The 55,000-nt window shown below is 37.8% G+C and carries 50 protein-coding genes, 7 tRNA genes and 5 rRNA genes (2 of these 62 only partly in view); 61 read left to right on the top strand and 1 reads right to left on the bottom strand.

The window, feature by feature from the left end:
• From A6J74_RS16850 to rsmI, 11 genes are all read left to right on the top strand, one after another.
• Window positions 1–1,164 (top strand): 23S ribosomal RNA (locus A6J74_RS16850); it begins 1,757 nt to the left of the window's first position.
• Between the two features lie 49 nt (window positions 1,165–1,213).
• Window positions 1,214–1,329 (top strand): 5S ribosomal RNA (gene rrf / locus A6J74_RS16845).
• 190 nt (window positions 1,330–1,519) lie between these two features.
• Entirely contained in the window at window positions 1,520–1,699 is a 180-nt protein-coding gene (locus tag A6J74_RS16840) for a sigma factor G inhibitor Gin (RefSeq protein WP_000776272.1), read from the top strand.
• Window positions 1,700–1,777: 78 nt separating this feature from the next.
• The gene (locus tag A6J74_RS16835) at window positions 1,778–3,199 is read left to right on the top strand and encodes an aminotransferase class I/II-fold pyridoxal phosphate-dependent enzyme (RefSeq protein ID WP_001072284.1); all 1,422 of its coding nucleotides are present in this window, start codon (window positions 1,778–1,780) and stop codon (window positions 3,197–3,199) included.
• Window position 3,200: 1 nt separating this feature from the next.
• Window positions 3,201–3,827 carry a dTMP kinase gene (gene tmk / locus A6J74_RS16830; protein ID WP_000677211.1) on the top strand — a complete coding sequence of 209 codons (627 nt, stop codon included), beginning with the start codon at window positions 3,201–3,203 and terminating at the stop codon, window positions 3,825–3,827.
• Window positions 3,828–3,862: 35 nt separating this feature from the next.
• Window positions 3,863–4,846 (top strand): DNA polymerase III subunit delta', encoded by a 984-nt coding sequence (gene holB / locus A6J74_RS16825; protein ID WP_000754512.1) that lies wholly within the window; start codon window positions 3,863–3,865, stop codon window positions 4,844–4,846.
• Window positions 4,847–4,851: 5 nt separating this feature from the next.
• Window positions 4,852–5,679 (top strand): PSP1 domain-containing protein, encoded by an 828-nt coding sequence (locus A6J74_RS16820; protein WP_000272428.1) that lies wholly within the window; start codon window positions 4,852–4,854, stop codon window positions 5,677–5,679.
• 14 nt (window positions 5,680–5,693) lie between these two features.
• On the top strand, window positions 5,694–6,044 hold the full coding sequence (gene yabA / locus A6J74_RS16815; RefSeq protein WP_000412058.1) for a DNA replication initiation control protein YabA: 351 nt from the start codon (window positions 5,694–5,696) through the stop codon (window positions 6,042–6,044).
• A 121-nt stretch (window positions 6,045–6,165) separates the two neighbouring features.
• On the top strand, window positions 6,166–6,906 hold the full coding sequence (locus A6J74_RS16810) for a tRNA1(Val) (adenine(37)-N6)-methyltransferase (RefSeq protein WP_001055365.1): 741 nt from the start codon (window positions 6,166–6,168) through the stop codon (window positions 6,904–6,906).
• Window positions 6,893–7,183, top strand: coding sequence for a GIY-YIG nuclease family protein (locus A6J74_RS16805; protein WP_000414346.1), 291 nt, complete (start codon window positions 6,893–6,895; stop codon window positions 7,181–7,183). Before A6J74_RS16810 ends, A6J74_RS16805 begins: the two co-directional genes overlap by 14 nt.
• Window positions 7,152–8,027: a 16S rRNA (cytidine(1402)-2'-O)-methyltransferase gene (gene rsmI, locus A6J74_RS16800; RefSeq protein WP_000267799.1), complete on the top strand. Its 876-nt coding sequence runs from the start codon at window positions 7,152–7,154 to the stop codon at window positions 8,025–8,027. Before A6J74_RS16805 ends, rsmI begins: the two co-directional genes overlap by 32 nt.
• A 20-nt stretch (window positions 8,028–8,047) precedes the next feature.
• Here the strand turns inward: rsmI and A6J74_RS16795 are convergent, their stop codons facing one another.
• Entirely contained in the window at window positions 8,048–8,332 is a 285-nt protein-coding gene (locus A6J74_RS16795) for a transition state genes transcriptional regulator AbrB (RefSeq protein ID WP_000843036.1), read from the bottom strand.
• 507 nt (window positions 8,333–8,839) lie between these two features.
• Here A6J74_RS16795 and metG point away from each other — a divergent pair.
• The 50 genes from metG to A6J74_RS16535 form a co-directional block, all read left to right on the top strand.
• Entirely contained in the window at window positions 8,840–10,822 is a 1,983-nt protein-coding gene (gene metG, locus A6J74_RS16790; protein WP_000159673.1) for a methionine--tRNA ligase, read from the top strand.
• Between the two features lie 168 nt (window positions 10,823–10,990).
• On the top strand, window positions 10,991–11,758 hold the full coding sequence (locus A6J74_RS16785; RefSeq protein WP_000895828.1) for a TatD family hydrolase: 768 nt from the start codon (window positions 10,991–10,993) through the stop codon (window positions 11,756–11,758).
• 219 nt (window positions 11,759–11,977) lie between these two features.
• Entirely contained in the window at window positions 11,978–12,535 is a 558-nt protein-coding gene (gene rnmV, locus A6J74_RS16780) for a ribonuclease M5 (RefSeq protein WP_000692838.1), read from the top strand.
• Window positions 12,532–13,410 carry a 16S rRNA (adenine(1518)-N(6)/adenine(1519)-N(6))-dimethyltransferase RsmA gene (gene rsmA / locus A6J74_RS16775; RefSeq protein WP_000651557.1) on the top strand — a complete coding sequence of 293 codons (879 nt, stop codon included), beginning with the start codon at window positions 12,532–12,534 and terminating at the stop codon, window positions 13,408–13,410. Before rnmV ends, rsmA begins: the two co-directional genes overlap by 4 nt.
• A 110-nt stretch (window positions 13,411–13,520) precedes the next feature.
• A complete protein-coding gene (yabG, locus tag A6J74_RS16770) occupies window positions 13,521–14,384 on the top strand; it encodes a sporulation peptidase YabG (RefSeq protein WP_001173740.1) in 864 nt (287 codons plus the stop codon).
• Between the two features lie 238 nt (window positions 14,385–14,622).
• The gene (gene veg / locus A6J74_RS16765) at window positions 14,623–14,883 is read left to right on the top strand and encodes a biofilm formation stimulator Veg (protein ID WP_000044348.1); all 261 of its coding nucleotides are present in this window, start codon (window positions 14,623–14,625) and stop codon (window positions 14,881–14,883) included.
• A 91-nt stretch (window positions 14,884–14,974) separates the two neighbouring features.
• The gene (sspF, locus tag A6J74_RS16760) at window positions 14,975–15,154 is read left to right on the top strand and encodes an acid-soluble spore protein SspF (protein ID WP_001985066.1); all 180 of its coding nucleotides are present in this window, start codon (window positions 14,975–14,977) and stop codon (window positions 15,152–15,154) included.
• A 197-nt stretch (window positions 15,155–15,351) separates the two neighbouring features.
• Complete coding sequence (ispE, locus tag A6J74_RS16755) at window positions 15,352–16,221, top strand: 4-(cytidine 5'-diphospho)-2-C-methyl-D-erythritol kinase (protein ID WP_000772089.1); 870 nt, start codon at window positions 15,352–15,354, stop codon at window positions 16,219–16,221.
• Between the two features lie 54 nt (window positions 16,222–16,275).
• Window positions 16,276–17,124 (top strand): pur operon repressor, encoded by an 849-nt coding sequence (purR, locus tag A6J74_RS16750; protein ID WP_000702479.1) that lies wholly within the window; start codon window positions 16,276–16,278, stop codon window positions 17,122–17,124.
• Between the two features lie 125 nt (window positions 17,125–17,249).
• Complete coding sequence (locus A6J74_RS16740; RefSeq protein ID WP_000869820.1) at window positions 17,250–17,624, top strand: RidA family protein; 375 nt, start codon at window positions 17,250–17,252, stop codon at window positions 17,622–17,624.
• Between the two features lie 152 nt (window positions 17,625–17,776).
• On the top strand, window positions 17,777–18,070 hold the full coding sequence (gene spoVG / locus A6J74_RS16735; RefSeq protein ID WP_000454042.1) for a septation regulator SpoVG: 294 nt from the start codon (window positions 17,777–17,779) through the stop codon (window positions 18,068–18,070).
• Between the two features lie 322 nt (window positions 18,071–18,392).
• Window positions 18,393–19,772, top strand: coding sequence for a bifunctional UDP-N-acetylglucosamine diphosphorylase/glucosamine-1-phosphate N-acetyltransferase GlmU (gene glmU / locus A6J74_RS16730; protein WP_000071045.1), 1,380 nt, complete (start codon window positions 18,393–18,395; stop codon window positions 19,770–19,772).
• Window positions 19,773–19,790: 18 nt separating this feature from the next.
• Window positions 19,791–20,744, top strand: coding sequence for a ribose-phosphate diphosphokinase (locus A6J74_RS16725; RefSeq protein WP_000107420.1), 954 nt, complete (start codon window positions 19,791–19,793; stop codon window positions 20,742–20,744).
• A 72-nt stretch (window positions 20,745–20,816) separates the two neighbouring features.
• A complete protein-coding gene (gene pth / locus A6J74_RS16720; RefSeq protein ID WP_079520253.1) occupies window positions 20,817–21,377 on the top strand; it encodes an aminoacyl-tRNA hydrolase in 561 nt (186 codons plus the stop codon).
• Between the two features lie 70 nt (window positions 21,378–21,447).
• On the top strand, window positions 21,448–21,672 hold the full coding sequence (locus tag A6J74_RS16715) for an anti-sigma-F factor Fin (RefSeq protein ID WP_000399440.1): 225 nt from the start codon (window positions 21,448–21,450) through the stop codon (window positions 21,670–21,672).
• Window positions 21,673–21,777: 105 nt separating this feature from the next.
• Entirely contained in the window at window positions 21,778–25,308 is a 3,531-nt protein-coding gene (mfd, locus tag A6J74_RS16710) for a transcription-repair coupling factor (protein ID WP_000579697.1), read from the top strand.
• 136 nt (window positions 25,309–25,444) lie between these two features.
• Window positions 25,445–25,981, top strand: a complete 537-nt coding sequence (gene spoVT, locus A6J74_RS16705; RefSeq protein ID WP_000648310.1) for a stage V sporulation protein T — start codon at window positions 25,445–25,447, stop codon at window positions 25,979–25,981.
• Between the two features lie 228 nt (window positions 25,982–26,209).
• On the top strand, window positions 26,210–27,811 hold the full coding sequence (locus A6J74_RS16700; RefSeq protein ID WP_000387567.1) for a putative polysaccharide biosynthesis protein: 1,602 nt from the start codon (window positions 26,210–26,212) through the stop codon (window positions 27,809–27,811).
• A gap of 12 nt (window positions 27,812–27,823) precedes the next feature.
• The gene (gene yabN / locus A6J74_RS16695; protein ID WP_000014270.1) at window positions 27,824–29,284 is read left to right on the top strand and encodes a bifunctional methyltransferase/pyrophosphohydrolase YabN; all 1,461 of its coding nucleotides are present in this window, start codon (window positions 27,824–27,826) and stop codon (window positions 29,282–29,284) included.
• Between the two features lie 14 nt (window positions 29,285–29,298).
• The gene (locus tag A6J74_RS16690) at window positions 29,299–29,574 is read left to right on the top strand and encodes an RNA-binding S4 domain-containing protein (protein ID WP_001234879.1); all 276 of its coding nucleotides are present in this window, start codon (window positions 29,299–29,301) and stop codon (window positions 29,572–29,574) included.
• 58 nt (window positions 29,575–29,632) lie between these two features.
• Entirely contained in the window at window positions 29,633–29,941 is a 309-nt protein-coding gene (gene yabP, locus A6J74_RS16685) for a sporulation protein YabP (protein WP_001059100.1), read from the top strand.
• On the top strand, window positions 29,938–30,591 hold the full coding sequence (gene yabQ, locus A6J74_RS16680) for a spore cortex biosynthesis protein YabQ (protein WP_000059779.1): 654 nt from the start codon (window positions 29,938–29,940) through the stop codon (window positions 30,589–30,591). Before yabP ends, yabQ begins: the two co-directional genes overlap by 4 nt.
• Entirely contained in the window at window positions 30,588–30,947 is a 360-nt protein-coding gene (gene divIC / locus A6J74_RS16675; protein WP_001208736.1) for a cell division protein DivIC, read from the top strand. The genes yabQ and divIC overlap by 4 nt, the downstream gene beginning before the upstream one ends.
• A gap of 87 nt (window positions 30,948–31,034) precedes the next feature.
• Complete coding sequence (locus A6J74_RS16670; protein WP_000021451.1) at window positions 31,035–31,520, top strand: S1 domain-containing RNA-binding protein; 486 nt, start codon at window positions 31,035–31,037, stop codon at window positions 31,518–31,520.
• Window positions 31,521–31,681: 161 nt separating this feature from the next.
• Window positions 31,682–31,755: transfer RNA gene (locus A6J74_RS16665), tRNA-Met, on the top strand.
• A gap of 13 nt (window positions 31,756–31,768) precedes the next feature.
• Window positions 31,769–31,840, top strand: a tRNA-Glu gene (locus A6J74_RS16660).
• 262 nt (window positions 31,841–32,102) lie between these two features.
• Complete coding sequence (gene spoIIE, locus A6J74_RS16655; protein WP_001123526.1) at window positions 32,103–34,574, top strand: stage II sporulation protein E; 2,472 nt, start codon at window positions 32,103–32,105, stop codon at window positions 34,572–34,574.
• Between the two features lie 294 nt (window positions 34,575–34,868).
• Window positions 34,869–36,299: a tRNA lysidine(34) synthetase TilS gene (gene tilS / locus A6J74_RS16650; protein WP_000655435.1), complete on the top strand. Its 1,431-nt coding sequence runs from the start codon at window positions 34,869–34,871 to the stop codon at window positions 36,297–36,299.
• A complete protein-coding gene (hpt, locus tag A6J74_RS16645) occupies window positions 36,296–36,838 on the top strand; it encodes a hypoxanthine phosphoribosyltransferase (RefSeq protein WP_000981842.1) in 543 nt (180 codons plus the stop codon). Before tilS ends, hpt begins: the two co-directional genes overlap by 4 nt.
• Window positions 36,839–36,923: 85 nt before the next feature.
• On the top strand, window positions 36,924–38,825 hold the full coding sequence (gene ftsH, locus A6J74_RS16640) for an ATP-dependent zinc metalloprotease FtsH (RefSeq protein ID WP_001079666.1): 1,902 nt from the start codon (window positions 36,924–36,926) through the stop codon (window positions 38,823–38,825).
• A 223-nt stretch (window positions 38,826–39,048) separates the two neighbouring features.
• Complete coding sequence (locus tag A6J74_RS16635) at window positions 39,049–39,837, top strand: type III pantothenate kinase (protein ID WP_000578374.1); 789 nt, start codon at window positions 39,049–39,051, stop codon at window positions 39,835–39,837.
• Window positions 39,838–39,843: 6 nt separating this feature from the next.
• Window positions 39,844–40,719, top strand: a complete 876-nt coding sequence (gene hslO / locus A6J74_RS16630; protein ID WP_000656374.1) for a redox-regulated molecular chaperone HslO — start codon at window positions 39,844–39,846, stop codon at window positions 40,717–40,719.
• A gap of 117 nt (window positions 40,720–40,836) precedes the next feature.
• Entirely contained in the window at window positions 40,837–41,760 is a 924-nt protein-coding gene (gene cysK, locus A6J74_RS16625) for a cysteine synthase A (protein WP_001261721.1), read from the top strand.
• A gap of 222 nt (window positions 41,761–41,982) precedes the next feature.
• Window positions 41,983–43,380, top strand: coding sequence for an aminodeoxychorismate synthase component I (gene pabB, locus A6J74_RS16620; protein ID WP_001189707.1), 1,398 nt, complete (start codon window positions 41,983–41,985; stop codon window positions 43,378–43,380).
• 5 nt (window positions 43,381–43,385) lie between these two features.
• Entirely contained in the window at window positions 43,386–43,973 is a 588-nt protein-coding gene (gene pabA / locus A6J74_RS16615) for an aminodeoxychorismate/anthranilate synthase component II (RefSeq protein WP_000602280.1), read from the top strand.
• Window positions 43,967–44,839, top strand: a complete 873-nt coding sequence (gene pabC / locus A6J74_RS16610) for an aminodeoxychorismate lyase (protein ID WP_000909853.1) — start codon at window positions 43,967–43,969, stop codon at window positions 44,837–44,839. Before pabA ends, pabC begins: the two co-directional genes overlap by 7 nt.
• Entirely contained in the window at window positions 44,814–45,674 is an 861-nt protein-coding gene (gene folP / locus A6J74_RS16605) for a dihydropteroate synthase (protein WP_002104269.1), read from the top strand. The genes pabC and folP overlap by 26 nt, the downstream gene beginning before the upstream one ends.
• Entirely contained in the window at window positions 45,675–46,037 is a 363-nt protein-coding gene (gene folB / locus A6J74_RS16600; RefSeq protein ID WP_000358065.1) for a dihydroneopterin aldolase, read from the top strand.
• On the top strand, window positions 46,034–46,549 hold the full coding sequence (gene folK, locus A6J74_RS16595) for a 2-amino-4-hydroxy-6-hydroxymethyldihydropteridine diphosphokinase (RefSeq protein WP_001059455.1): 516 nt from the start codon (window positions 46,034–46,036) through the stop codon (window positions 46,547–46,549). Before folB ends, folK begins: the two co-directional genes overlap by 4 nt.
• Window positions 46,501–46,704 (top strand): helix-turn-helix domain-containing protein, encoded by a 204-nt coding sequence (locus A6J74_RS16590; protein ID WP_000387027.1) that lies wholly within the window; start codon window positions 46,501–46,503, stop codon window positions 46,702–46,704. Before folK ends, A6J74_RS16590 begins: the two co-directional genes overlap by 49 nt.
• A 23-nt stretch (window positions 46,705–46,727) precedes the next feature.
• The gene (gene dusB, locus A6J74_RS16585) at window positions 46,728–47,726 is read left to right on the top strand and encodes a tRNA dihydrouridine synthase DusB (RefSeq protein WP_000912241.1); all 999 of its coding nucleotides are present in this window, start codon (window positions 46,728–46,730) and stop codon (window positions 47,724–47,726) included.
• Window positions 47,727–47,886: 160 nt separating this feature from the next.
• A complete protein-coding gene (gene lysS / locus A6J74_RS16580) occupies window positions 47,887–49,386 on the top strand; it encodes a lysine--tRNA ligase (RefSeq protein ID WP_000369685.1) in 1,500 nt (499 codons plus the stop codon).
• Between the two features lie 379 nt (window positions 49,387–49,765).
• Window positions 49,766–51,317, top strand: a 16S ribosomal RNA gene (locus tag A6J74_RS16570).
• Between the two features lie 145 nt (window positions 51,318–51,462).
• Window positions 51,463–54,384 (top strand): 23S ribosomal RNA (locus A6J74_RS16565).
• Window positions 54,385–54,485: 101 nt separating this feature from the next.
• Window positions 54,486–54,601, top strand: a 5S ribosomal RNA gene (gene rrf, locus A6J74_RS16560).
• The 16S, 23S and 5S rRNA genes sit together here with 5 tRNA genes alongside, the layout of an rRNA operon.
• Before the next feature lie 4 nt (window positions 54,602–54,605).
• A tRNA-Val gene (locus tag A6J74_RS16555) sits at window positions 54,606–54,681 on the top strand.
• 4 nt (window positions 54,682–54,685) lie between these two features.
• Window positions 54,686–54,761: transfer RNA gene (locus tag A6J74_RS16550), tRNA-Thr, on the top strand.
• Window positions 54,762–54,775: 14 nt separating this feature from the next.
• Window positions 54,776–54,851: transfer RNA gene (locus tag A6J74_RS16545), tRNA-Lys, on the top strand.
• A 15-nt stretch (window positions 54,852–54,866) separates the two neighbouring features.
• Window positions 54,867–54,947: transfer RNA gene (locus A6J74_RS16540), tRNA-Leu, on the top strand.
• Window positions 54,948–54,977: 30 nt separating this feature from the next.
• Window positions 54,978–55,000, top strand: a tRNA-Gly gene (locus tag A6J74_RS16535); it runs 52 nt beyond the window's last position.

Genomic DNA, 55,000 nt, shown 5'->3' with positions numbered 1-55,000 from the left:
CTTTCTTAACGGAAAGCCGCAGTGAATAGGCCCAAGCGACTGTTTAGCAAAAACACAGGTCTCTGCGAAGCCGTAAGGCGAAGTATAGGGGCTGACACCTGCCCGGTGCTGGAAGGTTAAGGAGAGGGGTTAGCGTAAGCGAAGCTCTGAACTGAAGCCCCAGTAAACGGCGGCCGTAACTATAACGGTCCTAAGGTAGCGAAATTCCTTGTCGGGTAAGTTCCGACCCGCACGAAAGGTGTAACGATTTGGGCACTGTCTCAACCAGAGACTCGGTGAAATTATAGTACCTGTGAAGATGCAGGTTACCCGCGACAGGACGGAAAGACCCCGTGGAGCTTTACTGTAGCCTGATATTGAATTTTGGTACAGTTTGTACAGGATAGGCGGGAGCCATTGAAACCGGAGCGCTAGCTTCGGTGGAGGCGCTGGTGGGATACCGCCCTGACTGTATTGAAATTCTAACCTACGGGTCTTATCGACCCGGGAGACAGTGTCAGGTGGGCAGTTTGACTGGGGCGGTCGCCTCCTAAAGTGTAACGGAGGCGCCCAAAGGTTCCCTCAGAATGGTTGGAAATCATTCGTAGAGTGCAAAGGCATAAGGGAGCTTGACTGCGAGACCTACAAGTCGAGCAGGGACGAAAGTCGGGCTTAGTGATCCGGTGGTTCCGCATGGAAGGGCCATCGCTCAACGGATAAAAGCTACCCCGGGGATAACAGGCTTATCTCCCCAAGAGTCCACATCGACGGGGAGGTTTGGCACCTCGATGTCGGCTCATCGCATCCTGGGGCTGTAGTCGGTCCCAAGGGTTGGGCTGTTCGCCCATTAAAGCGGTACGCGAGCTGGGTTCAGAACGTCGTGAGACAGTTCGGTCCCTATCCGTCGTGGGCGTAGGAAATTTGAGAGGAGCTGTCCTTAGTACGAGAGGACCGGGATGGACGCACCGCTGGTGTACCAGTTGTTCTGCCAAGGGCATAGCTGGGTAGCTATGTGCGGAAGGGATAAGTGCTGAAAGCATCTAAGCATGAAGCCCCCCTCAAGATGAGATTTCCCATAGCGTAAGCTAGTAAGATCCCTGAAAGATGATCAGGTTGATAGGTTCGAGGTGGAAGCATGGTGACATGTGGAGCTGACGAATACTAATAGATCGAGGACTTAACCATATAATATGAAGCAAATGTTATCTAGTTTTGAAGGAATATGCCTTCATAGTTTGGTGATGATGGCAGAGAGGTCACACCCGTTCCCATACCGAACACGGAAGTTAAGCTCTCTAGCGCCGATGGTAGTTGGGACCTTGTCCCTGTGAGAGTAGGACGTCGCCAAGCAACTAAAACACGAGTCAAATGACTCGTGTTTTTTTGTATTGTTAAACAGTGCATAAAAGAAGTAATGGTAATACAAACACGTTGCCCAAGAGTAAATCATATTATATAAGAGATGGATGTATATTTTTCTGTAAATTGTTAAGGAATAGAGGTATCAAATATGTTTATTTAAATACAGGGAGGGAAGGTTATGAAATTACAAAGTGAAATTTGCATTGTTTGTGAGTCAAAAAGAGAAGAAGGTATATATGTTTATAATAATTTGATATGTCATGAATGTGAAAAAGATATGGTGAGTACTGAGACAGATGATCCAAAATATATACATTATTTAAAACAGCTTCGGAAGTTAGAAGTATCATATTTATAAATAGGCATCTGCCTATTATTTTTTTTGCCTTAATATCTGTATAATAGATACAGAATGAATAATAAGGAAGAGATAGATATGAATCAAAAGCGTATGCCTTTATATGAGGCGTTAATAGAGTTTAAAGAAAGAGAACCACTGTCCTTTCATGTTCCAGGTCATAAGAATGGTGTAAACTTCCCTCAGGAAGCCATTGGGGAGTTTAAAGATATACTATCCATTGATGTAACCGAACTAACAGGGTTAGACGATTTACATAGTCCGTTTGAATGTATAGATGAAGCACAAAAATTATTAGCTGATGTATATGGTGCGGAAAAAAGTTATTTTTTAATTAATGGTTCAACGGTCGGAAATCTAGCAATGATTTTATCTTGCTGCGGTGAGCGTGACATTGTCCTTGTACAAAGAAATTGTCATAAATCAATCATTAATGGATTAAAACTAGCGGGTGCGAATCCAATTTTTCTAGACCCATGGATTGATGAGGCATATAACGTACCAGTAGGAATTGGTGATGAAGTTATTAAAGGGGCAATTAAAAGATATCCTAATGCTAAAGCCCTCATTTTAACGCATCCTAATTATTATGGTATGGGGATAGATTTAGAAGCAAGTATTGCTTATGCACATGCACATAAAATCCCTGTTTTAGTAGACGAAGCTCATGGAGCACACTTTTGCTTAGGGGAACCATTTCCAAAGTCAGCATTAGCATATGGTGCAGATATTGTGGTTCATTCTGCACATAAAACATTACCTGCGATGACAATGGGATCTTATTTACATATAAATAGTCATTTAGTGAATGAAGAAAGAGTTTCTGCTTATTTGAGTATGCTACAATCTAGTAGTCCGTCATATCCAATTATGGCTTCACTTGATATAGCGCGCTTTACACTAGCAAGTATAAAGGAAAAAGGTCATGATGAAATTGTCGAGTTTTTATGGAGATTTAAAAAAGGATTGTGTTCCATTTCGCAAATAGCTGTTTTACAATATCCGTTGCAAGATGATTTAAAGATTACTGTACAAACTCGTTGTCAGTTATCAGGATATGAATTACAGTCTGTATTTGAAAGGGCCGGAATATATACAGAAATGGCAGATCCATATAATGTCCTACTTATTTTACCTCTACAAGCAAAAGAGGAGTACATGAGGGCTATAGAGATAATTCGAGTTGCGTTGGAACATTATGAGGTGAAAGACAAGAACGAATCTATTCGTTATACTTATAAAAGAGAATCCTCTCCTTTACCGTATACATATAAACAATTAGAAGGATACAAAACAAAAGTAGTACCTATAGAAGAAGCGGTAGGGATGATAGCGGCGGAAATGATAATTCCATATCCGCCTGGAATTCCATTGATTATGTATGGAGAGAGAATTACTTCAGAACATAAAGAACAAATTATGTATTTAGAGAAAACAGGAGCTCGTTTTCAAGGTAGCACGAAAGATATGAAAGTGTATGATATAGAAAGTAGGTTTTAGGATGAAGGGATTATTTGTAACAATTGAGGGGCCAGAAGGTTCGGGTAAAACAACGTTAATTAAAAAATTATTACCATACTTTGAGCAAAAAGAACAAAAGGTAATGGCGACGAGAGAACCAGGTGGTATAGCAATTTCTGAAGATATTAGAACAATTCTACATAAACAAGAATATACGATGATGGAAGCACGTACAGAGGCGCTTCTTTATGCTGCTGCACGTAGACAACATTTAGTAGAAAAAGTTATGCCAGCGCTTAATGAGAACTATCTTGTATTATGTGATCGTTTTATAGATAGCTCTTTAGCGTATCAAGGATATGCAAGAGGCTTAGGAATGGATAAAGTATTTGAAATAAATCGCTTCGCAACAGAAGACTGTATGCCTAGTGTAACGATTTACTTAGACATTGAACCAGAGATTGGTTTAGCTCGCATTGAAAAAGATGCGGGGCGCGAAGTGAATCGATTAGATATGGAAGATATCTCTTTCCATAAACGTGTACGTGAAGGGTATTTAGAAGTTGTAGAACGTTTTTCTGATCGTATTGTATTAGTAAATGCTGATCAACCAATGGAAAAACTTATAGAAGAAGTTGTTCAGATTATAGAAGATAAATTGTTATAATAGAAGGAAAGAATGAAATAAGTGAGGTATACATTATGAAGAAGACGTGGGAGCAGCTTTCTGCTATACAGCCCATCGGTGTAAAAATGTTGATGAATAGCATTGCAAAAGAGCGTATATCCCACGCTTACTTGTTAGAAGGAGGGAAAGGAACAGGGAAGTTTGCAACAGCGATTCAAATGGCAAAGAGTTTCCTCTGCTCTCAAAGGAATGAGGTAGAACCATGTCATGTATGTACAAATTGTAAACGAATTGACTCAGGTAACCACCCTAACCTACATATTGTAAAACCAGATGGATTATCTATTAAAAAGCAACAAATTCATGATTTACAGGAAGAATTTTCAAAAACAGGATTAGAGGCAAATAAAAAAGTTTATATTATCGAGCATGCAGATCGTATGACAGCAAATGCGGCAAATACACTATTGAAATTTCTAGAGGAACCGAGTAGTGATACAACAGCTATTTTACTTACTGAACAAAGTCATCAAATTTTAAATACGATTTTATCTCGCTGTCAAGTTGTTACATTTAGACCGTTACCTACGGAGTCTTTAAGTAGAAGATTACAGGATGAAGGCATTACATCCTCTTTATCAACTCTAGCTGCACAGCTTACGAATAGTTTTGATGAAGCTTTAGCTTTATGTAATGATGAATGGTTTGCACAAGCACGAACTTTAGTGATAAAATTATGTGAAGCGCTCGAAAAAGATAAAGCCTCTATTTTTTTTGTACAAGAAAAATGGGGAAAACACTTTGGAGAGAAAGAACAGTTACAGCAAGGTTTAGATATGTTGCTCCTTATTTATAAGGATTTATTATATGTTCAACTTGGAGAAGAAGATCGTCTTGTTTTTCATGAGCAGAAAGAGATGTTTGAATCTTTTTCCTATGCTCAGAAGCGCATTGTATCAGCTCTCTTTAATATATTAGAGGCAAAAAATAGAATCAACGCTAATGTAAATGCGCAGCTTGTGTTCGAACAGTTAGTGTTGCGGTTGCAGGAGGGATGACCGTTTTGTATGATGTAGTAGGTGTTCGCTTTAAGAAGGCCGGCAAGGTATATTACTTTGATCCGAATCAGTTCGATATCTCTGAGAATGAGTTTGTAATTGTAGAAACGGTAAGAGGTATTGAATACGGAAAAGTAGTTATTACCAAAAAGCAAGTTGATGAAAACGATGTTGTGTTACCGTTAAAAAAGGTTATTCGTATCGCAAATGAAAATGATCGTACCATTGTTGACGAGAACAAACATGCTGCGAAAGAGGCATATCAAGTTTGTCAACAAAAGGTAGTAGAGCATAATCTAGATATGAAACTTGTAGATGTAGAGTATACGTTCGATCGTAATAAGATTATTTTCTACTTTACTGCAGATGGTCGGATTGATTTCCGCGAACTAGTGAAAGACTTAGCGGCAATTTTTAGGACGAGAATTGAACTAAGACAAATTGGTGTTCGTGATGAAGCGAAGATGCTTGGTGGTATTGGTCCATGTGGTCGTATGCTTTGTTGTTCTACTTTTTTAGGAGATTTTGAACCTGTATCCATTAAAATGGCAAAGGATCAAAATTTATCATTAAATCCTGCAAAAATTTCTGGTTTATGTGGTCGCTTAATGTGTTGCTTAAAATATGAGAATGATGAATATGAGGCAGCAAAGGAACAACTTCCTGATTTAGATCAACGTATACAAACACCACATGGTACTGGCCGTGTTATCGGATTAAATATTTTAGAAAGATTAATTCAAGTGGAGCTAGTAGACAAGGAACGGATAGTAGAATATACGTTAGATGAGTTAGTGAATAAAGGGGTCGTTTCGAGTCAAACCACAGATTAATGAGGTGGGTGCTTGTGGAGAAAAAAGATATTTTTGCATCGGTTTCTAGTATGGAAGAGCAAATTGGACATTTATATAAACAGTTGGGTGAATTAAAACAACATCTTGCAGAGTTGTTGGAAGAAAATCAACATATAAAAATGGAAAATGAAAATTTGCGACACCGTTTTGAAGAAGTGCAGAATAAAGAAAAACAAAAAGCTCAAAAACGTAAAGAAGTGAAGCCGAAGACGGATATTGGTGAAGGCTATGACAATTTAGCAAGACTATATCAAGAAGGTTTCCATATTTGCAATCTACATTATGGAAGTGTACGTAAAGAGGGAGATTGTTTATTCTGTCTGTCATTTTTAAATAAAAAGTGAAATTACCTTTCCAATTATAATTGGAAAGGTAATTTTTTATACATGAGAATAGAACAAAATGTATTTGTATATTAGTAGAAGATGAAATAGGGTAGGTTAAGTGTAAGAAAAGGAGTAATATATGAATTTATACGAAGATGAACGTTTAGATTATTTATTAGCGCAAGATATGAAGATTATACAAAGTCCATCGGTGTTTAATTTCTCTTTAGATGCCGTTTTACTTGCAGATTTTGCTTGGGTGCCAATTCAAAAAGGAAATTTACTTGATTTGTGCACAGGTAATGCGGTTGTGCCCCTTCTATTAAGCACGAGAACAAAAGGGAATATTACAGGTGTGGAAATTCAAGAACGTTTATATGATATGGGAATAAGAAGTGTTCAATACAATAAGTTAGAAGAAAGAATTCAACTCATACATGGAGATTTGAAAGATATGCCAGAGAAACTTGGGCGCCATCAATATGATGTTGTTACATGTAACCCTCCTTATTTTCAAACACCTCAAACGTCTGAGAAAAATATGAATGAACATTTAGCAATAGCTCGTCATGAAATTATGTGTACGTTAGAAGATGTTGTATCTGCAAGTAGTCAGCTAGTAAAACAAGGTGGGAAAGTAGCGTTTGTACATCGCCCAGGTCGTTTACTCGACATTGTTACATTAATGCGTAAATACAAAATTGAACCAAAGCGTGTGCGATTTGTTTATCCTAAGGCAGGTAAAGAAGCAAATACATTGTTAATTGAAGGAATTAAGGATGGGAACGCAGATTTGAAAATCCTACCACCTCTTTTTGTATACGAAGAAAATAACGAATATACAAAGGAGATTCGTTCAATTTTATATGGAGAAGAATAAGCATTGTTTTTATGTGGTGGAATGTTCTGATGGAAGTTATTATGCTGGATATACAAATCATATAGAAAAACGGATTCAGACTCATAATAGTGGAAAAGGTGCTAGATATACACGTGCTAGACTTCCAGTTGTTTTAAGGTATGTAGAGAATCATGAGGATAAACGAACAGCTATGCAGGCTGAATATCATTTTAAGCAGTTAACGAGAAAACAAAAAGAAGAATATATGCAAAAAGGAGAACGCTATGTGGCAGCAAAAAAGCTTTCAACAAAATGAAAAGGGGATGTTATATCTAGTACCTACTCCAATTGGAAATTTAGAAGATATGACATTTCGTGCAATTCGGATTTTAAAAGAGGTAGATGTTATTGCAGCGGAAGATACAAGACAAACCAAAAAACTTTGTAATTATTTCGAAATTGAAACACCTGTCATGAGTTACCATGAGCATAATAAAGAAGTAAGTGGAAAGAAAATATTAGAGAAGCTAGAGGAAGGGAAGAATATAGCACTTGTTAGTGATGCTGGTATGCCGTGTATTTCCGATCCAGGCTACGATATTGTTGTCGAGGCCGTAGCTGAGCAATATCATGTGGTTCCGCTTCCTGGGGCAAATGCAGCCCTTACAGCGTTAATTGCATCTGGTCTTGAAACAAAGCAGTTTTATTTCTATGGATTTTTACAAAGAAATAAAAAGGAAAGAAAAATGGAATTAGAAAAACTTCGCTATGTGCAAACTACAATGATGTTTTATGAAGCACCTCATCGTCTAGATGACACTTTAATCTCGATGCAAGAAGTGTTAGGCAATAGAGAAATTGTATTATGTCGAGAGTTAACGAAAAAGTTTGAGGAATTTATTCGAGGAACAATCGAAGAAACAATTGAATGGACGAAGCAAAATGAAGTTCGTGGTGAGTTTTGCATTTTAGTAGCTGGTTCAACGGAAGAACCTGCTCCAGAAGAACAATGGTGGGAATCTATTTCAGTATATGATCATATTGAACATTATATAAATGAAAAAGGCATGAATTCAAAAGAGGCGATAAAAACAGTCGCTAAAGATCGGGATTTGTCGAAACGCGATGTATATCAAATCTATCATGTCGATAAAAAATAAGCTTCTCATAATTGAGAAGCTTATTTTGCTGTTTCGATATAATCTTGAAGTTCGTTTAAGATTTGCTCAGCGCCTTCTTTGCTTAAGATAATTTTACCTTCAGCTAAAGATAGGTTACCATCAGATACTTCACCAGTTACTTGGCAAGTCATGTTTGGTTTATATTTTTTTAAGATGATTTTTTCGTCATCAACATAGATTTCAAGTGCATCCTTTTCTGCAATACCTAAAGTACGGCGTAATTCGATTGGAATTACAACACGACCTAATTCATCAACTTTACGAACAATACCAGTAGATTTCATAATTCTTTTCCTCCTAAATAAATAGTTTATAAGTTTCGAGTCTATTTTTTTGATTCGTCATTTTTCGACAAAATACCCTATGGACATATGATACCAATCATTTACATTTCCGTCAATTCTTAAATTCTATATTTTTTAAAAAGATTTATAGATTTCTTACTTCTTATATATAATAGAATGGGAGTAATTTTTGCAATTATTTTCTGAAAAATATATTTATTTAAAAGTAGGGTTGTATATTTTGTTTGAATATGAGTAATAGATGATAAAGATATGTAGCATTAACTGGTGTTTATCCCGCGTTAACGAGCAATAAGATTCCCGCTTTAAAATGCGGTTGGAGCAAAGAAGTTAAGTTGGAGTCGGGCTGCTCGTAAAAGCTTGATTAGTGAGAGTTAATAATTTGTGGGGGATAAACACCCCTACGGATTAAAGTTTCACTTTATATATGAGTTTTTGATATACTATTTATAAATACATATGAGGTTATTCGGGAGGTCCAAAACAATGACAAAGGAAAATAAGTCCTTTTATATTACTACCCCAATTTATTATCCAAGTGGAAAGTTACACATTGGACATGCTTATACGACAGTAGCAGGAGATGCAATGGCACGATATAAGCGTATGCAAGGCTACAATGTTCATTATCTAACAGGAACTGATGAGCATGGGCAGAAGATCCAAAAGAAAGCAGAAGAGTTAAATGTGACACCACAAGCATACGTGGATAATATTGTTGCAGGAATTAAAGAGCTTTGGGAGAAAATGGATATCTCTTATGATGATTTTATTCGCACAACTGAAGATCGTCACAAAGATGTTGTCGAAAAGATCTTCAAGCAACTAGTAGACCAAGGTGATATTTATCTTGATGAATATGAAGGTTGGTATTCTGTACAAGATGAAACATTCTATACAGCGCATCAATTAGTAGATCCAATTATGGAAGGTGACAAAGTAGTTGGAGGAAAAAGTCCAGATAGTGGTCATGATGTAGAACTTGTTCGTGAAGAATCATATTTCTTTAGAATGGGTAAATATGTCGACAGACTATTAAAGTTCTATGAAGATAATCCACATTTTATTCAGCCAGAGTCTCGTAAAAATGAAATGATTAATAACTTCATTAAACCAGGATTAGAAGATTTAGCAGTTTCTCGTACTTCATTTGATTGGGGAGTTCGTGTTCCAGGCAACCCAAAACATGTTATTTACGTATGGGTTGATGCATTATCTAACTACATTACAGCATTAGGTTATGGAACAGAAAATGAAGAGATGTATAAGAAATTCTGGCCGGCAGATGTGCATTTAGTCGGAAAAGAAATTGTTCGTTTCCATACAATTTATTGGCCAATCATTTTAATGGCATTAGATTTACCTCTTCCGAAAAAGGTCTTTGCTCATGGCTGGATTTTAATGAAGGATGGAAAAATGAGTAAGTCAAAAGGAAACGTAGTAGATCCAGTTACATTAATTGATCGTTACGGATTAGATGCATTACGTTATTACTTACTTCGAGAAGTTCCGTTCGGATCTGATGGTGTATTCACACCAGAAGGATTTGTTGAACGTATCAACTTCGATTTAGCAAATGACTTAGGTAACTTATTAAATCGTACAGTAGCTATGATTGATAAGTACTTTAACGGAGAAATACCTGCATTTAAAGCAAATGTAACGGAATTCGATGAAACGTTAGTAACGTTTGCAAAAGATACATTGCAAAAAGTAGAAGACGCAATGGAAAATATGGAATTCTCTGTAGCGCTAAGCTCAATTTGGCAATTGGTTAGCCGTACGAATAAATATATTGATGAAACACAACCGTGGGTATTAGCGAAGGATGAAAATGATCGTGAAAAGTTAGCTTCTGTAATGGCTCATTTAGCAGAAGTACTTCGTCAAACAGGTATTATGCTTATGCCATTCTTAACAGTAGCACCAAGCAAGATGTTTGCTCAACTTGGTCTTACTGAAGAAGCACATAAATCTTGGGAAAGCCTATCTACAATTGGATGTATTCCAGGTGGAACAAAAGTAGAAAAAGGAAACCCAATTTTCCCTCGTTTGGAAATGGAAGTAGAAGTAGAGTATATTAAAGAACAAATGAAGAGCTCTGCGCCTAAAGTAGAAGAGAAAAAAGAAGAAGAACCGCAGGCAGAAGAAATTACAATTGATGATTTCTTTAAAGTAGAATTACGAGTAGCTGAAGTAATATCGGCTGAACCTGTAAAAAAAGCAGATAAGCTGTTAAAAATCCAGCTTGATTTAGGTACAGAAAAGCGCCAGGTTGTTTCAGGTATCGCAAAATTCTATTCTCCGGAAGACTTACAAGGTAAAAAAGTTATTTGTGTAACAAACTTAAAACCTGTAAAATTACGCGGTGAATTATCACAAGGTATGATTTTAGCGGGTGAAGAGAATGGGGTATTGTCATTAGCAACAATCGACCAAAATCTTCCGAATGGTACAAAAATCAAGTAATTAAGGCAAGAAAAGAGATGTTTCACGTGTAACATGTGTGAAGCGTCTTTTTTCTTTTTAAATTTCCTTTTTTTGCATTAAAATTGTAGTATTGTTATCGTTGAGTTAGAAAGAAAATCGTTTTTCTCTATGATAGAATTGATTTCAATATAAAAGGAGTTATTTATTATGTTGTTTGATACACATTCACATTTAAATGCAGAGCAGTTTGAAGAAGATTTACAAGAAGTTATTGCACGAATGAAAGAAGCTGGAGTTACATATACAGTTGTTGTTGGATTTGATGAAGTAACGATAAAAAAAGCGATTGAATTAGCTGAGGCTTATGATTTTATTTACGCTGCAGTTGGATGGCATCCTGTAGATGCTATCGACATGAAAGAAGAACATTTAGCTTGGTTAGAAGAATTAGCTTCACATCCTAAAGTCGTTGCAATTGGAGAAATGGGACTAGATTATCACTGGGATAAGTCTCCTAAAGAAATACAGAAGGAAGTATTCCGTAAACAAATTGCATTAGCTAAAAAAGTGAAATTACCAATCATTATACATAACCGTGATGCAACTCAAGATATTGTTGATATTCTAGAGGAAGAGAATGCGGCTGAAGTAGGAGGTATTATGCATTGCTTTAGTGGTAGTGTCGAAGTAGCACAGCGATGTGTTGATATGAACTTTTTAATTTCATTAGGTGGACCGGTTACATTTAAAAATGCTAAGAAACCGAAAGAAGTTGCAGTAGAGATTCCCTTAGAGAAATTGTTAATAGAGACGGATTGTCCATATTTAACACCACATCCATTTCGAGGGAAGCGAAATGAACCGAGTTATGTAAAGCTTGTAGCAGAAGAAATTGCGAATTTAAAAGGGATTTCTTATGAGGAAGTAGCAGAAGTTACAACAAAAAATGCAAAGGCTTTATTTGGTGTTGAATAAAAAAGGAATGGGAGAACCCATTCTTTTTTATTTTTTGAGAAAAGAAATAGTAGAAGCGAAAGAGAAGATAAGGGGAAATTAGGAAGTGTTACAATAAGGAGAGAGAACAAAGTTTGTACCAGTCTATTTTTTAAAATGTAAGAATGGGGAAAATAATAATGGAAAAGTCGTCATTTTTTTGTTTTACTAAGTAGAGACGAAATGAGTGTGGAGGCAAGCATGAAAATTAAAGAGATTATCGTTGTAGAAGGTAAAGATGATACAGTTGCAATTAAGCGTGCTGTTGATGCGGATACAATTGAAACGAACGGTTCAGCAATCGGTGATCATGTTATTGAGCAAGTTAAATTAGCGCAGCAAAAACGAGGCGTTATTATTTTTACAGATCCGGATTATCCAGGAGAGCGTATTCGAAAAATTATTTCTGACAAGGTACCTGGATGTAAGCATGCTTTCTTACCGAAGGAAGAAGCGCTTGCTAAAAGAAAAAAAGGTGTTGGAATTGAACACGCTTCTAATGAATCGATTCGCCGTGCTTTAGAGAATATACATGAAGAAATGGAAGCTTACACAAGTGAAATTAGTTGGAGTGATCTAGTCGATGCAGGCTTAGTGGGCGGAGAAATGGCAAAGAGTCGCAGAGAAAGAATGGGTAAGCTATTAAAGATTGGTTATACAAATGCAAAACAGTTACATAAACGTTTACAGATGTTTCAAGTTTCAAAAGAGACGTTTGCAGAAGCTTATAAACAAGTAATACAGGAGGAAAAGAAATGAAAGATATCGCAACGCCGAATCGTACGAAAGACATTGTTGAAAAGTATGGATTCTCATTCAAAAAAAGTTTAGGACAAAATTTCTTAATTGATACAAATGTATTAAATCGTATTGTTGATCACGCAGAAATCGGTTCAGAAAGTGGTGCAATTGAGATTGGACCAGGTATCGGTGCGTTAACAGAGCAGTTAGCGAAGCGTGCTAAAAAAGTGGTGGCTTTTGAAATTGATCAAAGATTATTACCAATTTTAGACGAGACGTTAGCTCCATATAGTAACGTTACAGTTATAAATAAAGATGTACTAAAGGCAGATGTACACGAAGTGTTTAGTGAGCAATTTGAAGAAGGACAAGATGTAATGGTAGTAGCTAATTTACCATACTATATTACAACGCCAATTTTATTTAAATTGCTTGAAGAAAAATTACCGGTTCGTGGATTTGTTGTTATGATGCAAAAAGAAGTTGGAGATCGTTTAGCTGCTAAACCTGGAACGAAAGAATATGGTTCTTTATCAATTGCTATTCAGTATTATACAGAGGTAGAAACAGTTATGACTGTACCGCGTACAGTGTTTGTACCACAACCAAATGTTGATTCTGCGATTATCCGTCTTCTAAAGCGTCCGAAACCAGTTGTAGAAGTGACAAATGAGACTTTCTTCTTTGAAGTAGTAAGAGCAAGTTTCGCACAGCGCCGTAAAACTTTAATGAATAATTTATCGAATAATTTAAATGGTTTCCCGAAAGATAAAGAGCTGTTGGATCGAATTTTAACAGAAGTAGGAATTGATCCAAAGCGAAGAGGCGAAACGCTATCTATCGAAGAGTTTGCAACATTAAGTAACGCATTAGTTCTTCATAAGTTATCATAAGGATATGAAAGGGACAGTTCAATTTGAGCTGTCCCTTTTGTCACCTTTCCTTTCCTAAATTCATACTTTAAAAACAGGTAAGATGGCCTAACGAGTTTGGAGGTAGGAGAATGGCTTTACATGTTGGAGAATTAGTGGAACGATATTCTCATAATAGGGATATCCTTTTTCGTATTATAGAAATAAAAGGCGAGATAGCTATATTGTTTGGGGAGGAAATTAGACTTGTGGCAGATGCGCCGCTTGAAGATTTAATTAGTATAGATCAACGAGAACATAAAAAAAGAGTGAAGCGTGAAAAAGAAACAATGGAGCGCACGTACCGTTTATTTCAACAAGATTATGTATTGATGAAACAAAGGCATGAACACACTTCAACTGGTGGATACACAAGTGAAGTGAATTACTTTCAAATGCCAGGACGCGTATTGCATATAGATGGGGACCCTTTGTATTTGCGCAAGTGTTTAGACCTATATAATAAAATTGGTGTTCCTGTACAAGGTGTTCATTGTAAGGAAACAGAGATGCACGAAAAGGTAGTAGACTTAATAGATCATTTCCGCCCAGACATTTTAGTTATTACAGGACACGATGCCTATACAAAATCCAAAGGGGTAAAGGGAGATTTAGCAGCATATAGGCATTCAAGGCATTTTGTACAGGCTGTCCGAGAAGTACGAAAAAAATATCCATCATTGGATCAACTCGTTATTTTTGCTGGGGCGTGTCAATCGCATTTCGAGGCGTTAATTCGAGCGGGTGCTAACTTTGCTAGTTCTCCGTCTAGGATTAACATTCATGCACTAGACCCTGTGTATGTGGTTGGTAAAATTAGCTTCACTTCATTTATGGAGAGAGTAAATGTATGGGATGTTGTACGTAATACGATTACTGGTGAAAAAGGACTGGGTGGAATTGAAACGAGAGGGATTTTACGAACAGGATTACCCTTCCAACATTATGAAGAATAAGCAAGGTACATACGTATCTTGCTTTTTTATGCGTAAGAGAATGAAATGAATTTGGATAAAAAGTGGTAAGAGCGTAAAGACTATACAATGATACTTTTACAATATAGTATTTCTTCTATCTATTCGAACGCATGATGCTTTTATAATGATATAGTCTGTGAATTGCGGTTAATAATTGGGATAGATATATCGTGTTTTAAGTGTTCAATCTAAATTACAGCGAGGTGTAGCAAGGTATATGTCAAAACGTTTAGATGAAATTAAAAGCGAATTAGATCACCATCTTGGACAGCGACTTATGTTAAAGGCGAATAGCGGAAGAAGAAAAACAGTGGAGCAATCAGGTGTACTTGCAGAAACTTATCGTTCTGTGTTTGTTGTACAGTTAGACCAACAAGAAGATGCATTGCAACGTGTATCTTATAGTTATGCAGATGTTTTAACAGAGACGGTAGAGTTAACATTTTATGGTGAACCCCATAATGAAATTATTTTATAACTCATGTGTCGTTACATATATTCCCACAAATGAAAAGTTATATTATTTTGCATACTAATTATACCGTAGCAAAATAAGGGGGGACTCTGCATTGAGTAGACGAAGAGGTGTCATGTCAAACCAGTTTAAAGAAGAGCTAGCAAAAGAGCTGGGCTTTTATGATGTTGTTCAGAAAGAAGGATGGGGCGGAATTCGTGCGAAAGATGCTGGTAATATGGTGAAACGCGCTATAGAAATTGCAGAACAGCAATTAATGAAACAAAACCAGTAGTTGTAAGATTACTTTCTATGCTACGGTAGCCGAGGAGAGATTCCTCGGCTTTTTGTACTCTGAAAGGTGCCATCATTTTACATAAGTAGTTTCATTCTGAATGCTTTTCGTTATAATTAGGGAAGTGTCATCGTCTTACTATAAATTTATGGTAAAATAAACGATAAAAGATTGAGTACATAGAGTGGGTGAATAGATTGAAGCTACTAGTGAAAGCACCAGCAAAGATTAATCTGTCGTTAGATGTACTGGGAAAAAGACAAGACGGATATCATGAAGTGAAAATGATTATGACAACAATTGATTTAGCGGATCGTTTAGAACTAATGGAATTAGCAGAAGACCGTATTGAAATTTTATCCCATAATCGGTATGTCCCAGACGACCAACGAAATTTAGCTTATCAAGCAGCGAAATTATTAAAAGAGAAGTTTAATGTGAAAAAAGGTGTATCTATTACTATTGAAAAAACGATTCCAGTAGCAGCTGGATTAGCAGGTGGAAGTAGTGATGCAGCAGCGACATTACGTGGTCTTAATAAATTATGGAATTTAGGGCTTACAATTGACGAATTAGCAGAGCTTGGCTCAGAAATTGGATCAGATGTATCGTTCTGTGTATATGGAGGGACAGCAATTGCCACTGGAAGAGGAGAGCGAATTGAGCATATAAAAACGCCACCTTCTTGTTGGGTTATTTTAGCGAAGCCACATATTGGTGTATCTACTGCTGACGTGTATGGAAATTTAAAACTAAATCGAGTTACACATCCAAATGTAGATAAAATGGTTGATGTCATCAATGCTGGGGATTACAAAGGGATTTGTGATACTGTTGGTAACGTCTTAGAAGATGTAACATTTAAGATGCATCCCGAAGTTGCTCGTATTAAAGCACAGATGAAACGATTTGGAGCAGATGCTGTATTAATGAGTGGAAGTGGTCCAACTGTATTCGGACTTGTACACCATGATTCGCGAATGCATCGCATTTATAACGGATTAAAAGGATTTTGTGAACAAGTATATGCGGTACGTTTATTAGGAGAGCGAGAAACGCTTGAATAAAGACGTATAATACGTTATGATTTGTTTAGAATATTCGTGATTTGAGGTGGGCGTATGAAAATTAGACGAAGTACAAGATTAGTCGATATGACATATTACTTGTTACAAAACCCTCGTCAGCTAGTTTCTCTCACTTTTTTTGCTGAAAGGTATCAATCGGCTAAATCCTCTATTAGTGAAGATTTAGTTATTATTAAGCAAACGTTTGAACAACAAGGGGTCGGCACATTGCAAACGGTACCAGGAGCAGCAGGAGGAGTGAAATATATACCATATATAAGTGAAGAAGAGGCAGATCTAATTATTGATGAGCTTTGTAGCTTATTTGAAAATCCAGATCGTATTTTGCCTGGCGGTTACTTATACATGACAGATCTTTTAAGTAATCCTCGTCATATTAATGGTGCAGGTCGTTTGTTTGCTTCTGTCTTTGCTAGGCAACCAATCGATGCAGTTATGACGGTAGCAACAAAAGGGATTCCACTTGCTTATGCAGTGGCAAACTACTTAGATGTACCGGTAGTAATTGCGAGGAAAGATAATAAGGTAACAGAAGGTCCAACTGTTAGTATTAACTATGTATCAGGTTCTTCTAAACGAATACAAACAATGACGTTGGCAAAGCGTAGTCTTCCAGAGGGATCAAACGTTTTAATTATTGATGATTTCATGAAAGCTGGCGGAACAATTCAAGGTATGATGAGTATGCTAGAAGAGTTTAAGGCTAATGTTGTTGGTATCGGTGTATTAGTAGAATCCACAGATATCGAAGAACGACTTATTAATAATTTTGTATCATTAATTCGCCTTTCAGAAGTTGATGTGAAAGAAAAATCGATTCAAGTGGAGAAGGGGAATTATTCACTTACACCATTTGATGAAGGACTTGTAGAGGTTGAATAAAAAAGGTAAAGCAAATGGCTTTATCTTTTTTTTATTCTATTTATAAATTATAAAATAGATGGACAAACTGCTTTTCGTGCACTATTTTTAAAGAGTAAAAATAAATAATAAAAGGGTGAAAAAATATGAAAGTTGTTCAAACAAGCAAGGCACCACAAGCAATTGGACCTTATTCACAAGGGATTATTGTAAATAATATGTTTTACAGTTCAGGACAAATTCCATTAACAGCAAGTGGAGAGCTTGTAACGGGAGATGTAACAGTACAAACAGAACAAGTATTTGAAAATTTACAAGCAGTATTAGAAGAAGCAGGTGCTTCATTTGATACGGTAATAAAAACAACAGTATTCTTAAAAGATATGGATGATTTTAATGCTGTTAATGAAGTATACGGTTCTTATTTCTCTACTCATAAACCAGCACGTTCTTGTGTACAGGTAGCAAAATTACCGAAAGATGTTTCAGTTGAAATCGAAGTAATCGCCCTAGTTAAGTAACCTTTTGTAAGCGATAACCTCTACTAATCCTTATATTCAATTGCAATAAAAATTTTTATCTTAAAAATTTTTAAAAAATTAAAGGGAAAATAGAAAATTTGTGGAATTTATACAAATATATCGCTTATTTAGAAAAGGGTGGTGAACACAAGATGGAAGTGACTGACGTAAGATTACGCCGCGTAAACACAGAAGGCCGCATGAGAGCAATTGCCTCTATTACTCTAGACCATGAATTTGTTGTTCATGATATTCGTGTAATTGATGGTAATAATGGATTATTTGTAGCAATGCCAAGTAAACGTACTCCAGATGGAGAATTCCGTGACATTGCACATCCGATTAATTCTAATACACGCTCTAAAATTCAAGATGCGGTTTTAACGGAGTATCATCGTTTAGGCGAGTTAGAAGAGGTTGAGTTTGAAGAAGCAGGTGCTTCGTAAAATTCGAATGAAAAGGCTTTTGAAAGAAAGTCTTATAATTTTGTAGCAAACTCCTGTAAGCATTTACAGGAGTTTGTTTTTTTTTGACTTTATATAATTTATATTTAAAACATTCATCGTTTATTAAAATGAAGAGAAGAAACTACTAATTTTTTCAAAATCATTTTAAATAGTATAGCTTATTTCTTAAAAAAGATACTAAAGAGTAAAACATCTTATAAGAATTATGGTAAAATTTAATAGTTAAAATGTGTTTCTTGAAATATATGATGATTTAGGATAATATCGTTAATGGATAAATAGGTTGCGATGGAGGGTCTATATGTCAAACAGATTTGCAGTGATTCTAGCTGCAGGTAAAGGCACACGTATGAAGTCTAAGCTATACAAAGTGCTGCATCCTGTATGTGGAAAACCTATGGTACAACACGTAGTCGATCAAGTAACTCAATTAGGATTGCAGAAACTTGTAACGGTCGTTGGACATGGTGCTGAAATGGTACAAGAACAGCTAGGAAACGTAAGTGAGTTTGCATTACAAGCAGAACAACTTGGTACAGCGCATGCTGTAGATCAAGCTGCTAGCGTACTTGCAAATGAAGAAGGAACAACTTTAGTTATTTGTGGTGATACACCTTTAATAACTGCTGAAACGATGGAAGCATTACTTCAGCAACACAAAGAAGCAGGAGCAATGGCAACTGTGCTAACAGCATACATAGAAGAGCCTGCTGGATATGGCCGTATCGTTCGTAACGAAAATGGTCATGTTGAAAAGATCGTTGAGCATAAGGATGCAAATGAAAAAGAATTAGCTATTAAAGAAATCAATACAGGTACGTATTGTTTTGATAATAAAGCTTTATTCGCTTCACTTTCTAAAGTTTCAAATGATAACGTACAAGGTGAATATTACCTTCCAGATGTTATTGAGATTTTAAAAAATGAAGGTCATATCGTATCAGCTTATCAAACAGAGCACTTCGATGAAACGTTAGGTGTTAACGACAGAGTCGCTCTATCGCAAGCGGAAATTATTATGAAAAATCGTATCAACCGAAAGAACATGGTAAATGGTGTTACAATTATTGATCCAAGTAACACGTATATTTCTGCTGATGCAATTATCGGTAGTGATACAGTTCTTCATCCAGGAACAATTATTGAGGGAAACACTGTAATTGGTTCTGATTGTGAAATTGGACCGCATACAGTAATTCGCGATAGTGAAATTGGAGATCGTACGACAATTCGTCAATCTACTGTACATGATAGTAAGCTTGGTACAGAAGTATCGGTTGGTCCATTTGCACATATTCGCCCAGATTCAGTTATTGGAGACGAAGTACGCGTTGGAAACTTCGTGGAAATCAAAAAAACTGTTTTTGGTAATAGAAGTAAAGCTTCACACTTAAGTTATATCGGGGATGCACAAGTTGGAGAAGACGTGAATCTTGGTTGTGGTTCAATTACGGTGAACTATGACGGCAAGAATAAATTTAAAACTGTGATTGGTAACGGGGTATTTATTGGATGTAATTCAAATCTTGTTGCTCCTGTAACAGTTGAAGATGGTGCTTATGTGGCAGCAGGCTCTACAATTACAGAGAATGTCCCATCAAAAGCATTATCGGTAGCACGTGCACGTCAAGTTAACAAAGAAGACTATGTTGATCAATTGCTGAATAAGAAAAAATCATAATGTGGAGGGTTAATCTAGATGTCGACTCAATATCTAAATTCTAATTTGAAAGTATTCTCTTTAAACTCTAATAAGGAACTTGCTGAGCAAATCGCAAAGCATATTGGAGTAGGACTAGGAAAATGTTCTGTTGATCGTTTTAGTGATGGAGAAGTTCAAATTAACATTGAAGAAAGTATCCGTGGTTGCGATGTATTCATTATTCAATCTACAAGCTTCCCAGTAAACGAACATATCATGGAATTACTTATTATGATCGATGCATTAAAGCGTGCATCTGCAAAAACAATTAATATTGTTATTCCTTACTATGGTTATGCGCGTCAAGACCGTAAAGCGCGTTCTCGTGAACCAATTACATCGAAACTTGTAGCAAACTTGCTTGAAACAGCAGGTGCAACTCGTGTAATCACTCTAGATTTACATGCTCCACAAATTCAAGGATTCTTTGATATCCCAATCGACCACTTAATGGGTGTACCGATTCTTTCAGATTACTTTGAAACAAAAGGTCTTAAAGACATCGTAATCGTATCACCTGATCATGGTGGTGTAACTCGTGCTAGAAAAATGGCAGATCGCCTAAAAGCGCCAATCGCTATTATTGATAAACGTCGTCCTCGTCCGAATGTATCAGAGGTAATGAACATTATCGGTAACATCGAAGGCAAAACAGCAATTTTAATTGATGACATCATTGATACAGCTGGTACAATTACATTAGCAGCAAACGCTCTTGTTGAGAACGGTGCTTCTGAGGTATATGCTTGCTGTACACACCCAGTATTATCTGGCCCAGCAATTGAACGTATTCAAAATTCGAATATTAAAGAGTTAGTTGTAACGAACTCTATCGTATTACCAGAAGAAAAGAAAATCGACAAAGTACATGAACTTTCAGTTGCTCCATTAATTGGAGAAGCAATCATTCGTGTATACGAAGAAGAATCTGTAAGTGTATTATTCAATTAATTGGATAGAATGAGACGTAACCAAGCTTGGTTACGTCTTTTCGTATCGAAAAAAGAAAGTAGTGGTACAAGAATGAAATTGATAGTAGGACTTGGGAACCCAGGTAGAGAATATGAATTAACAAGGCATAATATTGGATTTATGGCAATTGATGAACTTGCAAAGCGTTGGAACATTTCTTTGAATGAACAGAAGTTTAAAGGAGTATTTGGTGCAGGATTTGTTAATGGAGAAAAAGTAATCTTATTAAAGCCACTTACATATATGAATTTATCTGGGGAAAGTATTCGTCCACTTATGGATTACTATAAAATTGATGTTGATGATTTCGTTGTTATGTATGATGATTTAGATATCCCGGTAGGTAAATTACGCCTTCGTATGAAAGGGAGTGCCGGTGGACATAATGGCGTGAAATCAACAATTTCGCATTTAGGAACGCAAGAGTTTCAACGTATCCGTATGGGAATTGATCGCCCGAAAAATGGGATGAAGGTAGTAGATTACGTATTAGGACGTTTTACATCCGAAGAGATTCCTGATGTCAATCATTCCATTGAAAAAGCAGCGGATGCATGTGAAGAGTGGTTAAATAAGCCTTTTCTCCAAATCATGAATACTTTCAACAGTTAAGGTTATGATTGGGAATATTTTATTTTATTTTTACCCATACTAGTAGTAACTGGATATTTAGGAGGCTAGTATGGAAGGGTATTATTATTGTAGGCATTGCGGGAGTAATGTAGGCTCCGTTACCGCAGAAAAAGTATATAGCGACGTTTTATTTCAACTAACAGAGCAAGAGGTAGTAGAGATGATTCATTTTCATGAGAATGGAAATATATATATAAAAACGATTTGTGAATTGTGCCAAGAAACGCTCGCATCTTATCCTGAGTATTATGAATATGAAAAATTTCTACAATAAAATGTTGTCGCTTTGGCATGTCCAAAGCATTTTTCTGTTTTCTTTTTCCAAAATATTTGCATAAAATATGGTGACTTGCTCTTTATGTTGAGAGGAGTTTTGATAATGATAGGTTTATTAGAGCAATTTTATAAAAATGAAGAAATACAATCGGTTATTAATGGGTTAGAAGATGGTTTAAAAGAACAACTTATATCAGGTATGGCAACATCTTCTCGTTCATTATTAATGGCAGCTTTATATAAAAAAACAAAGAAATCGCAACTTATTGTCACACACAATCTATATCAAGCACAAAAGGTACATGAAGATTTAGTGGCATTACTTGGTGAAAAAGATGTATGGCTGTACCCAGTAAACGAATTAATTGCATCAGAAATCGGTGTTGCAAGTCCAGAATTAAAAGCGCAACGCATTGAGGTGCTAAATCGTTTAGCGGCAGGAGAGAATGGGGTTATTGTAGCGCCAGTCGCAGGATTACGTAGATTTTTACCGATAAAAGAATTATGGAAGCAAAAGCAAATTGAAATTAATCTAGGGCAAGAGATTGATTTAGAGGCGCTCTTGCATACATTACATCATATTGGCTACGAACGTAAGTCGATGGTAGAAGCTCCGGGGGAGTTCAGTTTGCGCGGGGGCATATTAGATATTTACCCATTAACTGAAGAATTACCATTCCGTATTGAATTCTTCGATACAGAAGTCGATTCTATTCGATTATTTGATGTGGATGAACAGCGTTCTCAAGATAAAAAGGAAAGTGTTAAGTTTGGTCCGGCAACAGAGTTTTTATTTTCACAGGAAGAATTGAAATCGGGAATTAAGCATCTTGAAGAAGGTTTGACTAAGACGATGCAAAAACTTTCCGATGACAAATTAAAGACTGCAGTGCTTGAGACAGTAAGTCATGAAATTGAAATGTTGAAAAATGGCCAAAGTATAGAACAGATGTTTAAATATTTATCTATTTTCTATAAAGAACCTGCTAGTCTGATAGATTATTTACCAGAAGATGGTGTTGTAATTTTAGATGAAATCTCTCGTATTCAAGAAACAGCATCACATCTTGAAACGGAAGAAGCGGAATGGTATATATCACTTCTTGGTGAAGGAACAATAATTCAGGATTTATCTTTCTCCCACTCATTTGAGGGATTTCTTCATCATAAAAAAAGAAGTTTTGTATATTTAACGTTATTCTTACGCCATATAGCACATACGCATCCGCAAAACATTGTGAATGTGACATGTAAAACAATGCAAGATTTCCATGGGCAGATGCAGTTATTAAAAACTGAAATTGATAGATGGAATGAAGGGCACTTTACGACTGTTGTGCTTGGAACAGATGATGAACGTGTAAAAAAACTACAACATATTTTAAGTGATTATGATATTGAAGCGGATATTGTAGAGGGCACAGATATTTTATTGCCTGGAAGGTTACAGATTGCTGTAGGTGATTTACATGCAGGATTTGAAATGCCAATGCAAAAGCTCGTTGTCATTACTGAAAAGGAGCTTTTTCATAAGAAAGTTAAAAAATCACAACGTAAGCAAAAGTTATCTAATGCTGAGCGTATTAAAAGTTATTCGGAATTAAAAGTTGGAGATTATGTAGTTCATGTAAATCATGGTATAGGTAAATTTTTAGGTATTGAGACATTAGAGATTAATGGTGTTCATAAAGATTATTTAAATATTAAATATCAAGGTAACGATAAGCTATATGTTCCAATTGAACAAATCGATCAAGTGCAAAAATATGTGGGTTCTGAAGGTAAGGATCCGAAAGTTTATAAATTAGGCGGGAACGATTGGAAGAAGGTCAAAACGAAGGTTGAAAAATCTGTACAAGACATTGCAGATGACCTAATTAAATTATACGCTGAGCGCGAAGCTTCAAAAGGCTATGCATATACACCAGATACGGCAGAACAACAAGAATTTGAATCTTCCTTCCCGTATCAAGAGACAGATGACCAATTACGTTCTATTGAAGAAATTAAGAAAGATATGGAACGCGGACGTCCGATGGATAGGCTTCTTTGTGGTGATGTAGGATATGGAAAGACCGAAGTAGCTATTCGTGCAGCATTTAAAGCAATCATGGATGAAAAACAAGTTGCGATTTTAGTACCGACAACAATTCTGGCACAACAACACTATGAAACAATTCGAGAGCGTTTTCAAGATTACCCGATTAATATAGGGTTACTAAGTAGATTCCGCACGCGGAAACAACAAAACGAAACGCTTAAGGGGTTAAAAGATGGCACAGTAGATATTGTAATCGGAACGCATCGTATTTTATCTAAAGATGTTACTTATAAAGATTTAGGACTTCTTATTATTGATGAAGAACAAAGATTTGGTGTGACGCATAAAGAAAAAATTAAACAATTAAAAGCAAATGTTGATGTGTTAACCCTAACGGCAACGCCAATTCCACGTACACTTCACATGTCTATGCTTGGTGTGCGTGACTTATCTGTCATTGAAACGCCACCAGAAAATCGTTTCCCAGTCCAAACGTATGTGGTGGAATATAATCCAGCGTTAATGAGAGAAGCGATAGAGCGAGAGCTTGCAAGAGGTGGGCAAATTTACTTCTTATATAACCGCGTAGAGGATATCGAAAGAAAAGCAGATGAAATTTCGATGCTAGTTCCAGACGCTCGTGTAACATACGCACATGGGAAAATGAACGAAAGTGAATTAGAGTCTGTTATGCTATCGTTTTTAGAGGGACAGCATGATGTTCTTGTAAGTACAACAATTATTGAAACAGGTGTAGATATCCCGAACGTTAATACGTTAATTGTATTTGATGCAGATCGTATGGGACTATCGCAGTTGTATCAGCTTCGTGGGCGTGTTGGGCGTTCTAATCGCGTTGCATATGCATACTTTGCATACAAACGTGATAAAGTGCTATCAGAAGTTGCAGAGAGACGTCTACAAGCAATTAAAGAGTTCACAGAGCTTGGATCTGGTTTCAAAATTGCGATGAGAGATTTATCAATTCGTGGTGCGGGTAACTTGTTAGGGGCAGAACAACACGGGTTTATTGATTCTGTCGGATTTGATCTATATTCTCAAATGTTAAAAGATGCAATTGAACAGCGCAGAGGAACCGATGGAGTTGAAAATACAGTTAATGTTGAAATTGATTTAGAAGTAGATGCGTATTTACCAGATGCTTATATTTCAGATAGTAAACAAAAGATTATGATGTATAAACAATTTAGAGGTGTTTCTACAATTGAGGATATTGAAGAATTACAGGAAGAGATGATCGATAGATTTGGTGATTACCCACAAGAAGTTGGTTATTTATTACAAATTGCAAATATTAAAGTATTGGCAATGAAAGAACAAATCGAATTAATTAAGCAAAATAAATTTGAAGTAACAATTCTGTTCTCAGAACAAGCAAGCCAAAATATTGATGGTGGAAAATTATTCATGCTTGGAAATAGTTTTGGGCGTATGATCGGTCTTGGAATGGAAGGATCACAATTGAAAATCGTTATGAAAACGAATGGATTAGAGACATCGAAGTGGTTAACAATTGCTGAAAATTTATTAAAAGGCTTACCAGATGTAAAAAAAGAAGTAATAAATGCCTAATATTAGATAAAAAAATACAATTCGACGTGCATAGAAGAACTAATGTGTAAAATACTATGTCTAACAGTTGGTGATTTTTACATGAACAGGTAAATTCACCACTTTGATCATCAGTAGAAAGTGAGGCAGCATTAGAATGAAAGCAACTGGAATCGTACGTCGAATTGATGATTTAGGCAGGGTAGTAATCCCGAAGGAAATTCGTAGAACTTTACGTATTCGAGAAGGAGACCCACTAGAAATATTTGTTGATCGCGATGGAGAAGTAATTTTGAAGAAATATTCTCCGATTAGTGAATTAGGGGATTTTGCAAAAGAATATACGGAAGCTTTATACGATAGCTTAGGACATAATGTGCTTGTATGTGATCGTGATTCTATTATCGCAGTAGCAGGCATATCTAAAAAAGAATACTTAAATAAAAGTGTTGGCGATTTAATTGAGAAGACAATGGAAGAGCGTAAGTCTGTAATTATGACGGACGAAAGCGAAATTTCAATTATTGATGGAGTAACAGAAAAAGTTAGCTCCTATACAATTGGCCCGATTGTTGCGAATGGGGATCCAATTGGAGCTGTTATTATCTTCTCTAAAGAGGCTATTATAAGTGAAGTAGAGCATAAGTCAGTAAATACAGCAGCGAGCTTCTTAGCGAAGCAAATGGAGCAGTAAAGATATATAATTTTAGAAGTTGCAATCTTTCCTAATTATGATATTTCTTTTGAAAAATCAATTATTTGGAGATATAGGTATATTGAATGAAGGTAGCGCTTTGCTACCTTTTTTCGTTGAACATTTTTAGTTTTGTAAAAACTCTTTATTACTCGTGGGTGTAAGGGAGCCTGTTTTTTCTTTGTGATATAATACGAAAGGTGAGAATAGAAAAAGGAGTTTTCTTGTATGGAAGCGAAGAAGTATCAAGCCTTTTGGCGTGGGGCTATTATATTAACGATCGCAAGTTTTATTACAAAAGTATTAAGCGCTTTTTACCGTATTCCATATCAAAACATAGCGGGAGATGTTGGTTTTTATATTTACCAACAAATTTATCCGTTTTATGGATTTTGTTTAATTTTAGCTACTTATGGATTCCCTATTATAATTTCAAAAATGGTTGCAGAAAGATTAGAAAGAGGAAAACAAAAAGAAGCAGAAGAAATAATTTGTGTATCTTTTTGGTTTTTATTAGGAATTGGCTTTATAGGGTTTTTCACATTGTTCTTTGGTGCCGAAACGATTGCATCGGCTATGGGTGATGTACACTTATATAAGTTATTACGTGTTATTTCATTTTCATTCATATTAATGCCATTCTTATCCGTAGCGAGAGGATATTTTCAAGGATTTAATAATATGATGCCGACGGCTGTTTCACAAGTAATTGAACAAACGATTCGTGTATCTATTATTGTCTTTTTATCACTATTCCTTATTGCTCACGGATTTGATCTATATACAGTCGGTGCAGGTGCTATGTTAGGTTCGATTGCAGGCGGGCTTATTGGGATTATCGTACTTTTACTTTATATGCGTCATGATTTTCGCGCCATTTTCTTTAAAAGCTTGAAGAGAGTTGGGGGAAAAAGAAGAATTGTTAAAATCCTTTTTTGGCAAGGAATAGCTATTTGTGTTAGTAATTTAGTCCTTATTTTTATACAAATGGCAGATTCGGTTTCCTTCTATACTTTACTCATTGGGGCAGGGGAACAGGCTGAAAGTGCAAAGGTACTAAAAGGTGTTTATGACAGAAGTATCCCTCTCATGCAATTAGGTACTGTCGTGACAACGTCTTTCTCATTGTCACTTATTCCGATTATTACAGCGGCAAAGGAAAGAGGAGATCTTGCTTTTATTCAAGAAAAGGTAAAGTTAGCGATGAAAATAACACTTGTTATTGGATTTGCAGCAGCCATCGGATTAACTTGCATTATTCAGCCTACAAATATTATGTTATTTGAGAATAGTGATGGGTCAGATGTGTTATCGATTTTATCTTTATCTATTTTATTTAGTTCATTGTCAATTACAACTGCTTCTATTTTACAAGGGCTGGGACAAACATTAAAACCAGCAATATTCGTTGTATTTGGAGGTTGTTTGAAGTTAGTTTTAAACTATATGTTAATGCCGCATTTTGGAGTTAAAGGAGCTGCGATTGCAACTTTAATTGCGCTTGTTGTAATTGCCTTGTTAAATAGTGTATTACTTATGCAATCTGTATCGGGGTCGCTTATTAATAAGCAGAAGATGTTCGGTATAGTTATTAGTGGTATCAGTATGGGATTTGTATTAATAATGTTTATTCGTGTGTTACAAATGTCTGGGTTGGTAATTGATGGGAATCATAGAGGAATCGCGACATTTGAAGCGTTGTTAGGTGTAGCCATTGGCGGATTGACATACATGTTTTTAATTTTAAAATTACGTGTATTTACAAAAGAAGAATTAGGATCCGTTATGAAAAAAGAGAAAAAAGAAGGTTCATTGAAGAAGAGTGGATAGAGGTGACAGGTTGTGAGTGGAATCATTACTATTTTAGGATTAGGTGCTGGTGAATTAGATCAGCTGACGATGGGCGTATACCGAAAGATAAAAGTAGCAGACCATATGTTTGTTAGAACGAAGGAGCACCCGGTTATAGAAGAGTTGGAGAAAGAAGGTATAAAATATACGGCTTTCGACAATATATATGAAGCGCATGATACATTTGAAATTGTATATGAAACAATTGCGAATACATTGCTAGAACAAGCTGAAGGTGCAGAAATTATTTATGCTGTTCCAGGTCATCCGCTAGTAGCAGAAAGAACAGTTCAGCTACTTTTAGAAAAAGGAGAAGTAGCAAATGTTGAAGTGCGAATTGAAGGTGGACAAAGTTTCCTTGATCCAATGTTCGCAAGTTTAAAAATCGATCCGATTGAAGGATTCCAATTAATTGATGCTACATCATTTGAAAGAGGGCAATTAGAATTACGTCAACATTTAATCTTTTGCCAAGTGTATGATGCGTTCGTTGCTTCAGATGTGAAGTTAACATTAATGGAAATATTGCCAGATGATTATGAAGTGTATATCGTAACAGCTGCAGGAACTTCGTTTGAACAAGTCAAAAAGGTACCGTTGTACATGTTAGATCATGAAACAGAATTGAATAATTTAACGAGTGTGTATGTACCACCAGTTCAGGAACGTGCAGCCTTGTATCAACAGTTTGATGTACTGAGAGAAATTATTGCAGACCTTCGTGGACCGAATGGTTGTCCGTGGGATAAAAAGCAAACACATCAATCTTTAAAGAAGTATTTAATTGAGGAAGCTTATGAAGTATTGGAAGCAATTGATGAAGAGGACGATGATCACTTAGTAGAAGAGCTAGGTGATATATTATTACAAGTCATGCTTCATGCCCAAATTGGAGAGGATGAAGGTTGGTTCTCCATCGATGATATTATTCGAACTTTATCGGAGAAAATGGTTCGTCGTCATCCACATGTGTTTGGAAATACAGATGTAAATAATGCTGAAGAAGTGATTGCGAATTGGGAAGAAATTAAAAAACAAGAAAAGGGATTCGTAAAAGAATCTGTTTTAACTGGAATTCCAAAAAGTTTGCCGCAATTAATGCGTGCCTATGAAATTCAGAAGAAAGCTGGAAAGGTTGGATTTGATTGGGTTGATGTACAGCCAATGATAGAGAAAGCCCTAGAAGAATGGCAAGAATTCCAGCAAGAAGTTATAAATATGGATGAGGAAAAGATGCTAGGTGAATTTGGCGATTTACTATTTGCATTTGTTAACATAGCTCGTCATTATAAATTAGATCCAGAAGAAGCATTACGTTCAACTAATGAGAAATTTATGGGGCGTTTTTTATACATGGAAGCAAAAGTAGCTGAAATGAATAAAGAAATGCAAGATCTGTCATTAGAACAGTTGGATGTTTTATGGGAAGAGGCAAAGCAAACAGAGCGTTAATAGGGGGATTTGATATGCGTCTAGATAAATTTTTGAAAGTGTCACGTTTAATTAAAAGAAGAACATTAGCAAAAGAAGTATCTGATCAAGGAAGAATATCTATCAATGGTCAAGTCGCAAAAGCGAGTTCAGATGTGAAAGTGGCTGATGAATTAACAATTCGTTTCGGTCAAAAAATAGTAACGGTGAAAGTAAATGAATTGAAAGAAACAACAAAAAAAGAAGATGCAGCAAATATGTATAGCCTAGTTCGCGAAGAAAAAGTAAAAGCAGAAGAGGGCTTGTTCTAAAATATGCTATCCCTTCATACATTACTATTAGCTAGTATAAAGCTATGGGGGGATTTTCGTGAATAATGGTTACTCACCTATGTCTTCTAATCAACAAAATGTTTCTGTAGAGCATGATATTATTATGCGTGGTAGGCGTGTGATCGATATTACTGGTGTAAAACAAGTAGAGAGTTTTGATAGCGAAGAATTTTTACTCGAGACTGTGATGGGTTTTTTAACAATTCGTGGACAAAACTTGCAAATGAAGAATTTAGATGTGGAAAAAGGTGTTGTATCGATTAAAGGCAAGATTCATGAGATGTTGTATATTGATGAGAATCAAGGGGAGAAAACTAAAGGCTTCTTTAGTAAGTTGTTTAAATGAGTCTAACAATTCAGTTGTATACAATGCTTTCGATGATCGGAATGGGTGCTTGGATTGGAGCATCATTAGATACATACCAACGTTTTTTAAAGCGTCAGGAACGTAAACGTTGGCTTGTATTTATACATGATATACTATTTTGGGTTGTCCAAGCATTATTCGTTTTTTATGTATTACTTCTCGTAAATGAAGCTGAACTACGTATATATGTATTTTTGGCATTATTATGTGGTTTTGCGGCATATCAAAGCTTATTGAAAGCACTATACATGAGGTTGTTAAATTTTCTCATCTATATTTTTGTGCAAACAACACATTTTTTTGTTCGAATTATACAGCTACTCATGATAAAACCTGTTATTATTATAGCGCAGCTATTTATTGCATTTATATTATTCTTATTTCGTATACTGCTTTCAATTGGACATGTGTTATGGAAAATGGTGATTTGGATATTACTTTTCATATGGAAAGTTTTTTTCTGGCCTGTTCGATTTATTGCTTTGCTCATATGGAAACTTCTCCCTAATCGTGTTAAACTTTTTATAATGAAACATGTAGGGTTCCTGCAATATATAGCAAAATTGAAGGGACACATCTTCCAACTATGGGAGCGTATAAAAAAGAAGTTAGGGGGACCTCGGAAATGAGGGAACTGAGACAAAGAACAATCGAAAAACAGAGTCCAAATCCTGTTAAAGAGCATATAATACAAACGGATGAGAACAGGAAGCGACTTTATCGCCGTTTAGCGGTTTTTCTTGTCTTTGCTTTTACAATTATTGCGAGTATTAGTGTAACTTTTTATCAACAAAACAGTTCCATTAAAGCAAAAGAAGCAAAAGTTAAGGACATGAAAAAAGAACTAGATTCATTAACGAATAAAGAAAAAAGTCTAAAAGACGAAGTTCAAAAGTTAAATGATGAAGAGTACGTATTAAAGATTGCTAGAAGGGATTATTTCTTCTCCGGAAAAGGGGAGATAATTTTTCCTGTTTCTAAGTAAAGTATGTCTTATTGACACTATATTTTAGGATTATATATAATAAAGTAAAATTTGACTTTTTAATCACTAAGGAGGAGCATTTTTTTTATGTCAATCGAGGTAGGCAGCAAGTTACAGGGTAAAGTAACAGGTATTACAAATTTTGGGGCTTTTGTGGAGCTGCCAGAAGGCTTAACGGGTCTTGTTCATATTAGTGAAGTTGCTGATAATTATGTGAAAGATATTAACGATCACTTAAAAGTGGGCGACCAAGTAGAAGTAAAAGTTATTAATGTTGAAAAAGATGGGAAAATTGGTCTATCTATTAAAAAAGCGAAAGAACGTGAAAAAACAGAAGGAGATCGTCCACGCGGTGAATACCAACGCGGTGGTGATCAACAACGTTCTGGACGTCCACAACGTAATAATCGCTCTTTCAACAGAGATAATCGCGGTGGCGGTAACGACCGAGCTCCAAAAGAAACATTTGAGCAAAAGATGGCACGCTTCTTAAAGGATAGCGAAGATCGTTTAACTTCTTTAAAGCGTAACACAGAGTCTAAACGTGGTGGCCGTGGCGCACGTCGCGGATAATAAGAACGTTTAGTTTTTAACATATAGAGAGGTACCCAGAGTGATGGCTCAGGGTGCTTTTTTATATGCGAAAATATATTTTTTAAAAAAGTTTTTGAGATGTGTTGACTTTAAATGATATCTGATGTAAGATACTAATTGTCCGTTAAATAAGACGACATGGCGGTGTAGCTCAGCTGGCTAGAGCGTACGGTTCATACCCGTGAGGTCGGGGGTTCGATCCCCTCCGCCGCTATATTTAATTTAACGGCCCGTTGGTCAAGTGGTTAAGACACCGCCCTTTCACGGCGGTAACACGGGTTCGAATCCCGTACGGGTCATCTAAAAAGATCATGCAAACTTGCATGATCTTTTTTTGTTAAATAAAAAAGTAAGACATACAATACTTCTACAAAATCACCTTAAATTTTCTGAATCTTCAATATAATAAAGGGAGATAAATTACATACTATGTATATATGTAGAGTTATTTCGAATAAAAAGTCGAACGATTATAAAAGTGAAAACTGTTGTTTTGACAAAAATCCCAATAAGCATCTTTTATAATGACAGTAATTAAACTATGCAGGTGGTGTTAAAAATATGCCTAAAGCAGGAAGGAATACTATGAATACAAGTGCATTGGCAATAAATGAAAGTCAGCTTGGAGGAATAAAGTGGACGAGTAAGTTGCGAATGAAGTTTGAACAAGTTTTCTTTAGATGGGGATTTATTATTGTTGTTATTGGTTTTCTTTTGGGAAGAGCGTATATATTAACAAACATTTTACCGTTTGCATTACCGTTTTTCGCTGCCGTTTATGTTATGAAGCGAGATAAAATGCCGCTCGCATTCCTAGCTTTAATGGGAGGAGCACTTTCAGTTTCGATAGATAATTTATTTTTTACTTTCGCGTCTATCTTTACTTTCTTCATTTATAATATCTTCTTTAGTCGGTTTACACGTAAAACTGTTGGACTTGTACCATTCCAAGTATTTATCTCCGCATTAACCGCACATTTAGTTGTTGTATATTTTGCACAGCAAACTATCACCATGTACGATTTGCTCGTTAGCACGATTGAAGCGGGGCTTAGTTTCGTATTAACGATGATATTTTTACAAAGTGTTCCGCTCTTAGTAGAAAGGAAAGGGAAACAACAAGCATTAGAGACAGAAGAAATTGTTTGTTTAATTATATTACTAGCATCTGTTTTAACAGGTACGACGGATTGGTTTGTATATGACGCTTCTATTCAACATATTTTCACTAGATATTTAGTGTTAGTATTTGCCTTCATCGCCGGCGCTGCTACAGGATCCACAGTTGGGGTTGTCACCGGCTTAATATTAAGTTTAGCGAATGTGTCCAGTTTGTCTCAGCTTAGCCTTCTTGCTTTTTCTGGATTGCTTGGAGGGTTATTGAAAGAAGGGAAGCGTCTAGGCGTTAGTTTAGGTTTGTTAATTGGGACAAGCTTAATTACATTATATGTAGATAAGCAAACGAACATTGTAACAACTTTAATTGAATCAGGTGTGGCAATTGTTTTCTTTTTATTAACACCGAAACTTGTTCTGGATCGCATTGCTAAATTTATGCCGGGAACACAAGAGCATTCACAAGATCAACAACAATATTTAAGAAGAATGCGCGATGTTACAGCGAACAAAATTAATCAATTTGCAAATGTGTTTGCGGCTTTATCTAATAGCTTTTCTGTATATGGTTATGTGGAGGAGGAAGATAAAGAAACAGAGGCAGATTTATTTTTAAGTACAATTACTGCGAAAACATGTCAAACGTGCTTTAAAAAGGATCAATGCTGGGTGGTTAATTTTGACAAAACGTATGATTATATGAAACAAATAATGAGTGAAACGGAAGAAGGAACACTGCAGCATAATCGGAAGTTAGTTCGTGAATGGGACAAGCATTGTGTGAGAGGTAAGAAAGTAACAGATTTAGTAGCCGGTGAATTAGATCACTTTTATGAGGGACAAAAATTACGAAAACAAATGAAAGAAAATCGCAGAATAGTAGCGGAGCAATTATTAGGCGTATCAAAAGTTATGGAGGATTTCGCACAGGAAATACAAAGAGAGCGAGAAAATCATCAAGTACAGGAAGAACAAATTTTGCAAGCGTTTCGTGATTTTGGCGTCGAAGTGGAGCATGTTGATATTTATTGTTTAGATAGAGGGAGCATTGATATTGAGATGTTAATTCCGGCTGCATCTAATGAGCATGGTGAGTGCGAAAAATTAGTTGCGCCGATGCTTTCGGATATTCTAAAAGAAAATATTGTCGTTAAACATGAAGAAAAGTCTTCTTATCCAAATGGTCACAGTTTAATATCATTTGGTTCAGCAAAGACGTATTCTCTTGATACGGGATTGGCTACAGCTGCAAAAGGCGGTGGGTTTGTTTCGGGGGATTCTTATGCGATGATGGATTTGAGTGTGGGTAAATATGCACTTGCGATTAGTGACGGTATGGGAAATGGGCAACGAGCTCATATGGAGAGTAAGGAAACGGTAAAATTATTACAAAAGATACTTCAATCAGGTATTGATGAGGAAATAGCAATTAAATCGATCAATTCAATTCTTTCTTTAAGAACGACAGAAGAGATGTTTACAACACTGGATTTGGCGATGGTAGATTTACGGGATGCGAATGCGAAATTTTTAAAGATCGGATCGACGCCGAGTTTTGTTAAACGCGCAAATAATATTTTGAAAATTGAAGCAAGTAATTTGCCAATGGGGATCATTGAAGATGTTGAGGTTGATGTAGTGGGTGAGCAATTAAAAACGGGCGATATTCTTATTATGATGAGCGATGGTATTTTTGAAGGAGCGCAGCATGTGGAGAACCATGAATTATGGATGAAACGAAAAATTAAGGAACTGCAAACCGAGGACCCGCAAGAAATTGCTGATATCATTATGGAAGAAGTGATTCGTTCTTGTGATGGTTATATAAATGACGATATGACAATTGTTGTGGCGAAAGTAAAGAAGAATATGCCGAAGTGGGCTACGATTCCAATTGTAGGAATGCAGGCGCAATAAAGTAAAACTTTAATCAGTGGGGGGTTCTCCATCCCCGCAGATAAAAAGCCCGTACCAATCGGGCTTTTTATCTGCTATTGATTCATATAGTCTATTCTGAAAAACCTAGGCGAATTCCTAGGTTTTTTTGCTTTAAAAGGTAATGTTATTATTTTTTTGAATATGTGCGGAGGATGTAAGATAAAAATGTAATTTTTGTATATCTTTTTTTTGCACAATGTTTGTAAAAGTTGTACCATTATAGACAAGGTAACTAACGTTGCTGTTCTTGTTTAATGAAAGGTGATTACGAAGTTGAAAGATACATTTGTTGAAAAGGTAGATGACTTTGTAAAGCAGCATGATGTATTAAAGGAATGTTCAACAATTGTTGTAGGAGTTTCGGGTGGCCCTGACTCTTTAGCTCTTCTATATTATTTGTTAGAAAAAAGGGCAGAAAAACAGTTGGAAATTGTAGTAGCGCATGTGGATCATATGTTTAGAGGCGATGAATCTCATGAGGATCTACAGTTTGTGCAGGATCTTTGCAAAGGACTGGGAGTTACTTGCGAAACGATAAGGGTTAACGTGTCGCAATATCAACAGCAATACGGAATGAATGCGCAGGTTGCTGCTAGAGAATGCAGATATGCATTTTTGGAAAGAATAATGAAGAAATATGATGCGAGATATGTAGCTCTTGGGCATCATGGAGATGATCAAGTAGAAACGATTTTAATGCGCCTTGTACGAGGGAGTACTCCGAAAGGGTATGCAGGAATTGCAGTGAAGCGTCCTTTTCATAATGGATATTTAATTAGGCCTTTACTTGGAGTAACGAAGGAAGAAATTGTTAATTACTGTAATGAGATAAATTTAATTCCCCGTATAGATCCGAGTAATAAAAAGGAAGTATATACAAGGAATCGATTACGTAAATATGTCCTTCCTCATTTGAAAGAAGAAAATCCACAAGTGCATGAGAAATTTCAAAAATTTAGCGTGCAGATGCAAGAGGATGAGGCTTATTTGCAGGAATTAGCTTTTGAGAAAATGAATAAAGTAATTACAAAAAAAAGTGATAAACAAATTAGCTTATCGATTCCTGCCTTTGAATCCATGTCTATGCCTTTACAAAGAAGAGGGATTCAACTAATATTAAACTATCTTTATGAATATAAGATTCCATCTTCTCTTTCCTCTATACATATTGACAAAGTGATTGAGTTTTTTAAGCGGACACAACCTTCGGGTTCACTTGATTTCCCAGGTGATTTAAAAATTGTTCGCACATACGAGGAGTGTAGCTTTGGATTTAAACAAGAAATTGTTTCTCCTTTTTCGCAAGATTTATCAGTACCCGGGACAATTACGCTATCGAACGGGGATGAACTTGTAATAGAGGTGAGCGAAGATATACCAAGTAACATGAATGAAACAGTATTTGTTGCTAAGTATAATGATATATCATATCCACTTCGTATTCGTTCTAGGGAAAATGGAGATCGCATGTCAATACAAGGTATGAATGGCACAAAAAAGATAAAAACTATTTTTATCGAAGCAAAAATACCAAGAGAAAAAAGAGAAGCATGGCCGGTCGTTTGTGATGCAAGTGGGAATATTATTTGGATACCCTTGTTGAAGCGATCTGCATTTGCTGTTTCGAAAGAGATGGCAAAGAAGGATAAATATATGATTATTCACTACAAAAGCAAGGAGTCTTCCGGGAGGATAATGAAATGATGAATCAAGATATCGAAAAAGTATTAATTTCTGAAGAACAAATACAAGAAAAGGTGCGCGAATTAGGTGCAATTATTGCAGAGGATTATAAAAACACAGTACCTCTTGCAATTGGTGTATTAAAAGGCGCAATGCCATTCATGGCAGATTTATTAAAGAGAACAGATACATATCTTGAAATGGATTTTATGGCTGTATCTAGTTACGGTCACTCTACTGTTTCAACAGGCGAAGTGAAAATTTTAAAAGATCTTGATACTTCTGTAGAAGGTCGCGATATTTTAATCGTTGAGGATATTATTGATAGCGGTCTTACGCTAAGTTACTTAGTGGACCTATTTAAATATCGTAAAGCGAAGTCTGTAAAAATTGTTACGTTATTAGACAAACCAACAGGTCGCAAGGTAGATTTGAAAGCGGATTATGTTGGATTTACTGTCCCACATGAGTTTGTTGTAGGATATGGATTAGATTATAAAGAGCAGTACCGTAATCTTCCTTATGTAGGAGTATTAAAACCAAGCGTTTACTCAAATTAATTAAATACAGGCGTTACAATTGTATAGGAAAGTTTTTCTATGTTACGATTTACAATAGTGTTTATGCCGTGAGAGGAGGTTAGGAATGAATCGTATCTTCCGTAATACCATCTTTTATTTACTGATATTCCTAGTAGTAATTGGAATCGTGAGCTATTTTAATGGTTCAACGCAAAAAACGACATCAGTTAGCTACGATAAATTCATTACTAAACTAGAAAAAGGTGAAGTGCGCAATGTGCAACTTCAACCGAAAAATGGTGTGTTTGAGGTAAAAGGACAATTTAATACTTCTAGCCAAGGAGAACAATTTGTTACTTATGCACCAAATACTGAGGAATTACAAAAGAAAATTAATGATAAAGCGCAAGGTGCTGAAGTTAAGTATCAACCAGCAGAAGAAACAAGTGCTTGGGTAACCTTCTTTACTTCTATCATTCCGTTTGTCATTATCTTCATTTTATTCTTCTTCTTATTAAACCAAGCTCAAGGCGGCGGTAGCCGTGTTATGAACTTCGGGAAAAGTAAGGCGAAGTTATATAATGACGAAAAGAAAAAAGTTCGTTTCAGAGATGTTGCTGGAGCGGATGAAGAGAAACAAGAGCTTGTTGAGGTAGTTGAATTCTTGAAAGATCCTCGTAAGTTTGCTGAAGTTGGTGCCCGTATTCCTAAGGGTGTTCTGTTAGTGGGACCTCCAGGTACAGGTAAAACTTTATTAGCACGTGCTGTTGCAGGTGAAGCTGGCGTTCCGTTCTTCTCTATCAGTGGTTCTGACTTCGTAGAGATGTTTGTCGGTGTCGGTGCATCCCGTGTACGTGATTTATTCGAAAATGCAAAGAAAAATGCTCCTTGTATCATTTTCATTGATGAAATTGATGCAGTAGGACGTCAACGTGGCGCAGGTCTTGGTGGTGGCCATGATGAGCGTGAGCAAACGCTGAACCAATTACTTGTTGAAATGGATGGATTCGGTGCAAACGAAGGTATTATTATCATCGCTGCAACAAACCGTCCCGATATTCTTGATCCAGCATTATTACGTCCAGGTCGTTTTGACCGTCAAATTACAGTAGATCGTCCAGATGTAAATGGTCGTGAAGCTGTACTTAAAGTACATGCTCGTAATAAACCGCTTGATGATCATATTAACTTAAGAGCAATTGCAACTCGTACACCAGGGTTCTCTGGTGCCGATCTTGAAAACTTATTAAACGAAGCTGCTTTAGTAGCTGCGCGTCAAGATAAGAAGAAAATTGATATGAGTGACATTGATGAAGCGACGGATCGTGTTATTGCAGGTCCAGCTAAGAAAAGTCGTGTTATCTCTGAAAAAGAACGTAATATCGTTGCATTCCATGAAGCTGGCCATACTGTAATTGGTGTTGTCCTTGATGAAGCAGATATCGTTCATAAAGTAACAATTGTCCCTCGTGGTCAAGCTGGTGGATATGCAGTAATGCTTCCGAAAGAAGATCGTTACTTCATGACAAAACCAGAGTTACTTGATAAAATCACTGGTTTACTTGGTGGTCGAGTAGCTGAAGAGATTGTGTTTGGTGAAGCAAGCACAGGTGCTCACAACGACTTCCAACGTGCGACTGGTATTGCAAGACGTATGGTTACGGAGTTCGGTATGAGTGATAAGCTTGGACCGATGCAATTCGGTAGCTCGCAAGGTGGTCAAGTGTTCTTAGGAAGAGACTTCCATTCAGAACAAAACTACAGTGATGCAATTGCACATGAAATCGATGTGGAAATGCAAACGATTATAAAAGAATGTTATGCCCGCGCGAAACAAATTCTTACTGAAAAACGTGATAAGCTAGATATTATTGCGAAAACGTTACTTGAAGTAGAAACGTTAGATGCAGAGCAAATTAATCATTTATATGATTACGGCAGATTGCCAGAGCGCCCAACATCTTCAGATGATGTAAAAGTAAACATCAATATGAAGAAGGACGATGAAGACGTAGAAGATAAGTAAGAGATAAAGGAGTGACAATTGTCACTCCTTTTTTATTTGTAGAAAAATACTAAGTCGGAAAAATTTTTAATAAAATTAGTATTAAAAATTGAAATAGAGAGTAATCTTTTTGTAAAATGATGAGGATAGAAAAGCTGATTATATAAGTATGTGTGATATGATGTTTTTATAAGTTTTATACATACTACATAAATATAGATTAAATAAGATAAGTGGTGAGAATATGATTTTTGTATTGGATGTAGGGAACACAAATGCTGTACTAGGCGTATTTCAAGATGGGGAACTTCGTCAGCATTGGCGTATGGAAACAGATCGTCACAAGACGGAAGATGAATATGGAATGCTTGTAAAGCAGTTACTTGAGCATGAGGGTCTTTCATTTGAAGATGTGAAAGGTATTATTGTGTCTTCAGTTGTACCACCAATTATGTTTGCTTTAGAGCGCATGTGTGAAAAGTATTTTAAAATTAAACCGCTTGTAGTAGGGCCCGGGATAAAAACAGGGCTAAATATTAAATATGAAAATCCGCGTGAAGTAGGCGCAGACCGAATTGTAAATGCAGTAGCGGGAATCCATTTATATGGAAGTCCGCTTATTATTGTCGATTTCGGTACGGCTACCACATATTGTTATATTAACGAAGAGAAGCATTACATGGGTGGAGTTATTACACCGGGAATTATGATTTCAGCGGAAGCCTTATATAGTAGAGCGGCAAAACTTCCTCGTATTGAAATTACAAAACCAAGTAGTGTTATTGGGAAGAATACAGTAAGTGCGATGCAATCTGGTATTCTTTACGGATATGTTGGACAAGTGGAAGGTATTGTTAAGCGTATGAAAGAGGAAGCTAAACAGGAACCAAAAGTTATTGCAACAGGTGGATTAGCGAAATTAATTTCAGAAGAATCAAATGTAATTGATATCGTAGATCCGTTTTTAACGTTAAAAGGTTTGTATATGTTATATGAACGTAATGCAAATTTACAGTATGAGAAAGGTGAATAAATAAGTATGAAAGATTATTTAGTAAAAGCTTTAGCATTTGATGGAGAAGTACGTGCGTATAGTGTGCGTACAACAAATACAGTAAGTGAAGCGCAAAGACGTCACGACACGTGGAGAACTGCTTCAGCAGCGCTTGGCCGTTCTTTAACTGCGGGTACAATGATGGGTGCGATGTTAAAAGGTAATCAAAAGTTAACAATTAAGGTAGAGGGTAACGGTCCGATTGGTCCAATCTTAGTGGATGCTCATGCAAATGGGGATGTACGTGGTTATGTAACGAATCCGCATGTTGATTTTGAAGGAACAGAACAAGGAAAACTACGTGTATATCAAGCGGTGGGAACAGAAGGATTTGTAACTGTAATTAAAGATATTGGTATGCGCGAGCCGTTTATTGGTCAATCTCCAATTGTTTCAGGTGAATTAGGAGAAGACTTCACGTACTATTTTGCAGTTTCTGAACAGACGCCTTCTTCTGTTGGTGTTGGTGTTCTTGTAAATGGAGATGACAGCGTATTAGCGGCGGGTGGATTTATCCTTCAAATTATGCCGGGCGCACAGGAAGAAACAATTGCATTCATTGAAGATCGTTTGCAAAAAATCCCTCCTGTATCAACATTGATCGAACAAGGTCTTTCTCCAGAAGAGCTACTATATGCAGTTCTTGGGGAAGATAAAGTAAAGGTATTAGAAACTATGGATGTTCAATTTAATTGCACTTGCTCACGTGAACGTATTGAGAGTGTGTTAATTAGTTTAGGTAAAACAGAATTAGAGCAAATTCGTGAAGAAGAAGAAGAGACGGAAGTGCACTGTCATTTCTGTAATGAACGATATAAATTCTCTAAAGAAGATATTACAAGCATAATTGTGAACTTGTAATAAGGAAGTTTGGGTGGAGAATTGTTCGCTCGGATAGATTGACAAACAGGGAATTTTCTGACAAAATCTAAATATAGATAAAACCAATAAAAATACTCGGTGTTAGGAGTGACAGGAATGCGAGTGGCACAATCAGTTTCAGAATTAATCGGGAAAACGCCGATCGTTAAGTTGAACCGCATCGTAGAATCAGACAGCGCAGATGTATACTTAAAATTAGAATTTATGAATCCTGGGAGCAGTGTTAAAGATCGTATTGCATTAGCTATGATTGAAGATGCTGAAAAGAAAGGATTATTAAAAGAAGGCGATACAATCATTGAGCCAACAAGTGGTAACACAGGAATTGGTTTAGCGATGGTAGCGGCCGCTAAAGGATATAAGGCGATTTTAGTAATGCCAGAAACAATGAGTATTGAGCGTCGTAATTTATTACGTGCTTACGGTGCTGAATTAGTATTGACTCCAGGTCCTGAAGGAATGGGTGGGGCAATTCGTAAAGCGACTGAATTAGCGAAAGAGCATGGCTACTTTATACCGCAACAGTTCCAAAATCAATCAAATCCAGAAATTCATCGTTTAACAACAGGTCCAGAAATTGTTGAACAAATGGGTGATCAATTAGATGCGTTTATTGCAGGTATTGGTACAGGTGGAACAATTACTGGTGCTGGTGAAGTGCTGAAGGAAGCGTATAAAGATATTAAAATTTATGCAGTAGAACCTGCGGACTCACCAGTATTATCTGGTGGGAAGCCGGGTCCACATAAAATCCAAGGAATTGGGGCGGGATTCATCCCAGAGACATTGGATGTAAAGGTATATGATGAAATTATTCAAGTAAAAACAGAGCAAGCGTTTGAATATGCGAGAAGAGTGGCTAAAGAGGAAGGTATTTTAGTTGGTATCTCTTCAGGAGCAGTTATTTATGCAGCGACAGAAGTTGCGAAAAAATTAGGTAAAGGGAAAAAAGTACTTGTTATTATTCCAAGTAACGGTGAACGTTATTTAAGTACACCACTTTATCAATTTGAATCATAATTGAATGTGATTGAAAAGCATCCTTGAAAAAGGATGCTTTTTTCTTTTTGGATTGGAAATAGGAAAAGAGTGATTGACTAGAAAACTTCATGTAAAATAAGAGGTAGTATAATTAATTTATTTTCACTAACCTTCGAGTATAATCATTTTCTATATAAAGAGCTTATGTAGTTTGAGGTGGTTAATCTAAGAGGGTGGGATAAAAGAAGACGGGGTGTTGATATGCAACGAAGAAAATCTTTAGCGCTTTCTATTCCATATCAGTTAGATTTCTTTAAGCAATATAAATTTCTTTCTCAGGATAAGCCGCAACATATTTTGCTAGAAAGCGGACGTGGCGGTCGTTATAACATAGTGGGGTTAAACCCAGTAGCGGTAATCCAAGGGAAGGGTGAAACGTTACATATAAGCGAAAGTGGTAAGGAAACAATAAAGCGAGGGAATCCATTAGATTTAATGCAAGAATATATGGAAAAATGGAAAACAGACTACAATCCAGAGTACCCGCCGTTTCAAGGTGGTGCGATTGGCTACTTTAGTTATGATTGTATCCGTTATATCGAAAAACTCCCTTCTCTTGCAGAGGATGATCTGAATATACCCGATATATTCTTTTTATTATTTGACGATGTGTTCGTCTATGATCAAGAAGAAAAAGTATTGTGGATTATTACACATTATGTAGATAAGCATGCAGAGGCGGAAGAACGATTACATGAATGGAAGAATCTTTGGGCGGCAGAAGTGCCTGAAGTGACTATGCCGTTTGAACGTCCTGAAAAGAAAAATGAAGCGGTTGCTTTTACAGAAGAAGGCTTTATGAAGGCTGTTGAACGTATTCAAGAATATATTGGAAATGGTGATGTGTTTCAAGTAAACTTGTCGACAAGGCAAGAAAGAACTTTACAAACGCATCCGCTAGAAATTTATACAAGTCTTCGTAAAATTAATCCATCTCCATATATGGGATACTTGGAGCTTGGGGATTTTCAAATTGTTAGTGCTTCGCCTGAATTGCTAATTAAAAAACAAGGGCAAGAAGTAAGTACAAGACCAATTGCTGGTACAAGATCCCGCGGTGCGAATGAACAAGAGGATGAAGAATTAGCGAGGGAATTAATTGAGAACGAAAAGGAACGAGCGGAGCATGTAATGCTTGTAGATTTAGAACGAAATGATTTAGGGCGCGTTTGTAAATATGGCACTGTAGAAGTAGATGAATTTATGGTAATTGAAAAGTACTCACATGTTATGCATATCGTTTCTAATGTGCGTGGTGAGGTGGAAGAAGATAAGGATGCTTTCGATTTAGTGAAAGCTGTATTCCCTGGTGGAACAATTACTGGTGCCCCGAAAATACGTACGATGGAAATTATTGAAGAATTAGAACCTGTTCGCCGAGGGATTTATACAGGTTCAATTGGTTGGATTGGTTATTCTGGAGATACGGAATTGAATATTGTAATTAGAACGCTTCTTGCTAAAGATGGGCAAGCGCATGTGCAAGCAGGAGCGGGAATTGTAATTGATTCAAATCCGAAAAATGAATATAAAGAGTCGTTAAAAAAGGCAATTGCTTTATGGCGTGCAAAAGAAAGTAGCGAAGAAACGGTTAGGTGAGAGAAATGATATTAATGATTGATAATTATGATTCTTTTACATTTAATTTAGTGCAATTTCTTGGAGAACTTGGACAAGAGCTTGTTATTAAGCGTAATGATGAAGTGACTATTGCAGATATTGAGAATATGAAACCAGATTTCTTAATGATTTCACCAGGTCCATGTAGTCCGAATGAAGCGGGAATTAGTATGGAAGCTATTAAATACTTTGCAGGAAAGCTTCCGATTTTTGGAGTTTGTCTTGGGCATCAATCTATTGCGCAAGTCTTTGGTGGAGAAGTTGTTCGAGCAGAGCGATTAATGCATGGGAAAACGTCGCCTATGCATCATGATGGAAAGACGATTTTCTCGGACATTCCTAATCCATTTACTGCAACGCGTTATCATTCCCTTATTGTTAAGAAAGAGACGTTACCTGATTGCTTAGAGGTAACATCTTGGACAGAGGAAGGGGAAATTATGGCGCTTCGTCATACAACATTACCGATTGAAGGTGTGCAGTTCCATCCGGAATCTATTATGACTTCTCATGGGAAAGAATTATTACAGAATTTCATTCGCAAATATAGTCCAAGCGTGGCATCGTGTTAATTTACGTAAATGGTGAATATGTAGAAGCGAATGAAGCGAAAATTTCTCCTTATGACCATGGTTATTTATACGGACTTGGAGTTTTTGAGACGTTTCGTATTTATAATGGTCATCCTTTCTTGTTGGATGATCATTATAAACGTTTAATAGATGCGCTAGATACATTGCAAATCAAATGGACAATGACAAAAGATGATGTAATGCTTATTTTGAAAAATCTCCTCGTTAAGAATGAATTGGAGCATGCATATGTTCGTTTCAATGTATCGGCGGGTGTAGATGAAATAGGATTGCAAACCGAAATGTATGAAGAGCCGTCGGTTATTGTTTTTATAAAACCTTTACCAGCCCCAGGGGATATAGTGGAAAAAGAAGGGGTTGTTTTAAAACAAGTGCGAAATACACCAGAGGGTGCGTTTCGCTTGAAGTCCCATCATTATTTAAATAACATTTTAGGGAAACGCGAAATTGGAAATGTTGTGGATAAGGAAGGTATTTTTCTTACTGAAGCAGGTTATGTTGCAGAGGGTATTGTTTCGAATCTCTTTTTTGTGAAAGACAATGTTTTGTATACGCCTTCGCTAAAAACAGGGATTTTAAATGGTATCACTCGTGCATTTATTATAAAGGTTGCAGAGGAGCTTCGTATAGAAATAAAGGAAGGTTTCTTTACGAAAGATGAATTGCTTTCAGCAGATGAAGCTTTTGTAACGAATTCCATTCAAGAAATTGTTCCGCTTTATCATATAGAGGGACGAGATTTCCCGGGTAAAGTCGGAATGATTACAAAAAGGTTTATGCATCTTTATGAAATGCAGAGAGAGAAATTGTGGAGTAGAAATGAATTGCGAAGAGGAGATGTGTAATTTGAAGTGGGATTATGATTTGCGCTGCGGCGAATATACATTGAATTTAAATGAAAAGACATTAATTATGGGGATTTTAAATGTAACGCCAGATTCATTTTCTGATGGTGGGAGTTACAACGAAGTGGATGCTGCGGTGCGCCATGCGAAAGAAATGAAAGATGAAGGTGCTCATATTATTGATATTGGTGGTGAATCTACTCGCCCGGGTTTCGCTAAAGTTTCGGTGGAAGAAGAAATTAAACGAGTTGTTCCGATGATCCAAACGGTTTCGAAGGAAGTGGAATTGCCTATTTCTATCGATACGTATAAAGCAGAAGTTGCGAAACAAGCAATTGAAGCTGGTGCTCACATTATTAATGATATTTGGGGGGCGAAGGCGGAACCGAAAATTGCTGAAGTTGCAGCTCATTATGATGTACCTATCATCTTAATGCATAACCGTGACAATATGAGTTATCGTAATTTAATGGCGGATATGATTGCTGATTTGTATGACAGTATTAAAATTGCTAAAGCTGCTGGTGTACGAGATGAGAATATTATTTTAGACCCAGGTATTGGTTTTGCTAAGACGCCTGAACAAAATTTGGAAGCGATGCGTAATTTAGAACAGTTAAATGTACTAGGTTATCCAGTTCTTTTAGGCACTTCAAGAAAGTCCTTTATTGGACATGTACTAGATTTACCGGTAGAGGAACGTCTTGAGGGAACTGGAGCTACCGTTTGTCTCGGTATTGAAAAGGGCTGTGAATTTGTTCGTGTTCATGATGTGAAAGAAATGGCGCGTATGGCTAAAATGATGGATGCGATGATTGGTAAGGGGGTAAAGTAATTGGATAAAATTTATATCCATGATATGGAGTTTTACGGTTATCATGGTGTATTCCCAGAGGAAAATAAATTAGGTCAGAGGTTTAAAGTTGATTTAACGGTAGAATTGGATTTGAAACGTGCAGGAGAAAGTGATGACTTAGAGCATTCTGTCAATTATGGAGAGCTTTTTGAATTGTGTAGGAAAGTTGTCGAAGATAGAACGTATAAGCTTGTAGAGAGCATCGCTGAAAATATCGCTACAAATATATTGAAACAATATGAGAGTATTTCACGATGTACAATTAAGGTAATTAAACCAGATCCGCCGATACCGGGGCATTATCGCGCTGTAGCGGTAGAAATTACGAGAGAACGTTCATGAATAATATAGCGTACATTGCATTAGGTTCGAATATTGGAGAGCGTTATACGTATTTAACTGAAGCGATTCAGTTTTTAAATAAAAGTCCGTATATCCAAGTTGATGATGTTTCATCAGTGTATGAAACTGATCCAGTTGGCTATACTGACCAAAGTTGCTTTTTAAATTTAGTTATAAAAATTTCTACCAATTTATCACCACAAGAATTATTGAAAGTAACGCAAAAAGTAGAGAATGACCTAGGAAGAAAAAGGGAAATTAGATGGGGTCCGAGAACCATCGACCTTGACATCTTACTCTATAATCAAGAAAATATTGAAGCAGAGAATCTTATTGTTCCGCATCCGCGGATGTTCGAAAGAGCTTTTGTTATCGTTCCGTTGTTAGAAATTAATCAAGATATAAAACAAGACATTTCACGTTCACAAGTAGAAGAAATGAAAAGGCGAGAGGGAGTAACGGTATGGAAGCAGAAAAATGGGGAAGACGCATTCGTGCTTTTCGAAAGCTGAAAGGCTATACACAAGAAGGTTTTGCTAAAGAATTAGGGGTATCTGTATCTGTTTTAGGTGAAGTTGAGAGAGGGAATCGATCGCCTTCCCAAGATTTTGTAGTAGAAGTTGCTAAAGCATTAAAGGTCTCGATAGATGAACTAATGCCAAAGTAATTATGAAGGAAGGAGTAAATCCAGTGTTAAAGATTGCAAATATTGAGATGAAAAATCCGGTTGTACTAGCACCGATGGCGGGAGTGTGTAACTCTGCATTCCGTTTAACAGTAAAAGAATTTGGTGCAGGCTTAGTTTGTGCTGAAATGGTAAGTGATAAGGCGATATTACTTAATAATAAGAGAACGTTAGATATGTTATATATCGACGAGAGAGAAAAGCCATTAAGTTTACAAATTTTTGGTGGAGAGAAAGAAACGCTTGTAGATGCTGCGAAATATGTAGATAAATATACGACAGCAGACATTATTGATATTAATATGGGTTGTCCAGTACCAAAAATCACTAAGTGTGATGCAGGAGCAAAATGGCTTTTAGATCCAAATAAAATATATGAAATGGTAGCGGCAGTTGTAGATGCTGTTGAAAAGCCAGTTACAGTTAAAATGCGTATAGGTTGGGATGAAGAACATATTTTCGCAATAGAAAATGCTAGAGCTGTTGAGCGTGCTGGTGGACAGGCAGTGGCAGTTCATGGACGTACACGAGTGCAAATGTATGAAGGAAAAGCAGATTGGGATATTATTAAACAAGTAAAGCAAGCTGTGAATATCCCGGTTATTGGAAATGGTGATGTTGAAACACCGCAAGATGCGAAGCGTATGCTTGATGAAATTGGTGTAGATGGTGTTATGATTGGCCGTGCTGCTCTTGGGGATCCGTGGATGATTTATCGTACGGTAAAGTATTTAGAGACGGGTGAATTAATGCCGGAACCAACAGTGCGCGAGAAAATTGATGTATGTATGTTGCATCTAGATCGTCTTATCGATTTAAAGAATGAAAATGTTGCTGTAAGAGAGATGAGAAAGCATGCGGCTTGGTATTTAAAAGGTGTTCGTGGTAATGCGAGTGTGCGTAATGGCATCAATACTTGCAACACACGTCAAGACCTTGCGAATGTATTAGGTGCATTTGTAGAAGAAGTAGAAGCGAAACAACAAACAATTTATGTTGGTTAATAAGGGAATGTAGAAGATTGACATTCTTCTACACACTTCCTATAATTACGTGAAAGAAAGAAGAACTGCCAGTTAGTTGCTGGCAGTTTTTCTAGTTGAGTAGAAAATGCTATACTGTATATATTGTAAAAATTAATAGAGCTGGAGTGATATCAATATCATGGATAACATGAACCACGAAGAATTAAACGACCAATTGCTTGTTCGTCGTGAAAAGCTACATAATTTACGTGAGCAAGGAATCGATCCGTTTGGTAAACGATTTGAACGCACAAATTCAACAACGGACTTAGTAAGTCTATATGGAGAATTCTCTAAAGAAGAATTAGAAGAGAAAGAAATCACTGTTTCTATCGCTGGTCGTATTATGACAAAACGCGGTAAAGGAAAAGCTGGATTCGCGCACATTCAAGATTTACACGGACAAGTTCAAATTTACGTTCGTAAAGATACTGTTGGAGATGAAGAGTACGAATTATTTACGACAGCAGATTTAGGTGACTTAGTAGGTATTGAAGGTAAAGTGTTCAAAACGAACGTTGGAGAACTTTCAGTAAAAGCAACAGGATTTACACTTTTAACGAAATCCCTTCGTCCATTACCGGATAAATACCATGGATTAAAAGATGTTGAACAACGTTACCGTCAACGTTACTTAGACTTAATTACAAGTATGGAAAGTCGTGAAACATTTGTTACTCGTAGTAAAATCATTCGTGAGATGAGAAGATATTTAGATGACAACGGTTATCTTGAAGTAGAAACGCCTATGATGCACGCGATTGCAGGTGGAGCATCTGCTCGTCCTTTCACAACGCACCATAATGCGTTAGATATGGAATTATATATGCGTATCGCAATTGAACTTCATTTAAAACGTCTTATTGTGGGTGGATTAGAAAAAGTTTATGAGATCGGCCGTGTATTCCGTAATGAGGGTGTATCAACTCGTCATAACCCTGAGTTTACGATGATTGAATTATATGAAGCATATGCTGATTATAATGATATTATGAAACTAACAGAAAATATGGTTGCTCATATTGCGAAAAAAGTATTGGGTACAACAACAATCCAATATGGTGATTATGAAATTAATCTAGAACCAGAATGGACACGTCTTCATATGGTAGATGCAATTAAGCAACACTCTGGAGCAGATTTCTGGAATCCAATGAGTGTAGAAGAAGCGCGTGAACTTGCAAAAGAACATAATGTAGAAATTAAGGATACAATGGAAGTTGGTCATATTATTAATGAGTTCTTCGAACAAAAAGTAGAAGATAAATTAATCCAACCGACATTTATTTATGGTCATCCGGTAGAAATTTCGCCACTTGCGAAAAAGAATGACGAAGATCCACGATTCACAGATCGTTTCGAGTTATTTATCGTTGCACGTGAACATGCGAATGCATTCACTGAGTTAAATGATCCAATCGATCAAAAAGAACGTTTTGAAGCTCAATTAAAAGAGCGCGAGCAAGGTAATGATGAAGCTCACATGATGGATGATGATTATATCGAAGCTCTTGAGTACGGTATGCCTCCTACGGGCGGATTAGGAATCGGTATTGATCGTTTAGTTATGTTATTAACAAATGCACCATCTATTCGCGATGTACTATTATTCCCTGCTATGCGTCATAAGCAAGACTAAGCTTTGGAGATTTCTCCAAAGCTTTTTTTATTTTACTATGAGTGATTTGAAGGAAGTGGGTTTTGATAGGGATCGTTTAGAAATTATATTTATATAGAAGAAACATGCTATTTTTATGCTTTTTTACTAAGTTAAAAATTTTATTAGAAAAACTATTGCATTTTAATAAGCGAACTGGTATATTTATATTCGTTGCCATGAGAGGTAACAAAAGAAACAAACGAAAAACAACTTATTTAAAAAAAGTTGTTGACGAAAATATGACAAAATGTTATATTGATAAAGTCGCTTCTGAGCGACGAAGTAGTTCTTTGAAAACTGAACGAAACAAACAACGTGAAACGTCAATTTTTATTTTTAGATGCTAGACAAACTAACTTTATTGGAGAGTTTGATCCTGGCTCAGGATGAACGCTGGCGGCGTGCCTAATACATGCAAGTCGAGCGAATGGATTAAGAGCTTGCTCTTATGAAGTTAGCGGCGGACGGGTGAGTAACACGTGGGTAACCTGCCCATAAGACTGGGATAACTCCGGGAAACCGGGGCTAATACCGGATAATATTTTGAACTGCATGGTTCGAAATTGAAAGGCGGCTTCGGCTGTCACTTATGGATGGACCCGCGTCGCATTAGCTAGTTGGTGAGGTAACGGCTCACCAAGGCAACGATGCGTAGCCGACCTGAGAGGGTGATCGGCCACACTGGGACTGAGACACGGCCCAGACTCCTACGGGAGGCAGCAGTAGGGAATCTTCCGCAATGGACGAAAGTCTGACGGAGCAACGCCGCGTGAGTGATGAAGGCTTTCGGGTCGTAAAACTCTGTTGTTAGGGAAGAACAAGTGCTAGTTGAATAAGCTGGCACCTTGACGGTACCTAACCAGAAAGCCACGGCTAACTACGTGCCAGCAGCCGCGGTAATACGTAGGTGGCAAGCGTTATCCGGAATTATTGGGCGTAAAGCGCGCGCAGGTGGTTTCTTAAGTCTGATGTGAAAGCCCACGGCTCAACCGTGGAGGGTCATTGGAAACTGGGAGACTTGAGTGCAGAAGAGGAAAGTGGAATTCCATGTGTAGCGGTGAAATGCGTAGAGATATGGAGGAACACCAGTGGCGAAGGCGACTTTCTGGTCTGTAACTGACACTGAGGCGCGAAAGCGTGGGGAGCAAACAGGATTAGATACCCTGGTAGTCCACGCCGTAAACGATGAGTGCTAAGTGTTAGAGGGTTTCCGCTCTTTAGTGCTGAAGTTAACGCATTAAGCACTCCGCCTGGGGAGTACGGCCGCAAGGCTGAAACTCAAAGGAATTGACGGGGGCCCGCACAAGCGGTGGAGCATGTGGTTTAATTCGAAGCAACGCGAAGAACCTTACCAGGTCTTGACATCCTCTGAAAACCCTAGAGATAGGGCTTCTCCTTCGGGAGCAGAGTGACAGGTGGTGCATGGTTGTCGTCAGCTCGTGTCGTGAGATGTTGGGTTAAGTCCCGCAACGAGCGCAACCCTTGATCTTAGTTGCCATCATTAAGTTGGGCACTCTAAGGTGACTGCCGGTGACAAACCGGAGGAAGGTGGGGATGACGTCAAATCATCATGCCCCTTATGACCTGGGCTACACACGTGCTACAATGGACGGTACAAAGAGCTGCAAGACCGCGAGGTGGAGCTAATCTCATAAAACCGTTCTCAGTTCGGATTGTAGGCTGCAACTCGCCTACATGAAGCTGGAATCGCTAGTAATCGCGGATCAGCATGCCGCGGTGAATACGTTCCCGGGCCTTGTACACACCGCCCGTCACACCACGAGAGTTTGTAACACCCGAAGTCGGTGGGGTAACCTTTTTGGAGCCAGCCGCCTAAGGTGGGACAGATGATTGGGGTGAAGTCGTAACAAGGTAGCCGTATCGGAAGGTGCGGCTGGATCACCTCCTTTCTATGGAGAATTGATGAACGCTGTTCATCAATATAAGTTTCCGTGTTTCGTTTTGTTCAGTTTTGAGAGAACTATCTCTCATATATAAATGTATGTTCTTTGAAAACTAGATAACAGTGTAGCTCATATTTTTTAATTTTAGTTTGGTTAAGTTAGAAAGGGCGCACGGTGGATGCCTTGACACTAGGAGTCGATGAAGGACGGGACTAACGCCGATATGCTTCGGGGAGCTGTAAGTAAGCTTTGATCCGAAGATTTCCGAATGGGGAAACCCACTATACGTAATGGTATGGTATCCTTACCTGAATACATAGGGTATGGAAGACAGACCCAGGGAACTGAAACATCTAAGTACCTGGAGGAAGAGAAAGCAAATGCGATTTCCTGAGTAGCGGCGAGCGAAACGGAATCTAGCCCAAACCAAGAGGCTTGCCTCTTGGGGTTGTAGGACATTCTATACGGAGTTACAAAGGAACGAGGTAGACGAAGCGACCTGGAAAGGTCCGTCGTAGAGGGTAACAACCCCGTAGTCGAAACTTCGTTCTCTCTTGAATGTATCCTGAGTACGGCGGAACACGTGAAATTCCGTCGGAATCTGGGAGGACCATCTCCCAAGGCTAAATACTCCCTAGTGATCGATAGTGAACCAGTACCGTGAGGGAAAGGTGAAAAGCACCCCGGAAGGGGAGTGAAAGAGATCCTGAAACCGTGTGCCTACAAATAGTCAGAGCCCGTTAATGGGTGATGGCGTGCCTTTTGTAGAATGAACCGGCGAGTTACGATCCCGTGCGAGGTTAAGTTGAAGAGACGGAGCCGCAGCGAAAGCGAGTCTGAATAGGGCGTTTAGTACGTGGTCGTAGACCCGAAACCAGGTGATCTACCCATGTCCAGGGTGAAGTTCAGGTAACACTGAATGGAGGCCCGAACCCACGCACGTTGAAAAGTGCGGGGATGAGGTGTGGGTAGCGGAGAAATTCCAATCGAACCTGGAGATAGCTGGTTCTCCCCGAAATAGCTTTAGGGCTAGCCTTAAGTGTAAGAGTCTTGGAGGTAGAGCACTGATTGAACTAGGGGTCCTCATCGGATTACCGAATTCAGTCAAACTCCGAATGCCAATGACTTATCCTTAGGAGTCAGACTGCGAGTGATAAGATCCGTAGTCAAGAGGGAAACAGCCCAGATCGCCAGCTAAGGTCCCAAAGTGTGTATTAAGTGGAAAAGGATGTGGAGTTGCTTAGACAACTAGGATGTTGGCTTAGAAGCAGCCACCATTTAAAGAGTGCGTAATAGCTCACTAGTCGAGTGACTCTGCGCCGAAAATGTACCGGGGCTAAATACACCACCGAAGCTGCGAATTGATACCAATGGTATCAGTGGTAGGGGAGCGTTCTAAGTGCAGTGAAGTCAGACCGGAAGGACTGGTGGAGCGCTTAGAAGTGAGAATGCCGGTATGAGTAGCGAAAGACGGGTGAGAATCCCGTCCACCGAATGCCTAAGGTTTCCTGAGGAAGGCTCGTCCGCTCAGGGTTAGTCAGGACCTAAGCCGAGGCCGACAGGCGTAGGCGATGGACAACAGGTTGATATTCCTGTACCACCTCTTTATCGTTTGAGCAATGGAGGGACGCAGAAGGATAGAAGAAGCGTGCGATTGGTTGTGCACGTCCAAGCAGTTAGGCTGATAAGTAGGCAAATCCGCTTATCATGAAGGCTGAGCTGTGATGGGGAAGCTCCTTATGGAGCGAAGTCTTTGATTCCCCGCTGCCAAGAAAAGCTTCTAGCGAGATAAAAGGTGCCTGTACCGCAAACCGACACAGGTAGGCGAGGAGAGAATCCTAAGGTGTGCGAGAGAACTCTGGTTAAGGAACTCGGCAAAATGACCCCGTAACTTCGGGAGAAGGGGTGCTTTCTTAACGGAAAGCCGCAGTGAATAGGCCCAAGCGACTGTTTAGCAAAAACACAGGTCTCTGCGAAGCCGTAAGGCGAAGTATAGGGGCTGACACCTGCCCGGTGCTGGAAGGTTAAGGAGAGGGGTTAGCGTAAGCGAAGCTCTGAACTGAAGCCCCAGTAAACGGCGGCCGTAACTATAACGGTCCTAAGGTAGCGAAATTCCTTGTCGGGTAAGTTCCGACCCGCACGAAAGGTGTAACGATTTGGGCACTGTCTCAACCAGAGACTCGGTGAAATTATAGTACCTGTGAAGATGCAGGTTACCCGCGACAGGACGGAAAGACCCCGTGGAGCTTTACTGTAGCCTGATATTGAATTTTGGTACAGTTTGTACAGGATAGGCGGGAGCCATTGAAACCGGAGCGCTAGCTTCGGTGGAGGCGCTGGTGGGATACCGCCCTGACTGTATTGAAATTCTAACCTACGGGTCTTATCGACCCGGGAGACAGTGTCAGGTGGGCAGTTTGACTGGGGCGGTCGCCTCCTAAAGTGTAACGGAGGCGCCCAAAGGTTCCCTCAGAATGGTTGGAAATCATTCGTAGAGTGCAAAGGCATAAGGGAGCTTGACTGCGAGACCTACAAGTCGAGCAGGGACGAAAGTCGGGCTTAGTGATCCGGTGGTTCCGCATGGAAGGGCCATCGCTCAACGGATAAAAGCTACCCCGGGGATAACAGGCTTATCTCCCCCAAGAGTCCACATCGACGGGGAGGTTTGGCACCTCGATGTCGGCTCATCGCATCCTGGGGCTGTAGTCGGTCCCAAGGGTTGGGCTGTTCGCCCATTAAAGCGGTACGCGAGCTGGGTTCAGAACGTCGTGAGACAGTTCGGTCCCTATCCGTCGTGGGCGTAGGAAATTTGAGAGGAGCTGTCCTTAGTACGAGAGGACCGGGATGGACGCACCGCTGGTGTACCAGTTGTTCTGCCAAGGGCATAGCTGGGTAGCTATGTGCGGAAGGGATAAGTGCTGAAAGCATCTAAGCATGAAGCCCCCCTCAAGATGAGATTTCCCATAGCGTAAGCTAGTAAGATCCCTGAAAGATGATCAGGTTGATAGGTTCGAGGTGGAAGCATGGTGACATGTGGAGCTGACGAATACTAATAGATCGAGGACTTAACCATATAATATGAAGCAATGTTATCTAGTTTTGAAAGAATATAAAAAACTTGTTGACTTTAAAAGTTAAATAAGTTACAATAATTCTTGTCTTAAATGAATACAGTCTGGTAATGATGGCAGAGAGGTCACACCCGTTCCCATACCGAACACGGAAGTTAAGCTCTCTAGCGCCGATGGTAGTTGGGACCTTGTCCCTGTGAGAGTAGGACGTTGCCAGGCAAATGGAGGATTAGCTCAGCTGGGAGAGCACCTGCCTTACAAGCAGGGGGTCGGCGGTTCGATCCCGTCATCCTCCACCATTTAGCCGACTTAGCTCAATTGGTAGAGCAACTGACTTGTAATCAGTAGGTTGGGGGTTCAAGTCCTCTAGTCGGCACCAGTTTTTAATTGTACGAGCCATTAGCTCAGTTGGTAGAGCATCTGACTTTTAATCAGAGGGTCGAAGGTTCGAATCCTTCATGGCTCACCATTTTTAATAAAATATGCGGGTGTGGCGGAATTGGCAGACGCACTAGACTTAGGATCTAGCGCCTTTGGCGTGGGGGTTCGACTCCCTTCACCCGCACTTTTAATAAAATATCTCATAACATGTCTTGCGGAAGTAGTTCAGTGGTAGAA

It is taken from the genome of Bacillus sp. FDAARGOS_235 (assembly GCF_002073415.2).
Classification (GTDB): Bacteria; Bacillota; Bacilli; order Bacillales; family Bacillaceae_G; genus Bacillus_A; species Bacillus_A toyonensis.
This window is presented reverse-complemented; position numbering and strand designations above follow the sequence as displayed.

What these genes read in the sequence shown, in the direction of transcription:
- A6J74_RS16840 (WP_000776272.1), top strand. Translation starts at nt 1,520, where the DNA reads ATGAAATTACAAAGTGAAATTTGCATTGTTTGTGAGTCAAAAAGAGAA.
- A6J74_RS16835 (WP_001072284.1), top strand. Translation starts at nt 1,778, where the DNA reads ATGAATCAAAAGCGTATGCCTTTATATGAGGCGTTAATAGAGTTTAAA.
- tmk (WP_000677211.1), top strand. Translation starts at nt 3,201, where the DNA reads ATGAAGGGATTATTTGTAACAATTGAGGGGCCAGAAGGTTCGGGTAAA.
- holB (WP_000754512.1), top strand. Translation starts at nt 3,863, where the DNA reads ATGAAGAAGACGTGGGAGCAGCTTTCTGCTATACAGCCCATCGGTGTA.
- A6J74_RS16810 (WP_001055365.1), top strand. Translation starts at nt 6,166, where the DNA reads ATGAATTTATACGAAGATGAACGTTTAGATTATTTATTAGCGCAAGAT.
- A6J74_RS16805 (WP_000414346.1), top strand. Translation starts at nt 6,893, where the DNA reads ATGGAGAAGAATAAGCATTGTTTTTATGTGGTGGAATGTTCTGATGGA.
- rsmI (WP_000267799.1), top strand. Translation starts at nt 7,152, where the DNA reads ATGTGGCAGCAAAAAAGCTTTCAACAAAATGAAAAGGGGATGTTATAT.
- A6J74_RS16795 (WP_000843036.1), bottom strand. Translation starts at nt 8,332, where the DNA reads ATGAAATCTACTGGTATTGTTCGTAAAGTTGATGAATTAGGTCGTGTT.
- metG (WP_000159673.1), top strand. Translation starts at nt 8,840, where the DNA reads ATGACAAAGGAAAATAAGTCCTTTTATATTACTACCCCAATTTATTAT.
- A6J74_RS16785 (WP_000895828.1), top strand. Translation starts at nt 10,991, where the DNA reads ATGTTGTTTGATACACATTCACATTTAAATGCAGAGCAGTTTGAAGAA.
- rnmV (WP_000692838.1), top strand. Translation starts at nt 11,978, where the DNA reads ATGAAAATTAAAGAGATTATCGTTGTAGAAGGTAAAGATGATACAGTT.
- rsmA (WP_000651557.1), top strand. Translation starts at nt 12,532, where the DNA reads ATGAAAGATATCGCAACGCCGAATCGTACGAAAGACATTGTTGAAAAG.
- yabG (WP_001173740.1), top strand. Translation starts at nt 13,521, where the DNA reads ATGGCTTTACATGTTGGAGAATTAGTGGAACGATATTCTCATAATAGG.
- veg (WP_000044348.1), top strand. Translation starts at nt 14,623, where the DNA reads ATGTCAAAACGTTTAGATGAAATTAAAAGCGAATTAGATCACCATCTT.
- purR (WP_000702479.1), top strand. Translation starts at nt 16,276, where the DNA reads ATGAAAATTAGACGAAGTACAAGATTAGTCGATATGACATATTACTTG.
- A6J74_RS16740 (WP_000869820.1), top strand. Translation starts at nt 17,250, where the DNA reads ATGAAAGTTGTTCAAACAAGCAAGGCACCACAAGCAATTGGACCTTAT.
- spoVG (WP_000454042.1), top strand. Translation starts at nt 17,777, where the DNA reads ATGGAAGTGACTGACGTAAGATTACGCCGCGTAAACACAGAAGGCCGC.
- glmU (WP_000071045.1), top strand. Translation starts at nt 18,393, where the DNA reads ATGTCAAACAGATTTGCAGTGATTCTAGCTGCAGGTAAAGGCACACGT.
- A6J74_RS16725 (WP_000107420.1), top strand. Translation starts at nt 19,791, where the DNA reads ATGTCGACTCAATATCTAAATTCTAATTTGAAAGTATTCTCTTTAAAC.
- pth (WP_079520253.1), top strand. Translation starts at nt 20,817, where the DNA reads ATGAAATTGATAGTAGGACTTGGGAACCCAGGTAGAGAATATGAATTA.
- A6J74_RS16715 (WP_000399440.1), top strand. Translation starts at nt 21,448, where the DNA reads ATGGAAGGGTATTATTATTGTAGGCATTGCGGGAGTAATGTAGGCTCC.
- mfd (WP_000579697.1), top strand. Translation starts at nt 21,778, where the DNA reads ATGATAGGTTTATTAGAGCAATTTTATAAAAATGAAGAAATACAATCG.
- spoVT (WP_000648310.1), top strand. Translation starts at nt 25,445, where the DNA reads ATGAAAGCAACTGGAATCGTACGTCGAATTGATGATTTAGGCAGGGTA.
- A6J74_RS16700 (WP_000387567.1), top strand. Translation starts at nt 26,210, where the DNA reads ATGGAAGCGAAGAAGTATCAAGCCTTTTGGCGTGGGGCTATTATATTA.
- A6J74_RS16690 (WP_001234879.1), top strand. Translation starts at nt 29,299, where the DNA reads ATGCGTCTAGATAAATTTTTGAAAGTGTCACGTTTAATTAAAAGAAGA.
- yabQ (WP_000059779.1), top strand. Translation starts at nt 29,938, where the DNA reads ATGAGTCTAACAATTCAGTTGTATACAATGCTTTCGATGATCGGAATG.
- divIC (WP_001208736.1), top strand. Translation starts at nt 30,588, where the DNA reads ATGAGGGAACTGAGACAAAGAACAATCGAAAAACAGAGTCCAAATCCT.
- A6J74_RS16670 (WP_000021451.1), top strand. Translation starts at nt 31,035, where the DNA reads ATGTCAATCGAGGTAGGCAGCAAGTTACAGGGTAAAGTAACAGGTATT.
- spoIIE (WP_001123526.1), top strand. Translation starts at nt 32,103, where the DNA reads ATGCCTAAAGCAGGAAGGAATACTATGAATACAAGTGCATTGGCAATA.
- hpt (WP_000981842.1), top strand. Translation starts at nt 36,296, where the DNA reads ATGATGAATCAAGATATCGAAAAAGTATTAATTTCTGAAGAACAAATA.
- ftsH (WP_001079666.1), top strand. Translation starts at nt 36,924, where the DNA reads ATGAATCGTATCTTCCGTAATACCATCTTTTATTTACTGATATTCCTA.
- A6J74_RS16635 (WP_000578374.1), top strand. Translation starts at nt 39,049, where the DNA reads ATGATTTTTGTATTGGATGTAGGGAACACAAATGCTGTACTAGGCGTA.
- hslO (WP_000656374.1), top strand. Translation starts at nt 39,844, where the DNA reads ATGAAAGATTATTTAGTAAAAGCTTTAGCATTTGATGGAGAAGTACGT.
- cysK (WP_001261721.1), top strand. Translation starts at nt 40,837, where the DNA reads ATGCGAGTGGCACAATCAGTTTCAGAATTAATCGGGAAAACGCCGATC.
- pabB (WP_001189707.1), top strand. Translation starts at nt 41,983, where the DNA reads ATGCAACGAAGAAAATCTTTAGCGCTTTCTATTCCATATCAGTTAGAT.
- pabA (WP_000602280.1), top strand. Translation starts at nt 43,386, where the DNA reads ATGATATTAATGATTGATAATTATGATTCTTTTACATTTAATTTAGTG.
- folP (WP_002104269.1), top strand. Translation starts at nt 44,814, where the DNA reads ATGAATTGCGAAGAGGAGATGTGTAATTTGAAGTGGGATTATGATTTG.
- folK (WP_001059455.1), top strand. Translation starts at nt 46,034, where the DNA reads ATGAATAATATAGCGTACATTGCATTAGGTTCGAATATTGGAGAGCGT.
- A6J74_RS16590 (WP_000387027.1), top strand. Translation starts at nt 46,501, where the DNA reads ATGGAAGCAGAAAAATGGGGAAGACGCATTCGTGCTTTTCGAAAGCTG.
- lysS (WP_000369685.1), top strand. Translation starts at nt 47,887, where the DNA reads ATGGATAACATGAACCACGAAGAATTAAACGACCAATTGCTTGTTCGT.